This window comes from Kitasatospora cheerisanensis KCTC 2395 (genome assembly GCF_000696185.1).
GTDB lineage: Bacteria > Actinomycetota > Actinomycetes > Streptomycetales > Streptomycetaceae > Kitasatospora > Kitasatospora cheerisanensis.
In genome coordinates, this window is sequence record NZ_KK853997.1 from 3,839,933 (window position 1) to 3,886,389 (window position 46,457).

At 73.2% G+C, this 46,457-nt stretch carries 51 protein-coding genes, 1 tRNA gene and 1 other RNA gene (1 of these 53 cut by a window edge); 30 read left to right on the top strand and 23 right to left on the bottom strand.

Features of this window, described 5'->3' with window-relative positions:
- Positions 1–715 carry the 3' portion of an SDR family oxidoreductase gene (locus tag KCH_RS17365; RefSeq protein WP_035864070.1) on the top strand. It extends 44 nt beyond the left edge of the window, so only the last 715 of its 759 coding nucleotides appear in the window; the start codon falls outside the window, past its left edge; it ends in the stop codon at positions 713–715.
- Positions 716–1,758: 1,043 nt separating this feature from the next.
- Here KCH_RS17365 and KCH_RS17370 read toward each other — a convergent pair.
- From KCH_RS17370 to ffs, 7 genes are all read right to left on the bottom strand, one after another.
- Positions 1,759–2,352, bottom strand: coding sequence for a SigE family RNA polymerase sigma factor (locus tag KCH_RS17370; protein WP_035872433.1), 594 nt, complete (start codon positions 2,350–2,352; stop codon positions 1,759–1,761).
- A gap of 190 nt (positions 2,353–2,542) precedes the next feature.
- A complete protein-coding gene (locus KCH_RS17375; RefSeq protein WP_035864072.1) occupies positions 2,543–3,823 on the bottom strand; it encodes an aspartate kinase in 1,281 nt (426 codons plus the stop codon).
- A gap of 239 nt (positions 3,824–4,062) precedes the next feature.
- The gene (locus tag KCH_RS17380; protein ID WP_035864075.1) at positions 4,063–4,743 is read right to left on the bottom strand and encodes a DUF5063 domain-containing protein; all 681 of its coding nucleotides are present in this window, start codon (positions 4,741–4,743) and stop codon (positions 4,063–4,065) included.
- Positions 4,736–5,335, bottom strand: coding sequence for a recombination mediator RecR (gene recR, locus KCH_RS17385; protein ID WP_035872435.1), 600 nt, complete (start codon positions 5,333–5,335; stop codon positions 4,736–4,738). Before recR ends, KCH_RS17380 begins: the two co-directional genes overlap by 8 nt.
- A 163-nt stretch (positions 5,336–5,498) precedes the next feature.
- Positions 5,499–5,813 (bottom strand): YbaB/EbfC family nucleoid-associated protein, encoded by a 315-nt coding sequence (locus KCH_RS17390; protein WP_425268906.1) that lies wholly within the window; start codon positions 5,811–5,813, stop codon positions 5,499–5,501.
- 222 nt (positions 5,814–6,035) lie between these two features.
- On the bottom strand, positions 6,036–8,195 hold the full coding sequence (locus KCH_RS37375; RefSeq protein WP_244305351.1) for a DNA polymerase III subunit gamma and tau: 2,160 nt from the start codon (positions 8,193–8,195) through the stop codon (positions 6,036–6,038).
- Between the two features lie 63 nt (positions 8,196–8,258).
- An RNA gene (gene ffs, locus KCH_RS38655) (signal recognition particle sRNA small type) lies at positions 8,259–8,355 on the bottom strand.
- Positions 8,356–8,484: 129 nt separating this feature from the next.
- On the opposite strand from ffs, the gene KCH_RS17405 reads away from it, so the two are divergent.
- From KCH_RS17405 to KCH_RS17425, 5 genes are all read left to right on the top strand, one after another.
- Positions 8,485–8,569, top strand: a tRNA-Ser gene (locus KCH_RS17405).
- Between the two features lie 239 nt (positions 8,570–8,808).
- Entirely contained in the window at positions 8,809–9,171 is a 363-nt protein-coding gene (locus KCH_RS17410; RefSeq protein ID WP_051653158.1) for a helix-turn-helix transcriptional regulator, read from the top strand.
- Positions 9,155–9,568 (top strand): STAS domain-containing protein, encoded by a 414-nt coding sequence (locus KCH_RS17415; RefSeq protein WP_051653159.1) that lies wholly within the window; start codon positions 9,155–9,157, stop codon positions 9,566–9,568. Before KCH_RS17410 ends, KCH_RS17415 begins: the two co-directional genes overlap by 17 nt.
- 171 nt (positions 9,569–9,739) lie before the next feature.
- A complete protein-coding gene (locus tag KCH_RS17420; RefSeq protein WP_051653160.1) occupies positions 9,740–10,201 on the top strand; it encodes a pyridoxamine 5'-phosphate oxidase family protein in 462 nt (153 codons plus the stop codon).
- Positions 10,202–10,365: 164 nt separating this feature from the next.
- Positions 10,366–11,640: a GAF domain-containing protein gene (locus KCH_RS17425; RefSeq protein ID WP_279635878.1), complete on the top strand. Its 1,275-nt coding sequence runs from the start codon at positions 10,366–10,368 to the stop codon at positions 11,638–11,640.
- A gap of 76 nt (positions 11,641–11,716) precedes the next feature.
- Here the strand turns inward: KCH_RS17425 and KCH_RS17430 are convergent, their stop codons facing one another.
- A complete protein-coding gene (locus KCH_RS17430; protein WP_035864079.1) occupies positions 11,717–12,928 on the bottom strand; it encodes a PP2C family protein-serine/threonine phosphatase in 1,212 nt (403 codons plus the stop codon).
- Between the two features lie 456 nt (positions 12,929–13,384).
- Here KCH_RS17430 and KCH_RS17435 point away from each other — a divergent pair, with 456 nt between their 5' ends.
- Positions 13,385–13,834, top strand: a complete 450-nt coding sequence (locus KCH_RS17435; RefSeq protein WP_167574074.1) for an ATP-binding protein — start codon at positions 13,385–13,387, stop codon at positions 13,832–13,834.
- Positions 13,835–13,863: 29 nt separating this feature from the next.
- Here the strand turns inward: KCH_RS17435 and KCH_RS17440 are convergent, their stop codons facing one another.
- The gene (locus KCH_RS17440) at positions 13,864–14,289 is read right to left on the bottom strand and encodes a CBS domain-containing protein (RefSeq protein ID WP_157032086.1); all 426 of its coding nucleotides are present in this window, start codon (positions 14,287–14,289) and stop codon (positions 13,864–13,866) included.
- Between the two features lie 328 nt (positions 14,290–14,617).
- On the opposite strand from KCH_RS17440, the gene KCH_RS17445 reads away from it, so the two are divergent.
- Entirely contained in the window at positions 14,618–14,989 is a 372-nt protein-coding gene (locus tag KCH_RS17445; RefSeq protein ID WP_157032087.1) for a DUF5994 family protein, read from the top strand.
- A gap of 1,219 nt (positions 14,990–16,208) precedes the next feature.
- On the opposite strand, the gene KCH_RS17455 is transcribed toward KCH_RS17445, so the two are convergent.
- The 3 genes from KCH_RS17455 to KCH_RS17465 form a co-directional block, all read right to left on the bottom strand.
- The gene (locus KCH_RS17455) at positions 16,209–16,487 is read right to left on the bottom strand and encodes a type II toxin-antitoxin system RelE family toxin (RefSeq protein ID WP_035864083.1); all 279 of its coding nucleotides are present in this window, start codon (positions 16,485–16,487) and stop codon (positions 16,209–16,211) included.
- A gap of 3 nt (positions 16,488–16,490) precedes the next feature.
- Positions 16,491–16,772 (bottom strand): type II toxin-antitoxin system Phd/YefM family antitoxin, encoded by a 282-nt coding sequence (locus tag KCH_RS17460; protein WP_244305352.1) that lies wholly within the window; start codon positions 16,770–16,772, stop codon positions 16,491–16,493.
- 354 nt (positions 16,773–17,126) lie between these two features.
- Positions 17,127–17,348 (bottom strand): hypothetical protein, encoded by a 222-nt coding sequence (locus KCH_RS17465; RefSeq protein ID WP_035864085.1) that lies wholly within the window; start codon positions 17,346–17,348, stop codon positions 17,127–17,129.
- Between the two features lie 452 nt (positions 17,349–17,800).
- Between KCH_RS17465 and KCH_RS17470 the strand changes: the two genes are divergently transcribed.
- Together KCH_RS17470 and KCH_RS17475 are read left to right on the top strand one after the other, a co-directional pair.
- Positions 17,801–18,004 carry a cold-shock protein gene (locus tag KCH_RS17470; RefSeq protein WP_030916923.1) on the top strand — a complete coding sequence of 68 codons (204 nt, stop codon included), beginning with the start codon at positions 17,801–17,803 and terminating at the stop codon, positions 18,002–18,004.
- 127 nt (positions 18,005–18,131) lie between these two features.
- Positions 18,132–19,574: a DEAD/DEAH box helicase gene (locus tag KCH_RS17475; protein WP_035864087.1), complete on the top strand. Its 1,443-nt coding sequence runs from the start codon at positions 18,132–18,134 to the stop codon at positions 19,572–19,574.
- A 114-nt stretch (positions 19,575–19,688) separates the two neighbouring features.
- On the opposite strand, the gene KCH_RS17480 is transcribed toward KCH_RS17475, so the two are convergent.
- Positions 19,689–20,984: an MFS transporter gene (locus KCH_RS17480; RefSeq protein ID WP_208865960.1), complete on the bottom strand. Its 1,296-nt coding sequence runs from the start codon at positions 20,982–20,984 to the stop codon at positions 19,689–19,691.
- A 245-nt stretch (positions 20,985–21,229) separates the two neighbouring features.
- Between KCH_RS17480 and KCH_RS17485 the strand changes: the two genes are divergently transcribed.
- Positions 21,230–21,994, top strand: coding sequence for a LysR family transcriptional regulator (locus KCH_RS17485; RefSeq protein ID WP_244305353.1), 765 nt, complete (start codon positions 21,230–21,232; stop codon positions 21,992–21,994).
- Positions 21,995–22,187: 193 nt separating this feature from the next.
- On the opposite strand, the gene KCH_RS17490 is transcribed toward KCH_RS17485, so the two are convergent.
- Complete coding sequence (locus KCH_RS17490; RefSeq protein WP_035872478.1) at positions 22,188–22,649, bottom strand: SRPBCC family protein; 462 nt, start codon at positions 22,647–22,649, stop codon at positions 22,188–22,190.
- 336 nt (positions 22,650–22,985) lie between these two features.
- A complete protein-coding gene (locus KCH_RS17495) occupies positions 22,986–23,369 on the bottom strand; it encodes a MerR family transcriptional regulator (RefSeq protein WP_035864089.1) in 384 nt (127 codons plus the stop codon).
- Positions 23,370–23,501: 132 nt separating this feature from the next.
- Between KCH_RS17495 and KCH_RS17500 the strand changes: the two genes are divergently transcribed.
- Both KCH_RS17500 and KCH_RS17505 read left to right on the top strand, forming a co-directional pair.
- Positions 23,502–24,167, top strand: a complete 666-nt coding sequence (locus tag KCH_RS17500) for a class II aldolase/adducin family protein (protein WP_035864092.1) — start codon at positions 23,502–23,504, stop codon at positions 24,165–24,167.
- Positions 24,164–24,646 (top strand): carboxymuconolactone decarboxylase family protein, encoded by a 483-nt coding sequence (locus KCH_RS17505; protein ID WP_244305354.1) that lies wholly within the window; start codon positions 24,164–24,166, stop codon positions 24,644–24,646. Before KCH_RS17500 ends, KCH_RS17505 begins: the two co-directional genes overlap by 4 nt.
- On the opposite strand, the gene KCH_RS38660 is transcribed toward KCH_RS17505, so the two are convergent.
- Positions 24,625–25,488 (bottom strand): lamin tail domain-containing protein, encoded by an 864-nt coding sequence (locus tag KCH_RS38660; protein WP_035864094.1) that lies wholly within the window; start codon positions 25,486–25,488, stop codon positions 24,625–24,627. The genes KCH_RS17505 and KCH_RS38660 overlap by 22 nt on opposite strands.
- Positions 25,489–25,637: 149 nt before the next feature.
- Positions 25,638–26,573 carry a S41 family peptidase gene (locus tag KCH_RS17515; protein ID WP_244305355.1) on the bottom strand — a complete coding sequence of 312 codons (936 nt, stop codon included), beginning with the start codon at positions 26,571–26,573 and terminating at the stop codon, positions 25,638–25,640.
- A 100-nt stretch (positions 26,574–26,673) separates the two neighbouring features.
- Here KCH_RS17515 and KCH_RS17520 point away from each other — a divergent pair, with 100 nt between their 5' ends.
- The 4 genes from KCH_RS17520 (at position 26,674) to KCH_RS17535 (ending at position 30,183) form a co-directional block, all read left to right on the top strand.
- Positions 26,674–27,033: a PadR family transcriptional regulator gene (locus KCH_RS17520; RefSeq protein WP_035864096.1), complete on the top strand. Its 360-nt coding sequence runs from the start codon at positions 26,674–26,676 to the stop codon at positions 27,031–27,033.
- Positions 27,030–27,320: a hypothetical protein gene (locus KCH_RS41395; protein WP_035864098.1), complete on the top strand. Its 291-nt coding sequence runs from the start codon at positions 27,030–27,032 to the stop codon at positions 27,318–27,320. Before KCH_RS17520 ends, KCH_RS41395 begins: the two co-directional genes overlap by 4 nt.
- Entirely contained in the window at positions 27,260–27,991 is a 732-nt protein-coding gene (locus KCH_RS17530; protein WP_035864101.1) for a hypothetical protein, read from the top strand. Before KCH_RS41395 ends, KCH_RS17530 begins: the two co-directional genes overlap by 61 nt.
- A gap of 215 nt (positions 27,992–28,206) precedes the next feature.
- Positions 28,207–30,183, top strand: coding sequence for a histidine kinase (locus tag KCH_RS17535; protein ID WP_157032088.1), 1,977 nt, complete (start codon positions 28,207–28,209; stop codon positions 30,181–30,183).
- Between the two features lie 14 nt (positions 30,184–30,197).
- Here KCH_RS17535 and KCH_RS17540 read toward each other — a convergent pair whose 3' ends face one another.
- Positions 30,198–30,806, bottom strand: a complete 609-nt coding sequence (locus KCH_RS17540; protein ID WP_035864103.1) for a response regulator transcription factor — start codon at positions 30,804–30,806, stop codon at positions 30,198–30,200.
- 86 nt (positions 30,807–30,892) lie between these two features.
- Here KCH_RS17540 and KCH_RS17545 point away from each other — a divergent pair, with 86 nt between their 5' ends.
- From KCH_RS17545 to KCH_RS17570, 7 genes are all read left to right on the top strand, one after another.
- On the top strand, positions 30,893–31,627 hold the full coding sequence (locus KCH_RS17545) for an ABC transporter ATP-binding protein (RefSeq protein ID WP_051653167.1): 735 nt from the start codon (positions 30,893–30,895) through the stop codon (positions 31,625–31,627).
- Positions 31,624–33,747, top strand: coding sequence for an ABC transporter permease (locus KCH_RS17550; RefSeq protein ID WP_341865382.1), 2,124 nt, complete (start codon positions 31,624–31,626; stop codon positions 33,745–33,747). The genes KCH_RS17545 and KCH_RS17550 overlap by 4 nt, the downstream gene beginning before the upstream one ends.
- Positions 33,735–34,103, top strand: coding sequence for an FtsX-like permease family protein (locus KCH_RS46630; protein ID WP_341865383.1), 369 nt, complete (start codon positions 33,735–33,737; stop codon positions 34,101–34,103). Before KCH_RS17550 ends, KCH_RS46630 begins: the two co-directional genes overlap by 13 nt.
- A gap of 56 nt (positions 34,104–34,159) precedes the next feature.
- Positions 34,160–34,738, top strand: a complete 579-nt coding sequence (locus tag KCH_RS17555) for a nuclear transport factor 2 family protein (protein ID WP_063750161.1) — start codon at positions 34,160–34,162, stop codon at positions 34,736–34,738.
- 32 nt (positions 34,739–34,770) lie between these two features.
- Positions 34,771–35,232, top strand: a complete 462-nt coding sequence (locus tag KCH_RS17560; RefSeq protein WP_035864107.1) for a hypothetical protein — start codon at positions 34,771–34,773, stop codon at positions 35,230–35,232.
- Positions 35,229–35,585: a hypothetical protein gene (locus tag KCH_RS17565; RefSeq protein ID WP_035864109.1), complete on the top strand. Its 357-nt coding sequence runs from the start codon at positions 35,229–35,231 to the stop codon at positions 35,583–35,585. The genes KCH_RS17560 and KCH_RS17565 overlap by 4 nt, the downstream gene beginning before the upstream one ends.
- 188 nt (positions 35,586–35,773) lie before the next feature.
- Entirely contained in the window at positions 35,774–36,904 is a 1,131-nt protein-coding gene (locus tag KCH_RS17570; protein WP_208865961.1) for a hypothetical protein, read from the top strand.
- Between the two features lie 67 nt (positions 36,905–36,971).
- On the opposite strand, the gene KCH_RS17575 is transcribed toward KCH_RS17570, so the two are convergent.
- Positions 36,972–37,772 carry a bestrophin-like domain gene (locus KCH_RS17575; RefSeq protein ID WP_035864111.1) on the bottom strand — a complete coding sequence of 267 codons (801 nt, stop codon included), beginning with the start codon at positions 37,770–37,772 and terminating at the stop codon, positions 36,972–36,974.
- Between the two features lie 230 nt (positions 37,773–38,002).
- On the opposite strand from KCH_RS17575, the gene KCH_RS17580 reads away from it, so the two are divergent.
- Complete coding sequence (locus KCH_RS17580; RefSeq protein ID WP_035864114.1) at positions 38,003–38,401, top strand: NUDIX hydrolase; 399 nt, start codon at positions 38,003–38,005, stop codon at positions 38,399–38,401.
- Positions 38,402–38,492: 91 nt separating this feature from the next.
- Here the strand turns inward: KCH_RS17580 and KCH_RS37385 are convergent, their stop codons facing one another.
- Positions 38,493–39,545, bottom strand: a complete 1,053-nt coding sequence (locus KCH_RS37385; protein WP_051653168.1) for a CU044_5270 family protein — start codon at positions 39,543–39,545, stop codon at positions 38,493–38,495.
- Complete coding sequence (locus tag KCH_RS17590; protein ID WP_035864115.1) at positions 39,542–40,189, bottom strand: RNA polymerase sigma factor; 648 nt, start codon at positions 40,187–40,189, stop codon at positions 39,542–39,544. Before KCH_RS17590 ends, KCH_RS37385 begins: the two co-directional genes overlap by 4 nt.
- A gap of 77 nt (positions 40,190–40,266) precedes the next feature.
- Between KCH_RS17590 and KCH_RS17595 the strand changes: the two genes are divergently transcribed.
- Positions 40,267–41,109 carry a class I SAM-dependent methyltransferase gene (locus KCH_RS17595; RefSeq protein ID WP_244305356.1) on the top strand — a complete coding sequence of 281 codons (843 nt, stop codon included), beginning with the start codon at positions 40,267–40,269 and terminating at the stop codon, positions 41,107–41,109.
- Positions 41,110–41,223: 114 nt separating this feature from the next.
- On the opposite strand, the gene KCH_RS17600 is transcribed toward KCH_RS17595, so the two are convergent.
- Positions 41,224–42,159: a LysR family transcriptional regulator gene (locus KCH_RS17600; RefSeq protein ID WP_035864116.1), complete on the bottom strand. Its 936-nt coding sequence runs from the start codon at positions 42,157–42,159 to the stop codon at positions 41,224–41,226.
- A gap of 124 nt (positions 42,160–42,283) precedes the next feature.
- Between KCH_RS17600 and KCH_RS17605 the strand changes: the two genes are divergently transcribed.
- Both KCH_RS17605 and KCH_RS17610 read left to right on the top strand, forming a co-directional pair.
- Entirely contained in the window at positions 42,284–43,540 is a 1,257-nt protein-coding gene (locus KCH_RS17605; protein WP_051653169.1) for an MFS transporter, read from the top strand.
- A 56-nt stretch (positions 43,541–43,596) separates the two neighbouring features.
- Positions 43,597–44,148, top strand: coding sequence for a cysteine hydrolase family protein (locus tag KCH_RS17610; protein WP_035864117.1), 552 nt, complete (start codon positions 43,597–43,599; stop codon positions 44,146–44,148).
- 7 nt (positions 44,149–44,155) lie between these two features.
- Here KCH_RS17610 and KCH_RS17615 read toward each other — a convergent pair whose 3' ends face one another.
- Positions 44,156–44,902 carry an SDR family oxidoreductase gene (locus tag KCH_RS17615; RefSeq protein ID WP_051653170.1) on the bottom strand — a complete coding sequence of 249 codons (747 nt, stop codon included), beginning with the start codon at positions 44,900–44,902 and terminating at the stop codon, positions 44,156–44,158.
- A gap of 187 nt (positions 44,903–45,089) precedes the next feature.
- Here KCH_RS17615 and KCH_RS17620 point away from each other — a divergent pair, with 187 nt between their 5' ends.
- Positions 45,090–45,704 (top strand): TetR-like C-terminal domain-containing protein, encoded by a 615-nt coding sequence (locus KCH_RS17620; protein ID WP_035864118.1) that lies wholly within the window; start codon positions 45,090–45,092, stop codon positions 45,702–45,704.
- 200 nt (positions 45,705–45,904) lie between these two features.
- Positions 45,905–46,457, top strand: a 553-nt coding sequence (locus KCH_RS39755) for an IS5/IS1182 family transposase (RefSeq protein WP_035860054.1), incomplete at its 3' end; no start/stop codon positions are given.

A 46,457-nucleotide genomic window follows, 5' to 3' on the forward strand; every position in this document is an offset into this window, starting at 1 on the left:
CGCCGCCAGCGGCATCGGCGAGGCCGTCGCCCGGCAGCTCGCCGCGGACGGCGCCCGGGTGGCGCTGCTGGCCCGCCGGGCCGGGCGCCTGGAGCGGCTGGCCGCCGAACTCGGCCCGGGCGCGATGCCGGTGCCCGTCGACGTCACCGACCAGGACTCGGTGGACGCCGCCCGGCAGCGGGTGCGGGAGGCGTTCGGCCGGGTCGACCTGGTGGTGAACGCGGCCGGCGTGATGCTGCCCAATCCGGTGGACGACGGCCGGATCGACGAGTGGGCCCGCATGATCGACACCAACCTGACGGGCGTGCTGCGGCTGGTCCGCGCCTTCGGCCCGGACCTGGTGGCGGCCGCGGCGGACGGCGCCACCGCCGACCTGGTCAACATCTCCTCGATCGGTGCGCACGTGGTGTTCCCGAACTACGCGGTGTACGGCGCGACCAAGGCGGCCGTCACCCAGCTCTCGGCCGCGCTGCGCGCCGAGTACGGCCCGCGCGACGTGCGGGTCACCGCGGTCGAGCCCGGCCTGACCGACACCGAGCTGGGCAGCCACATCGACAACCCGGCGCTCGGCCCGGACGGCCAGCTCGGCGCCATGTTCGACGCGATCGGCGCGCTCTCCCCCGCCGACGTCGCCGACCTGGTCGGGTACGCGGCGAGCCGGCCGCGGCACGTCAACCTGCGCCACCTGGTGGTGCTGCCCACCCGGCAGGCCTGAGCGGGCGTCAGGAGGTGGCGCCCTGGGAGGGCCCGGGGCCGGGGGCGGGGCCGGCTCGGGCGCCGAGTGGTAGACGGTGCCACCGCAGCCGGCGGGCAGGGAGGTGGTGGCGGCGGGCCCGGTGGCCGGGTCGGGGTGTAGCCGAGGGTGAATCCGGCGGCCGGCGGGGGCTGGCCTGGCCGCCGGGGTGGCCCCGGCGGTGGGGCTGGGGTCGGACGCGACGGCGGGCGCGGGCTGCTGCCGGCCGGGCCGTCGGCGGCGGGCAGCGCGGCGCTGCTGGGTGCCTGGGTGGGCTGCGGGCCGGTGGGCGCGGGCGAGGCGGTGTCGCAGTGGGCCGGCACCCAGGCGAACCGGACCAGGTAGGAGCTGCCGGGGCCGAGCAGCAGTTCGCGGGGCAGCCCGGCCGGGTCGGGCAGTCCGCCCGCCGGGTCGCCGGCGGTGTGCGCGAGCACTCGGACGCCGGCCGCCCCGGCGCCGACGGCGACGACGCCCGGATCGGTCACCCGGCAGGGGTGGTCGGCGGTGTTGGTGAGCTGGAACCAGCCGTAGATCCGGCCGTCGGTCGAGCCGGCGGCGGCCTGCCGGGCGTCGATCCGGCCGAGGTCCGTGCGGGTGCACAGCGGCGGGACGGCGGGCGACGCGCCGGTGCTGGGGCCGGCGGAGGTGCTCGGCCCGGCGGAGGCACCGGGGCCGGTGCCGCCGGGACCGGCGGGCGACTCGGCGCCGGTGCTGTGCGGGTGGCCGGTGGCGGCCGCGGACCGGTCCGGGGCGGGGCGGCGCCGCCGGGCGCGGCCTGGCCGCCGGTGGGGTCGCCGGACAGGTGGAACGGCTGGGCGGCGTGCACCACGGGCAGCACGGCGACGGCCGCGGCGAGCACGGCGGCGCCGCCCCAGGCGCGCCGCCGGGCGGCCCGGCGGCGGGGTACGGCGGTGCGCAGCCGGGGCAGCGCCCCGGGCTCGGGCTGGACGGCGGCGACGGCGCGGTGCATCCGGTCGCGGAGCTGGTCCTCGGTCAGTTCGCCGTGCGGGTGCGGGTGGTGCCGGTCAGTCATCACCGGTCTCCAGCCGCACCCGGAGGGCGGCGAGTCCGCGCGACCCGTAGGCCTTGACCGAGCCGATGGAGATGCCGAGCACCTCCGCGACCTGTGCCTCCGTCAGGTCGGCGTAGTAGCGCAGCACCAGCACCTCCCGCTGACGGCGTTGCAACCCCCGTAGCGCGGCCTTGAGTTCGTCGCGCTCCAGCGCATCGTAAGCCCCCTCTTCTGCACTGGCCATGTCAGGCATGGGCTTGGGCAGCAGGCGCAGGCCGAGCAGCCTGCGGCGCAGCGTGGAGCGGGACAGGTTGACCACGGTCTGCCGCAGGTAGGCGAGGGTCTTCTCGGGGTCGCGGACCCGGCGCCGGGCGGCGTGCACCCGGATGAACGCCTCCTGGACGACGTCCTCGCAGGAGGAGAGGTCGTCGAGCAGGAGAGCCGCGAGTCGCAGCAGGGATCGGTAGTGGGCCCGGTAGGTGTCGGTGAGCTGGTCGACGCTGGCCCCGGTCGCGTCCGCTGCCGCCGCAGCAAAGCCCATCCGACTACCGGCCCGCCGGGCCGCCCCGGGCAGGGTGATGACCACCGCCGCCCCTGTCACGTTCATCACGCTGGTTGGACACCCGATCCCCTGTCCTGGTTGCCCCGTGCCGGGGACGTTTTCCGCAGAGAGGGAATCCCCCTCCGGAACGCGGTCGCTCCGAAGGGGGATTCTGACAGACCCGGCGGACGGTCAGGGTCCGCTTCACCCGTCCCGCACACAACCTCTGCGCTGTGCGCGGTCCGCGGGCCGGGGGTCAGCGGCCGGTGCCGCCGTAGACGACCGCCTCGTCGCCGGAGCTGTCCAGCCCGAAGGCGGTGTGCACGGCGCGGACGGCCTCCGGCACGTCCTCGGCGCGGGTGACCACCGAGATGCGGATCTCCGAGGTGGAGATCAGCTCGATGTTCACCCCGGCCTCGGACAGCGCCTCGAAGAACGTCGCGGTGACGCCCGGGTTGGAGCGCATGCCGGCGCCGACCAGCGAGATCTTGCCGATCGCGTCGTCGAAGCGCAGCGACTCGTAGCCGATGCCGGCCTTGACCCGGTTCAGCGCGTCGATGGCCTTCTGGCCCTCGTTGCTGGGCAGCGTGAAGGAGATGTCGGTGAGGCCGGTGGCGGCGGCGGAGACGTTCTGCACCACCATGTCGATGTTGACCTCGGCGTCCGCGATGGCGCGGAAGATCCGGGCTGCCTCGCCCGGCTTGTCCGGCACCCCGACGACGGTGACCTTGGCCTCCGACGTGTCGTGGGCGACCCCGGAGATGATGGCCTGCTCCATCTCGCCCCCTTCGGGCTGGTTCGGGTTGGTGCCACTGACGATAGTCCCCGGCAGACCGGAGAACGACGATCGTACGTGGATGGGGATGTTGTAGCGCCGCGCGTACTCCACGCAGCGGTCGAGCAGCACCTTGGAACCGGACGAGGCCAGCTCCAGCATGTCCTCGAAGCCGATCCAGTCGATCTTCCGGGCCTTCTTGACCACCCGCGGGTCGGCGGTGAACACGCCGTCCACGTCGGTGTAGATCTCGCAGACCTCGGCGCCCAGCGCGGCCGCCAGCGCCACCGCGGTGGTGTCGGAGCCGCCGCGGCCCAGCGTGGTGATGTCCTTGGAGACCTGCGAGACGCCCTGGAAGCCGGCCACGATCGCAACGTTGCCCTCGTCCAGGGCGTTGCGGATCCGACCCGGCGTCACGTCGATGATCCGGGCCTTGTTGTGCGTCCCGTCGGTGATCACGCCGGCCTGGCTGCCGGTGAACGACTGGGCGTCGAAGCCCAGCGTTTTGATCGCCATCGCCAGCAGCGCCATGGAGATGCGCTCTCCGGCGGTCAGCAGCATGTCGAACTCACGGCCGGACGGAATAGGCGTCACCTGTTCCGCGAGTTCGATGAGCTCGTCCGTGGTGTCACCCATCGCGGAGACCACGACGACGACCTCATGGCCGGCCTTCCGGGTGTCCACGATTCGGCGGGCGACGCGCTTGATGCCTTCGGCATCCGCGACGGATGAGCCGCCGTACTTCTGCACGACAAGGCCCACGGGGGCTCCTCGACTTGGGGTGGTAGGTCGCCGCCAGTCTAACGAGCAGGGGTGTTCCGGCCGACGCTTTCCACATCGTGAGATGCGCATATCGAACTCTGATCACCGCGGACCGGCAGGTCTGCGGGCCCCGGCCGCCCGCCCCGAAGAATCGCCGCCGGCGCACCGCACCCGCGACCGGAATCTTCGCCTCCGGCCCGCGGATGACTGATGCGTCACACCGTGTGGCCCGGGCGCGTCTAGAGGCCGAGCTCGGCCGCCATCAGGTCGCCCGCCTGCTGCTCCAGCTGCTCGTCCGTCAGCCCGTCGTCGTCGGTGTCCGCGCCGTCCGGCACCGCGCCCAGCGGCGAGTCCAGCCGCACGTGCGCGATCAGCGACTGCAGCGCCCGCAGCACCGCCGAGCAGGTCGAGCCCCAGTTCGACAGGTAGGAGAACTGCCACCACCACAGCGCCTCCGACACCCGGCCCTCGCGGTAGTGCGTCAGGCCGTGCCGCAGCTCGCTGACCACGCCCGCCAGGTCGTCCGAGATCCGGAACGCGCTCGGCTTCTCCGGCGGGCCGTACGGGTCGAACACCTCGTGGTAGACGTCGATCGGCGCCAGCAGCTCGGCGAGGCGCTCGCGCAGCTCCACCCCGTCCGGCTCCGGGCCGGCGTCCGGCTCGAAGCGGTCCTCCGGCAGCACGTCCTCGATCGCGCCCAGCCGACCGCCCGCCAGCAGCAGCTGCGACACCTCCAGCAGCAGCAACGAGATCGCACTGCCCGGCTCGTCGCCCTTGGCGACCTCGGTGACGGCCAGCACGAAGCTCTCCACCGAGTCCGCGATCTGCACCGCGAAGTCGTCCGGGGCCTCGGTGCTGCCCAGCACCCGCGCCGGGTCGGAGGGGTGGGTTCGGTCAGCGGTGTCGGTTCGGTCAGACATCGAGCAGTCGTCTCCCTTCGAACGCCCGGCCGAGGGTGACCTCGTCGGCGTACTCCAAGTCCCCGCCGACGGGCAGTCCGCTCGCCAGCCGGGTGACCTTGAGGCCCATCGGCTTGCACAGCCGGGCCAGATAGGTCGCGGTCGCCTCCCCCTCCAGATTGGGGTCGGTGGCCAGGATCAGCTCGGTGACCGTGCCGTCCGCGAGCCGGGTCATCAGCTCGCGGATCCGCAGATCGTCCGGGCCGACCCCCTCGATCGGGCTGATCGCCCCGCCCAGCACGTGGTACCGGCCGCGGAACTCACGCGTCCGCTCGATCGCCACCACGTCCTTGGGCTCCTCCACCACGCAGATCACCGCGAGGTCGCGGCGCGGATCCAGGCAGACCCGGCACTGCTCGGACTCCGCGACGTTGCCGCAGACCACGCAGAACCGCACCTTCTCCTTCACCTGCTGCAGCGCGAACGCCAGCCGCCGGACGTCCACCGGATCGGCCTGCAGGATGTGGAAGGCGATCCGCTGGGCGCTCTTCGGACCGACTCCGGGCAACCTGCCCAGCTCGTCGATCAGGTCCTGCACCACGCCCTCGTACACCGCCACGCCTTCCTTCGACCGGGGTTCGCACTCCGGTGCCATCATCCAACGAATCGGGCGCCGGACACACCGCCCGACGCCCTACTGGCTCAGAAATCACACAACTCATTGCCAGCGAACGTTCAGCTGCCGCCCGAGGCTGCGCGGAGGCGCCGCCCGTTCCTCAGAACGGCAGGCCGGGGATGCCGCCGCCGCCCAAGCCCTGGGCCAGCGGGCCCATCCGCTCCGCCTGCAGCTTCTGCGCCGCCGCGTTGGCGTCGCGCACCGCGGCCAGCACCAGGTCCGCCAGGGTCTCGGTGTCCTCCGGGTCGACCGCGGCCGGAGAGATCTTCACCGACGTCAGCTCGCCGGCGCCCGTCACCGTCACCTCCACCAGACCGCCGCCGGCGGACCCGCGGACCTCGGTCTCGGCCAGCTCCTTCTGAGCCCGGCCGAGCTCCTCCTGCATCTTCTGCGCCTGCTTCAGCAACTGCTGCATGTTCGGCTGGCCACCAGGGAACACGGGACTCTCCTCGATCCGTCGGCACTCACTCGGCCGACGCGAAAAACCGCTGGGCACCCGCGCCGGCACCTGCCCCGAGCCTACGCGGCCGCCCGTCGGCCCCACGTCAGTTCCGGGAGCCCGCCGGACCCCCGGGGCCGCCTCAGCTCGGACGGTGGTGGATCTCCTCCAGCACCGTCGCCCCGAGCTCCCGGACGATCAAGTCCCGGGCGCTGAAGGTGTCCTCGGCCAGGTCCGGGTCGTCCTCCTCCGGGATGTCGTCCTCCGGTGCCACCGCGGGCGGAGCCTGCACCGGCGGCGCGACCGGCCGCGGGGCCTGCGGCTGCGGAGCCGGGGCCTGCTGCGGGCCGGCGCCTGCGGCTGCTGCACGGGCTGGGGCGCGGGGGCGGGGCGGGCGCGGACGGCTGCGGGGCGCGCGCCGGAGCACCCCAACCACCGGCCGCGGGCGCCGCCGGCTGCGGGGCCGGGGCCATGGGGGTCATCGGGGCAGCCGGGGCGGCCGGGGTGCCGAAGCCGGCGGACTGGCCGCCCGGCGAGGAGGTGCCGCCGGACGGGTCGACGATGCACTCCACCCGCCAGTCCACGCCCAGCGCGTCCGTCAGCGCCTGCCGCAGCACCTCGTCGCTGTGACTGCCGACGAAGCTGTCCCGGGCGCCCGCGTTCACGAACGACACCTGCAGGGTGCTGCCGTCGAAGCCCGCGACCTGGCCGTTCTGGCTGAGCAGGATCCAGGTGAACCGGCGGCGGTTCTTCACCGCCTCCAGGATCTGCGGCCACATCTGCCGGATCTGGCCCGCGCCCTGCTGTGCCGCCACCGAGGGCTGGCCGCCGGCCGGCGCCTGCTGCACGGGTGCCTGCTGGACGGGGGGCTGCGGGCCGGGGCTGCGCGGCCTGCAGCTGTGGGGCCGGGGGCTGCTGGGCTTGGGGCTGCTGGACGGGAGATGCGGCCGGCTGCTGCTGGGCCGGTGGCGGGGCCTGCTCCGCGGGCGGGAAGCTGCGCGGGATCGGCCAGGCGCCCGGGGCCGGGCCCGCCGGCGCGGGTGCGGGCCCGGGTGCGGGAACGGGTGCCGGGACTGCGGCGGCGGGCGGCGGTGCGACGGCCGGGGCCTGCTGCACGGGCGCCTGGGCGGGGGCCTGCTGGGCCGGCGCCTCCATCGGCGGTGCGGGCTGGAACGCCATCGGTGCGGCGAAACCGCCCGTGGCGGCGCGGCGCTCCAGCTTGTCCAGCCGGGCCTGCGTCGACAGCTCGTCGCCGTACGCGCCGGGCAGCATCACCCGGGCGCAGATCAGTTCCAGCTGCAGGCGGGGGGCGGCATTGCCGCGCATCTCGGTCAGGCCGGTGTTGACCAGGTCGGCGGCGCGGCTCAGCTCGGCGCGGCCGAAGCGGTCGGCCTGCGCCTGCATCACGGCGATCCGGTCGGCCGGGGCGTCGATCAGGCCCTTCTCGCCGGCGTCCGGCACTGTGGCGAGGATCACCAGGTCGCGCAGGCGCTCCAGCAGGTCCGTGACGAAGCGCCGCGGGTCGTGGCCGCCCTCGACGACCCGGTCGATCACCTGGAACACCGTCGCGCCGTCCTGCGCCGCGAACGCGTCGACCACCTCGTCCAGCAGCGAGGAGTCGGTGTAGCCGAGCAGCGCGGTGGCCATCTGGTACGTCACCCCGGCGTCGGCGGCGCCCGCGAGCAGCTGGTCCATCACCGACATCGAGTCACGCACCGAACCGGCGCCGGCCCGCACCACCAGCGGGAACACCGAGTCCTCGACCTGGATGCCCTCGCGCCCGCACACCTGCGCCAGGTAGTCGCGCAGCGTGCCGGGCGGCACCAGCCGGAACGGGTAGTGGTGGGTGCGGGACCGGATCGTCCCGATCACCTTCTCCGGCTCGGTGGTGGCGAAGATGAACTTCAGGTGCTCCGGCGGCTCCTCCACCACCTTCAGCAGCGCGTTGAAGCCGGCCGAGGTCACCATGTGCGCCTCGTCCAGGATGAAGATCTTGTAGCGGCTGTGCACCGGCGCGAAGAACGCCCGTTCCCGCAGCTCGCGCGCGTCGTCCACACCACCGTGCGAGGCGGCGTCGATCTCGATCACGTCGATCGAACCGGGGCCGCCGGTCGCCAGGTCCCGGCACGACTGGCACTCGCCGCACGGCTCCGGGGTCGGCCCCTGCTCACAGTTCAGGCAGCGGGCCAGGATGCGGGCACTGGTCGTCTTTCCGCAGCCGCGCGGCCCGCTGAACAGGTACGCGTGGTTGACGCGGTTGTTGCGCAGGGCCTGCTGGAGCGGGACGGTCACGTGCTCCTGCCCGATGACCTCCGCGAAGGTCTCGGGGCGGTAGCGGCGGTACAGGGCTAGGGACACGCCACCGACGATATCGGGACCAACGGACAAACGTGGCTTCCCCGGCCCTCCGGACCCCGGAAACGCAAGGACCCCTCGCGCACCCGCCAGAGCCCTCCTACCCTTGCTGCCTTCCGGCCCTGGGGGGGTTCAGAGAGATGACGCCACACGAGGGGCTGCCCCAAGAGTAGCGGATCCCGGCCCCCACTCCCCCCACCCACCCCGATCTCCGATCCGCAGGCCACCCCCCGCCACCCACCTGCGAGACCGTGGTCGCAACCACCCCTCCACATGTACTAAGCTCTCCCACGGAGGATTCGCCTAGAGGCCTAGGGCGCACGCTTGGAAAGCGTGTTGGGGGCAACCCCTCACGAGTTCGAATCTCGTATCCTCCGCCTCTGCCCACCTGGGCAAACGATGGCCCGGACCGCTCAGCGGTCCGGGCCATCGTCGTCTCGTGGCCTCGGTTCTGGTCTCACCTGCGCTCTTGGGGCCTCGAAGCGACACCCGCCGGGGCACCCACCGGAGCTCGGCCGGCGGTGGCGGGCGGCGCGCGGGTGGCCAGGCCGCGAAGGCCACAGGCGATCCTGGACTCGGGCATCCCGAAACCGGAATCCGAGGGCATACTTGTGGCATGCGGGACGAACAGGGGCCTCGGACGAGGTGGACGTTCCTGACGCACCACGCACGTGTACTGGTGGCGATCTCGCGTGACGCGGAAATCCGCCTGCGGGATCTGGCGGCGACGTGCGGAGTGACCGAGCGGGCCGTCCAGGCGATCATCACCGACCTGGAGAACGCCGGCTTCCTCACCCGTACGCGGCACGGACGCCGCAACCACTACGACGTCGTCGGCGGCACGTACTTCCGCCATCCCGCCGAGGCCCACCAGGAGATCGCAGGCCTGCTGGCCCTGTTCGGCGGCCCCGATCCCCGCCCCGGCTCCGGCCACCAGCAGACGCTTCCTACCGGTGATCATCATGGTCAGCATCCGTGAGACCACGCCCGTCCGCGTCCAGCACCTCACACCTCAGCTGCGAACCACCACCGCGGTGGTCGACGGAGCGGCAGTGATCGTCCGCCTCGACGGCGAGGTGGACCTGGAGGACCGCCATCCCTTGCAGCAAGCCCTCGCACGGCTCGTGCAGACCCGCCCGCCCCGGCTGATCGTCGATCTGACCGGCCTGGCCTTCTGCCACTCGGTATGCCTCAACGCCCTCCTCACCGCCCGCCAGCGCGCGAGGGCCGCCGGCGTGGAGATGGTGCTCGCAGCCCCGCCGCCTCAGACCAGACGAGTACTGGAGATCACCGGCACCGACCAGGTCTTCACGATCTGCTCGAGCGTCCGCACCGCGCTGGCGGACACGTACGCCGCGAGTCGGCGGACAGGATGAGGCACCAACCGGACACAGCGGCCGCAGGACACCGTCCATGCCTCCGCCCCATGCGGGGGGCCACCTGTCGCACTGCCGAACGGTCGACCCCTCGAACAGCGGCCGGACGACGGACAAGCAGGGCCGAGTGACCCATGCCGCGGCTCGTGCCAGGACGAGGAGCATGGAGGCATGGACGAGGCGACGCAGGTACCTGGTGGGCTGGAACGCCAGGAATGCCTGTCCCTGCTCGCGGGCACCGGCTACGGAAGAGTGGTGTTCACCGCGCGGGCCCTGCCCGTCGTCGCCCCGGTGAACTACCTCCTCGACGAGGACGTCGTGATCGGCACCGGCGCCGATGCACGCCTGCAGCGACTGGCGGACGGCGACGTCGTGCTCTTCGAAGCGGAGGGTGCCGACTCCGGTACCGCGTGGAGCGTCAGTGTGACCGGCTACGCCCACCCCGTGATCGATGCCGGGGAGGCCGATCGCCTCATCAGTCGCACCGGGTCCGAGACTCCATGGGTTCCCGGCCCGGCGGAATCCCTTCTGCGGATCACGACCACGCAGGTGGACGGCCGGACGTTCCCGATCGCCGGAGCCGGTCCCGGCCGTGCCCCGCTCCCGTACCCCGGCGCTACGCCCGACGCCTGAACGGGCCCCGAACGGGCATAAGGACTGTGGCCGGAAAGTCGTGAGGCGTGCGGAGGTGCGGCCCGGTGGGAACTCCTGCGAACGGCCCGCCCGGTGACCCGCCCGGCTTCGTGCACATCCCTGAGCCAGCCCGTCTGGAGCTCGACCGTGCCGTGCAGGCCGTCGTGTCGCGAGCCAATGACGTCCTGCACGCGGAAAGCCGCCTGCGTGACCTCCTTCGGGCGGTTCTCGCGGTCACCACGGACATCGCCTCCCCTGGGGTTCTCGACCACCTGGTGAACGCCGCCCGTGAGCTGCTGGGAGCCCGCTTCGCCGCCCTGGCCGTAACCGACGACGCAGGTCGGCTCGTCGAGTTCCGGCACAGCGGCATCGAGCCGTCCGCCGCCCGAAAGATCGGTCCGTGGCCCCAGGACGAAGGTGTCCTCGGCCGACTACGGACGCAGTCCGGTCCGCTACGGATCGACGACATCCACGCGGCCCCCGACACGTACGGCTTCCCGACCGGCCACCCACCCATGCGGAGCTTCCTCGGCGTGCCGATCCGGGCCCGCGGCCGGACGTTCGGAGCCCTCTACCTGGCCGACAAGCAGGGTGCCGGCACCGTGCCGACACCGTTCACCACGGAGGACGAGGAACTCCTCCAAGCGCTGGCCGGTGCCGCGTCGGCGGCCGTCGACAACGCCCGGCTCTACGAACAGGCCCAGCGCAGGGAGGCGTGGCAGCATGCCACGGCCCTGATCAGCTCCGCCCTCCTGGCCCGTACCGAGCCGGACCAGGTGCTCGCGCTGATCGTCGAGCAGGCGCGGCAGGTCGCGAGCGCCGACATCGCGGCGATCGCCCTCCCCGACACCCCGGAGCACCTGGTCATCCGCATCGCCGCCGGTCAGGACGCCGACCGCGTCACCGGCTACCACCTGCCCACCGCACAGTCCCTGACCGGACTCGTCCTGACCCGCGGCGAACCGCTGATCACCGCCGACCTGTCCACCGACGAACGCGCCCACCAGCCGGACACCGACCTGTCCCCCGCATCCGGCCCGGCCATGTTCGCCCCTCTGACCGCCCGCGGCAGCCGCACCGGGGTCCTCTTCGTCACCCGCCACCCGAGCCGGTCGGAATTCGACCACGACCAGCTCGACATGCTGACCGTCTTCGCCGCCCAGGCCGCTCTCGCCGAGCAGCTGGCCGCCGAACGCGCCGACGCCGAGCTCGTCACACAGGTCCGTGACCACGAACGCATCGCCCAGGACCTGCGCGACCGTGTCATCGAGGGCATCTTCGCCATCAGTCTCACCCTCAACGGCCTGGCCACCACCGCACCGCCCGACCGGCAGCAGCACCTGCTCGACACCGTCGGCCGCCTCGACACCGTCATCCGCGACATCCGCGCCACCGTCTTCGACCTCCAGCACCCCGACCCAGGGCCCGGAGGGCCCTGACCTGCGGTGCTCGGGGGCGATGCCCGGTCGCTCCGGGGGACGGTCGTCCCGTCCGGCACGGGGGGACGCCGAGGGCTCAGCGCCATTCGATGGCGAACAGGGTGGCATCGTCGCTCGTGCGCCCGCCCCGCTCCTCCTTGAGGACGTGGGAGAGCATGCGCACCGTGGTCCGGAGTCCGGAGTCGGCGCGCTCGACCCGGTTGACCCAGTCGATGAGCTGACGCTCGCCGAACTGACCCCCGTCGGGCGCGCGTTCCTCGACCAGGCCGTCGGTGAAGCACAGCACCCGGTCCCCGTGCCGCAGGAGCCGGTCACTGATCACGGGCTGCTCGCCGCCGAAGCCGACCGGCAAGGTGGTGGCACTCTCCAACCGCTCGACGACGCGACGGCCGCGGATCAGCAGGGGCACCGGATGACCGGCGTTGACCCACTGCAGGTGACCGGAGACGGTGTCCAGGCGCATCATCTGCGCGGTGACGAAGTGGTCCGGCCCGAACTGTTCGGCGATGGCCCGGTCCATGAAGGCGTAGATCTCCGCCAGTCCGATGTCGGCGCGCCGCGCGTGCCGGTACGCACCGATGGCCACGGTCGCCATGGTGGCGGCATCCAGTCCGTGGCCCATGGCATCGATGGTCGCCACGTGCAGGAGGTCGTCGTTGAGCGCGTAGTCGAAGCTGTCCCCGGCCACGTGGTAGGCCGGTTCGAGGATGCCCGCCACGGCGACCTGGGGGGCCGTCATCGAGAGCGGCGGCAGGAGCGACCACTGGATCTCCGCGGCCACGCTCATCGGCTGGAGGCGCCGAGCCTGGAAGATCCGATCGGTGTAGGCGTTCTTCGTGACCAGTAGATCGGCGACCAGGGCGCAGAAGACCCGCAGCAGCCGGCGGTCTTCCTCCCCGACGGCGTCCAGGGTCAGGGCAAGCACACCCAGCTCGTCACCGCCGCCCGGCAGGGGCAGGTACACCCGCACGCCGTCCTCCTGCGGTTCCTCGACGGGAACACCGCGCAGGAACGCCTCACCCGCGGGTGAGGCGTCGATCGGAACCGGCTCTCCGGCCGTCATCCCCTGCCCGTGCAGGGGTGCCAGGACCAGCTGTCCGTAGTCCTGCAGCAGGAGGACCGGGTCGCGACCGCCGAACCGGCGCACCGCGTCGGCGACCAGTGGAGCGATCATCTGGGGCGGCAGTTCCTGGGTCCGATCCATCAGCGGGCCCAACAGCAGGTGTTCGCCGGTACCCCGCGCCCGGCCGCCGGCTCCCGGCGTGGCGGACGACCGCTCACCGCTCATCCTCGCTCACCGCCGTCTTGTTCCCGTCGTCGGGGCCGGCGCCGCTGCTGCCGAGCCGGGCGCCCCGGCTCCGTGAACCAGGGCAACTCATTCCATTACGCCCCACAGCCGGGCGATGCGCGCTCCAACGGGTCGACAGGATGCCGAGGGCGTGCGGAACACGGCACGGTTCCACCGCGGCTTCGGCTTCGTGGCGTCCGCCCCCGGCCGTTCACCGTGCGGAGCCGACGCGGCCGGGCGAATCCACCGCAGGTCCGGAAGCCCACGGTTGCGCGAGGCCGGGCTGCTCACCCGTCTTCCTCGGCCCCTGCCGGACCGAGGCCCCTTGCCCGCCCCTGCGGCCCCACGCACTGCCGGCGCAGCGCGTGAGCCTTGCCCGAACGGGTAGCCGCCATGGTGCGACAAGACTTCGTCATCCGGGGGCCGCGGGACCCGAACCGATGGGAAGCGACCACCATGTCCGCAGCCGTCCATCACCACCGCCACCTGACTTTCACCGCAGAGAGCGGAGACTCCCCGGTACACGTGGGCCGGGTGTTCACCCGCCACGCCCTCGCCGACTGGCGCCTGGCTTCCTCCGCCACTGGCGACGACGCCCAACTGGTCGCATCAGAACTGCTCACCAACGCCGTCCGGCACACAGCAGGTCCCCTAGCCATGGACCTGGACGATGACGGCTCGCGCCTGCGCATCACCGTCACGGACCCGCGCCCGGACATCACCCCGCCCGATCCCGGCAGCCATCAGCCTGCCGGGATCGGCGGCCACGGACTGTTCATCGTCGACCGCCTCGCCCTGCACTGGGGCGCCTTCCCCGAAGGCCGCGGCAAGGCCGTCTGGGCCGACCTCCCCGTGCCAGGCGCCGGGCAACCGCTCACGGTAGCCGTGAGACCACGGTCGTCATGACGAGGGCGCGACGGGAAGGACACGACGGTTCAAGCGGAGGGAGTGGCGAGCAGGGCCGCAGCGCGGCCTGCGGTGAGGACGCCGAGGAGGTAGCCGTCCTCGTCGACGACGGGCCAGACGGCCAGGTGCTTGATCCGCATCGCGACCGCGGCCAGGCGCAGGCCCATGCCTGGCCAGGTGAACGGGCCCTGTTGGTGCACCATGGAGCTGATCGCGGTCCGATCGGTGTACCAGGAGCGGGTCAGGAACGAGTGCAGCCCGGGCTGGGTGACCAGCCCTTCGCACCGGCCGTCGTGGCCGCGGACGACCAGGTACTCGACGTGGGCGCTGAGGAAGATGTCGTTGGCCTGATCGACGGTGCTGTCGTCGGCAATCTGGTAGTCGCAGGGGTCCATGGCGTCGGCGACCGTGAGGCCGTGGCCCGGCCGTGCCGGATGCGGGAAAGGAATGGTCACGGCGCTCACCGTTACCCGATCCCCGGCTGCCTGCCGGCGGCCGGGATGTTGTTCACCCAGAACGAAACCGGAAGGGGTACCGGGATGCGAAAAGCCCTGGATGCTGTGAAGCCTACTCCGGCGCACCCCTCGGACGAGGGCGCCCGCGGAGTACCGTGGGTGGCAACCGAGGACATTCCGCACACCGGCATTCGCGCTGGTGTCGCCTGGGTCATGACAGGTCCCTCGCGGACCGGACGGGCGGCTCCGGGTGATGCCGATCCCTCTTCCCACTTCTTCCTCACCCGGGCCGTGGTCCGTGCCCGGCGCACCGCTTCTGCCACGCCTGGTGCTGGAGCCGACGATGTCCCGGGAGGGGATCTTCGACGGCGCGTGGTGGCCCCGCTCGAACCACGTCCTGGCTGAGCTCCCGGACCTGATCACCGCGCTGAGCGCCCACCTGGGGCGCATCGGCCGAGTCGGCCTCGACACCTCGGCCTGGGACGAGGTACCCCGATCCCTCGTGGCGAACGGCCTGACGGTCAAAATCAACTGGTTCGCCGGCAGTGACGCAACCATCAGTGTCTCTCGGGGTTTCCAGGACCACTTCCTCCTCCTGGTCGTACCGCCACTCACCACCTCGGAGAACGCCTCCTCAGCGATGGCGGGGGCCGCAGCAACCGGAAACCACACCCCGGCAGCCGAACTCCTGCTCAGATGAGCAGTCCGGCATCCGACTGTGCCGGACCACTCACGAACGGCGCATTCGGTGCTGAGCTACGCGACGCCTTCGCCATGACCCTTGGCGGCCTCGGCCCCGGCGCCCCGCAGGGCCGCGCCGATCCTCCTGCCGACGTCGTGACGGCAACCTCCCACCGGACCATGCAGACTGCCCCAGCCGGCCGGGAGACGGTGAGCATCCGCAGGACCCTGACCGAGATGCTCGAACGGTAGCTACCCTCCCCGTCACAGATCGGGGCAGCCGGCACGGTGACCCGAAAGATCGCCGAGAGCGGGGACGCGGTCATCGACGAAGGCATGCGGTCCACCCAACAGATGATCGAAAGCAACCCCCTTCCTTCTGTCGAGGTTCCTGCCCGGCTGGAAGGCCGAACCGCGCGCCGAGGAGCGGGCTCGCCTCATGGCGGAGGCGGCAGGAGTCAGCTGACCGGAGACGTCGTGAGGAGGGTTTGTCGGGGCCTGGTGAGCGTAGCCAGCTGGTCTCAGTTTTGGTCTCATCCCCCCCGTCCAGCCCGGTCCAGCCGCCGCCTAGCGGGTCACTCCGCCGCAGGTCAGGACGGGTGTGAACTCCGGCGAACACCGTTCGAGAGAATTGGAAAGCGTGTTGGGGGCAACCCCTCACGAGTTCGAATCTCGTATCCTCCGCCTGATCGAAGGCCCCGACCGCTCAGCGGTCGGGGCCTTCGTCGTTCCGCATGAACTGCCTCGTCCAGGACGACATCGAACGTCAGGAACTTGAGGAGGCGTTAAGCACGGCCAGGCGGGACGACCCCGTGGTGGTGGGGATGGACGACGCCAAGATGCTGGCTGACTACGGTGCGTCCTTGTGCTGAGGCGACTGCTCCAAGGTGCAGCTCTGGCCGCGGCCGGCGACGAGCGGGAGATCGACCACAGAACGAGGCGGCTGGGCAAAGTGACCAGAGCGCGCCAGGACCTCCTTCTCGCGCCGCAGGCCTACACGTCCGGCAAGTTGATCGGCAGCGCCTCGGCAACCTCTCTCGGCGGCGTGTCATTTACCCCAGGCCGTGACTGGCTGCACCTCGGCGACGGCGGCCTCATGGCAGTGACCGTTCCCAGGTGACACCGGTGATGCACCATCTCCTCAGCCGCGCGCCCTTGGCTGCGGCGCGGCGAGCACAGCGTCTCCACAGGGCTCGGCCCGATCCGTCAGAGCCCTCACAGCAGAACTACGGCAACGCCTACAGATTGCGGTAGATGTCGCGGCGGTTGCCGACGGTCATGACCCAAACGATCAGTTGCCCGTTCTCGACGGTGTACACGACGCGATAGTCCCCGACCCTGAGACGCCACCTCGAGCTGTGCCCTTGGAGGCCTTTGATGTCGAAGGCGGTGGTGTCACCCTCGTCCAAGGCCTTCTGCAGTTCGGTAAGGCGGTAGAGGATCCGCAGAGCGTCGGGCCGGGGAATCTTGAGCATGTCCCGCTGGGCGTGCGGCGTGAACCGCATGACGTAGCCCATGGATCAGGCGTGGTGGGTGCGGAGCATGGCGGCCATCTCCTCAAGCGAGACCGATCCCTCGTGGCCTTCGCCCTCCGCCTCGTCGGCCAACCGGTTGAGCCATGCCTCTTCGGCCTGTTCCGCCAGCTGGCGCAGACGCTGGTACTCGCGGATGTCGATCACGACGGCTTCCTGCTTGCCGCGCCGCGTGATGATTGTCGGGGTCTCGTCCCGACGGGCACGGTCGAGGACGTCCGCAAGGTGACTGCGCACCTCGGCCATGGACTCAATCACCGGCTCACTCATGCAACGAATGTAGCAGATGTACATCCAGTACCTGCGGGCGGAGTCCGGATGCGCCAAGTCCGGATGGTTGCAGTCTCGGCTGCATTCACCCCCGTCCAGCACCGTTCAGGGCCTGACCAGCGGGCTACCCCACCCCGGGGCAGACGACTACGGCCGCCCCCGGACAGCCGGACGAAGCGTTTGGAAAGCTAGGCGAGTTCGAGGCTCGTATCCTCCGCCGCCGCCTGCCAGGGCAAGCGAAGGCCCCGGCCGGGAGGGCGGGCGGGGCCTTGTGGGTGCTGTCGCCTCGGCGCTGGGCTCGTTGGCGAGTGGGTCTGGCGTGCCGGCGGGGTGGCGGTACTGGTCGTGGGTGGGTCAGAGGTTGAACATGCCGGAGTACGGGGCGGTGATGCGCTGCTGGTGGGACCCGAAGTCGACCAGGACCGCGGTGTCGCCTTCGACGCCGATGACTCGGCCGAGGCCGTGGGTGTCGTGGGTGACGCGTTCGCCGAGGACGAAGTGCTTGCGGGGCGCTTCGGGCTTGGCCTTGAAGGGGCTGGTGGGCAGGTGGCGGCGGACTGCTTCAGGCTTTCTCATTCAGGCCAGTATGCGCCTCGGAGTGCGGGGCGGCCCTTCCCGGCGGCCCGGAATGCCGGATGCCCGAAATGCCGGGTGTGTCGAACGGCACTCTCCCGGCGGCACAGGCCCGGGACGGCCCCGCCGGTCGGCCGCCGCGCTCGGGATACGGCATATGGTCGGATCAACTGCCCGGAGCAGCAAGGATGTTGGCGGACCGGGCGGGTCCGGCCCGTCGGTGCGGGTGGCGGCCTCCGCCGGAACCGGGGGTGAAATGTCCTCCCATTGCGGGCTCGGCACTGCTACAGTCGAAGAAGTTGCAGTAGTGGTTCCCATGAACTTTGTGTGCGCCTGCTGATGTTTCGCAGGCGCATTTTTGTTTTCCGGATCTCTGTCCGGGCGGGCGCTCATCGCGGTGACTCGGCATTCGTATCGTGCGAATACCGGAAAGTCCCTTGAAGGAGATTTCTTACATGGCTAATGGCACTGTGAAGTGGTTCAACGCGGAAAAGGGCTTCGGCTTCATCGAGCAGGAGGGTGGCGGCCCGGACGTCTTCGCCCACTACTCGAACATCAACGCCAGCGGCTTCCGCGAGCTGCTTGAGGGCCAGAAGGTCGAGTTCGACGTCACGCAGGGCCAGAAGGGCCCGCAGGCCGAGAACATTCGCCCGCTGTAGTTCCCACTGCCAGGGCAGCTGCCTGGCACACGAGGGGCCCGCACCGCGCACTTGATGCCGGTGCGGGCCCCTCGGCTTGGCAGCACCAGGTGCCCGCACGATCACCCGCCGCCCGAGGAGGAACCGCATGAACCGTTCCAGCCGCCCTCCGCGCCGGTCCGCCGGCCGCAGGCCCGTCGTGGGCAGCAACGCCGGGCACGCCTCGCGGCAGGAGTTCGCCGTGCCGGTGAGCACCGTGCCGGCGCTGCCCGCCGTCGAGTCCTTCGACGAACTGGACCTCCCGCGGGAACTGCTGACGGTCCTGGCCCGCAGGGGCGTCGCCACTCCCTTCCCGATCCAGGCCGCGACGCTGCCGAACTCGCTGGCCGGCCGCGACGTGCTGGCGCGGGGCCGCACCGGCTCCGGCAAGACGCTCGCGTTCGGTCTCGCCCTGCTGACCCGGACCGCCGGGCAGCAGGCCGAACCGCGGTGCCCGCTCGCGCTGGTCCTGGTCCCCACCCGTGAACTCGCGCAGCAGGTCACCGAGGCCCTCACCCCGTACGCCCAGGCGGCGCGGCTGCGGACGGCCACCGTGGTCGGCGGGGTGCCGGTCCGCCGCCAGGCGCAGGTGCTGAACCGCGGCGCGGAGATCTTGGTCGCCACGCCCGGCCGACTGGGGGACCTGATCGAACGCAGGCTCTGCCGCCTGGACCGGGTCGCCGTCACCGTCCTCGACGAGGCCGACCAGATGACCGACATGGGCTTCCTGCCCGAGGTCACCGCGCTCCTCGAACAGGTCCCGGACGGCGGCCAGACGATGCTGTTCTCCGCCACCCTGGACCGCAACGTCGACAGCCTGGTGCGGCGCTTCCTGAAGGATCCGGTCACGCACTCGGTGGATCCGTCCGCGGGAGCGGTCAGCACGATGGAGCATCACGTGCTGCACGTGCAGAACGCCGACAAGAACTCCACGATCGCCCACATCGCCTCCCGCGACGGCCGGGTGATCATGTTCATCGACACCAAGCAGGCCGCGGACCACCTGGTCACCAGGCTCCTCGCGAAGGGTGTGCGGGCCGCGGCGCTGCACGGGGGCAAGTCCCAGCCGCAGCGCACCCGCACACTGGAGCAGTTCCGCAGCGGTCAGGTCGCCGCGCTCGTCGCGACCGACGTCGCGGCCCGGGGCATCCACATCGACGGCCTCGACCTGGTCGTCAACCTGGACCCGCCGGCCGACCACAAGGACTATCTGCACCGCGGCGGACGCACCGCGCGGGCCGGCGAGTCCGGCACCGTCGTCACCCTGGTCCTCCCCGACCAGCGCCGCGGGATGGACCGGCTGATGGCGATGGCCGGCATCTCCCCCGTCACCACCAGGGTCCGGCCCGGTGACGAGAAGCTCGCCCGGATCACCGGCGCCCGCGTCCCCACCGGCGTGCCCGTGACGATCCCCGACCCCGTGGTGGAGCGGCCCCGCCGTCAACGGCCCACCGACCGGACCCGGTACGGCCGCCCCGCTGCCACCGCCCGCACCCGGCGGACCGCCGACGGCTCGGGCGGCGGTGCCGCGCCCCGGCCGCACAAGGGATAGCCACCGCGGACGACGGCGGGCACCCACCGGGTCGTGGTCCCGTCCGCCCCGGTCCGTCGCCCGCCCACCAGGGCTCTTCGGCGTCGGGTCGGTCGGTCCGGCGGACGAGGAGGGTCAGTCGGTCCAGCGGACGACGAGGAGGGCGGCCAGGGCCACGGCGACGGTGACGGCTCGGAAGCCGGAGTCCATGGCGGCGGCGAGGTCGGCGGCCGGGGCTCCGGTGCCCGCGGCGTTGGCGCCGAGGGCGGTGCCCATGGCGGCGACTCCGAGGGCGCTGCCGACTTCGCGGGCCGCGCCGTTGAGGCCGGAGCCCATTCCGGCGCGGTCGGCCGGGAGGGCCGTCATGATGCCGCCGGACAGCGGGGGCAGGGCCAGGCCGATGCCGGCCAGGGCCAGGGCCGGGCAGAGGACGTACAGGGCGTACGGGGTGTCCGCGCCGACCAGGGAGAAGGCCGCGAGGCCGACGGTCAGGGCGGCGAACCCGAGGGCGACCACCCGCTTGGCGCCCCAGCGGCGGACCAGCGCGGTGGAGGAGCGGGAGGCCAGGGTCATCGCGACGGCGATCGGGGCGAGCGCGCAGCCGGCCAGCGCGAGGGAGTAGCCGTGGGCGACCGTCAGGTACTGGGCGTTGACGTAGAACATGGCGAACGCGCCGGCGAAGGCCGCCGTCACTCCGACCGTTCCGGCCCGGACGGGGCGCAGGGTGAAGACCCGGGGGTCCAGCAGGGGGTGGCGGCGGCGCAGTCCGACCAGGACGCAGACCGTCGTGATCACGGCCGCCGCGGCGAAGGAGCCGAGCACCGGGCCGGAGGTCCAGCCGCGTTCCCGGCCCTCGATCAGTCCGAAGATCAGCGCGACGATCGCCGCGGCCAGCAGCACCGAGCCCGCGGGGTCGAGCGGTGCCGGGCGTCGGGGCGTTCGGGGTGCGCGCACGGCCGCGGTGAGGAGGAGCAGCGCGCCGGCCGCGCCGAACACGAGGAACAGGCCCTGCCAGGGCAGGTATTGGAGGACCGCGCCGCCGACGACGTTGCCGAGGATGCCGCCGACGGCCAGCGACGCCGTCCAGGTCGCCACCGCGTGCGGGCGGCGGGCCGGCGGGACGAGCAGGGTCAGCAGGCCCAGGGTGACCGGCAGGGCGAGGGCGGCGCCGGCGCCGGCCACCAGTCGTCCGGCGATCAGCAGCGGCACGTTCCCGGCCGACGCCGCCAGCAGGCTGCCGCCGGTGAACAGGCCGAGCCCCGCCAGCAGGACGCCCTTGCGGCCGAGCCGGTCCGCGAGCGCGCCGCCCGGGATGAGCAGGCAGGCGAAGGCGATCAGGTAGGCGTCCACGATCCAGACCAGGGCGGTCGGGCTCGGGTGCAGCCCGCTCCGGGCGATCGACGGCACCGCGAGGTTCATCGCGGCTGCCATCGCCTGCAGTGTCCCCGCGCAGAGGGACATCAGGACGATCACCTCTCCGCTGCGCGGGTGCCCCGCCGGCTCCGCCGGCGCCCCGGCGGGGGCCTCCCGATTCGTTGACTGCTTCGCTTCCACGGCGTCTCCTCCGGTCGGGCCAGAACGAGGGCGACGCTAGGCGCGGGCTGACATAACATCAAATGCACTGCTGTTAAACGTATGTTGCGGCAGACGCAATGGTGCAGGTGAGAGGTGACGCTGTGGGCGCCGCGGTCCGGGACATCGACCTGAATCTCCTCGTCGCTCTCGACGTGCTGCTCGACGAGTGCTCGGTCACGGCCGCCGCCGACCGGCTCGGCCTGTCCGCTCCCGCGATGAGCCGCACGCTGGCCCGGATCCGCACCGCGTTCGCCGACCCGATCCTGGTCCGGTCCGGGCGGTCGATGGTGCCGACCCCGCGCGCGGAGGCCGTGCACCTGGAGGTCAAGGCCCTCCTCGACCGCTCGCGCGCCCTGTTCGCCGAGGGGCGCGCCGTGGACCCGGCGCAACTGGAGCGGACGTTCACGATCGTCGCCAACGACCTGCTCTCCACCACCCTCGCCACCCGGCTGCTGCCCCGGCTCCGGGCGACGGCTCCCGGGGTGACCGTCGTCCTGCTGCCCGAGGGGCACCACCTCGACGACCTGGTGCTGCGGGACGGGACGGCGGACCTGGAGGTCCGAGTGATCACCGCGCCGGCGCCCGAGACCCGCGTCGAGCCGCTCCTCACCGACGGGATGGTCACCGTCGTCCGGCGCGGACACCCGCTCACGCAGGGCCCGTTCACCCCGGCCGCGCTGGCCGGCGCCCTGCACGTCACCACCTCCCGGCGGGGCCGGCTGCGCGGTCCGCTCGACGAGGCACTGGCGGCCGTGGGGCTGCGGCGCCGGGTGGTCGCGGCGATGCCGACCTTCGCCGCCGCCCTCCATCTCGTCGCCGCCTCGGACCTGGTGGGCCAGGCCCGGCGCGGACCGGCGAGCCACTGATCGCCGCGCTCGGCCTGGCGACCCTGCCGATTCCGCTGCGCCTGCCGCCCATCGAGATCTCCATGGGCTGGCACCCCCGCAACGACAACGACCCCGCACAGCGCTGGTTCCGGGAGCAGGTGCGCACGGCGTTGGCCCGACTCGGACCGGGATAGCGACCGTGCCCCGGTGGCGGCCCGTCGGCCCGTCGGCCTCAGCCCGCGGTGGCCAGCCGGCGGGCCAGTACTCGGCCGCGTTCGGCCTGCACCGCTCCGGCCTTCCCGGCCGCGTAGCGGAGCAGGCCGAACGGCGCGTGCAGCCGCAGGGTGTCGACCACCAGGGAGCCGCCGTCGCCCCGGGCGGTGACGGCGAAGCGGTAGTCCATCCGCACGCCGCCGGGGCTGGCCACCTCGCCGCTGACCACCGCCTCGTCCGGCAGCCGGGCGTCCTCGGTGCGCAGGGTGACCCGGATGACGTTGTCGTGCCGGAGCAGTCCGAGGAAGCGGAAACGCTCGACGGCCACGTAGTGCGTGACCCCGTCCTCGCGCCGCACCTCCCGCACGTCCACGAGCAACGGGGACAGGCCGAGGTAGTTCGCGGGCTCCGCGAGGTGCGCGAGCACGGCGGCGGGCGGTGCCGCGACCTCGTAGCGGTGGCTCAGTTCGGTGCTCGGCACGTCCAACTCCCCTGTCCGGTACGGCTCCGGCCGTCGTGGGGCCGGGAAGGATCGGTGGATGATCGCACCATCCGGCCGCCGCTGCCAGGCTGTTTGCGTCGGGGCGAACCGCGAATTCCGGGCCGCCGGTCAGTGCGCGGCGGGGTGCTCCGCGGGGTCCACGGCGAAGTCGTGGAGGAGGGGGCCGGTGGTGGTTGGGGGTCTTCGAGGAGGTGGAGGCGGGCGCGGTCGCGCGGTAAATGCCGTAGCCGTCGACGGGTCTGGCGGAGCGGCCGTGCCGGGGGCCCTCACTGTTGCGCCGGCCGCCGCGGGGCGCATGAGAAGTGGCCGGCGGCGTCAGTCGGACGGGCGCCAAGTGGCCTGCTGTTCCCGGAAGGTGGGGCAGGTGACGATGTCCGTGCGGCTGCACTGGAGGGCGTGGGTCAGGAGCTGATGGGCGTGGTCGAGATCGATCATGCGCTGTTCGATCTCGGCGACCTTGGCGCGGATCATCGCGTGCCGGCGCGGCTGGTCCTGCTGGAACTCGCGGACCTCGGCCAGGCTGAGCCCGGCCTGCTGGAACTTGCGCAGCAGGACGATCCGGTCCGCGGCCTGCGGCGGGTAGCGGCGCTGGCCGCCCTGGCGTTCGGGTGCGGGGAGGAGCCCGTGGCGTTCCCAGAACCGGATGGCCGAGGCCGGAACGCCCGTCCGCTCGGCAAGCTGACCGATCGTCATAAGCATGGTCCGCCGCTCCTCCTCCTGTCGTCGCGCCGGCCCGGCGCTTGACTTGAACCTTAGTTCAAGTCGCAGAGTGGCCGACAGCCGGAGCGGCGGCGAACGGGCCGTCGCCGACAGGGAGTTGGAGTTGACGCGATGACAGGAACGTCCGAGGTGAAGAGCCGCGCCCACCAGCTGGTCGAGGCCGCCCGGCAGTTGTTCATGGCCGGGGTGATGTCGCACTCCGGGCACGCCAACCTGAGTGTGCGGCTGGATGACGAGCGCTTTCTGCTGACTCCGGGGTTCGTCCGCGACCTGGAGGCGGACCAGCTGGCGACGGTCGGCCTGGACGGGCGGGTGCTGGAGGGCGAACTGCGTTCCGTCAGCGCCGAGATCATCACCATGCACAGCGCCGTCTACCGCGCTCGGCCGCAGGTGGGGGCGATCATCCACACGCACTCGCCGGCCGCGACGGCCTTCGCGGTGGCGCACCGGCCGCTGCCGTGCCGGACCGAGCCGATGCTGCGGTTCGGGCAGCCCGAGGAGGTTCCGGTGGTGCCGTGGGGGCCGCGCGGGTCGGACGTGTCGGTGCGGGGCATCGCCGAGGTGCTGGAGCGGCGTCCGACGACGGCCGCGGTGCTGCTGGCGAACCACGGGCTGCTGGTGTTCGGGCCGGACGCGGCGGCGACCGCGCACCTGGTGGTGGCGATCGAGGAGAGTGCGGAGGCCGAGATCGCCGCGGCGGCGATCGGCGGGGCCGTGGACTTCCCCGCGGGCGCGCTGGAGGCCGTCCGGGCCTCGATCGCTCGGGTCGCGCGATGACCGACCACGGCTTCACCGACAGCACCTTCGCCGAGTCCGGGCGTGCCGAGGCCCTGCGGGAGCGCTACCGGACGACGCTCGGGGCCGTCCCTCCGGCGGTGGAGGACCGGCTGCGGGTGGCGCAGGCGTTCGGGCGGCTCGCCACCGAGGAGGCGTTCACGGCCCTGCGGCACGTGGTGCTGGCCGACAGTCCGCTCGGCGGCCGGGTCCAACAGCTGGTCCACTTCGGGCAGTTGCTGGCGCTGGGCCGGGCCGAACCGGCGCGGATCCACGCCCGGGGGGCGCTCCACGCAGGCGCCGGGATCGCCGAGCTGATCGGCGTCGCGGAGACCGCGCTCATCACCGCGGGCACGCCGGCCTACGCGCTCGGCATCGAGATCGTCGTCGAGCTCCTGCCGGAGCAGGGCGCCCGGGCCGGCCGGCCGGTCGTACCGGCGGCCGGCCCGGGCGCGGGGGTTCAGGAGACGTCGGTGCCGTAGCTGTAGGTGGAGACGACGGTCTCGTCGGTGTCGAGGAGGTGCGCGGTGTCGCCCTTGTCGTGCCAGATGGCGCGGCCGCTGCCGAAGGAGTAGCCGCCCCACTCGGGGTGGACCTCGTCGGTGTAGACGCGGATGCGCCGGCCGGCCTTGAGGGTGGTGCCGGGCGGGAAGGTGAAGTGCTGGCCGGGGTCGTCGGCGTAGAGGATCCAGCCGGAGATGTCCGCGTGCGCCGTGCCCCGGTTGACGATCTCGACGTACTCGTCGGCCTGGGTGTACTTGACCTCGCCCTTGTGGCACACCTCGGTGATGGTCACGTCGGGCGCGCCGACGCGGGAGAGGACGGCGACGATGTCGGCGCTGTTGGAGTCGTTCTCGGGGCTGAGGAACTTGTTGACGATCTCGCCGTTGCGCTTGAAGCCGGTGATCACGGCGGCGTACTCCTCGCCGTCGACGGTCACGCTCTCCGGGGAGACCCGGGTGGGCAGGTCGACCTCGTCGTCGGGGACGGGGCCGTCGTTCGGGGTCTCGAAGTGGTGGAAGCGGTAGGTGAATCGGCGGTCCTCGCGGTCCTCCTCGAAGCGGACGCGGACCACCAGGTCGACGTCGAACTGGTCGACGCCGCCGCCGAAGACGGGGAAGTTCTGGTGGGTGAAGGTGCCCAGGACGGCTTCCGAGCCGTCGGCCTTCAGGTCGATCGTGCCGCCGGAGAACGCGTAGCCGCTCTTGCCGCCGCTGCCGTCGGCGGGGGTGCCCCAGGTGATCTGTCCGGTGTTCAGGCCGGTGACCTCGGGCGGGGTCGGGCTGACGGCGGTCCAGGTTCCCGATGTCGTGACTTTGGACATGCTCGGAGAACTCCTCGGCTCGATGGGCACGCCGTCCGCGGGAGACGGCCGGTGCGGGTGTCGGCACCCCGGCCCACCGGGGCCTTCGCCGGCCGACGCCCCTACTCTCCCAACCGCTCGGCCGGATCCCGCGCGCACACGCGCCCGCATCACTCCTCCGAGCGATGACGCAGGTCGGACCGGCCGGGCGGGGTGTCAGGCCGGTCGGGTGCGGAGGTGCTCCAGGGCCGCGGCGAGGGCGTCCTCGGGGGCGGTGGGGAGGTCGGGTTCGATGCCGGTGGCTTCCCAGTTGGTGCCGGTGATGGGGTTGATGGAGCGGGCGGTGGGGACGGCGACGGTGATGTGGGGGCGACCGGGAAGCGGGCGGTGGGGTGGGCGCCGCCGCGGGTGGTGCGGCCGACGAGGGTGGCGCGTTCGAGGACCTTCAGGTTGTAGGCGAGTTCCTCACCGCCGGAGAAGGTGACGTCGCTGGTCAGGACGGCGACCGGGCGGTCGAGGTAGCGCGGGGCGGCGAGGTGGCCGAGGGTCCAGTACTGGCGGACGGAGTCGGTGGACCGCTCGTAGATGTCGTTGAGGTGCACCGCGTCGCCGGCGAAGAAGTAGCTGCACCAGAGCTGCACTCCCTCCGGCGAGCCGCCGCGGCACTGGCGCAGGTCGATGACCAACGCGTCGGTGGTGGCGAGCAGTTGCATGGCGGCGGCGGTCGCGGCGCCGCCGAGGTCCGCGGGGGCGATCATGCGCAGGTCGAGGTAGCCGATGTTGCCGTCGAGCTGCTCCACCCGCCGGACGCCGTAGTTGCTCTCGCGGGCGTACTGCGCGAAGCGGGCCCGGGCGACCTCCTCCGGCTCCTCGTCCATCGGCTGCGGCTCCTCGCTGTACAGCAGCCGCAGGTGCTTGTCCGGGCAGGCCTTCTGCAGGTCGTCCGAGACCCGCTCGCACAACTCCCGTTCGCCCAGGCCCTGGTAGGCGCCGTCGGCGAGTTGGCGGCGGAGCAGGGTCGCTATGGCGGCCGTCCGCTCGGGGAAGACGTAGCCGGTGGTGATCCGGGCCAGTGCGGCCTCGATCGTCTGCTGATGGGTCGTCATGCGCGTGATGGTAGGTCCGGCCGGCGGGGGCGCCCAAGGCGACGGGGACCGGCATAGCTCAACCATCGACATATCTAAATCATTGATCTATGGTCTCCGCATGACAGAACGTCAATTGCACGAGCCGACACGCCTGGTGCTCACAGCCCTGGCCGACGCGCCGCGCCACGGCTACGCGATCCTCCAGGAAGTCCTGGCGATCACCGACGGGCGGACCAGGATGCTGACCGGCACGCTCTACACCGCGCTGGACCGGCTGCTCCAGCAGGGGCTGATCCGGGTCGACCACGAGGAGGTCGTGAACGGGCGGCTGCGGCGCAGCTTCGCGCTGACCGAGCAGGGCCAGGAGACGCTGGCCGGGGAACTGCGGCGCTTGCGGGCGGGGGCGGACGAGGCGGAGCGGCGACTCGCGCTCGGCGGGTTCCGGCCGGCGCTCGGACTGAACGGGGGGACGGCATGAGCGGGGAGTTGGTGCGGCGGCTGCCGCTGCGGGGGCTGTACCCGGCGGCGTACCGGGCGGCGCACGGGGAGGAGATCGCGGCGGTGCTCGCCGAGTCGGTGCGGGACGCCGACCGGCGGACTGCGGTGCGGGAGTGGGCGGTGCTGGCGGCGCACGCGCTGCGCCTGCGGACCCGGCTGAGTTCGCGGGACCCGGCGGGCGGGCGCTGGCCGGGGCGGCGCCGTTCGTGCTGGCGGGCGGGGCGGCGCTGGGCGCGGCGCACCTGGTGGCGGGGTTCTTCCTGCTGAAGCCGGGGACGGGCGTCCTCCCGGTGGTGGCTGCCGTCGCGCTGAGCGCCCCGTGGGTGCTCGCGCTGCTGGGCGCCGCGCTGGGCCGATGGGCGGTGGCGCGGGTGTTCGTGCTGGTCGCCGTGGTCGCTGTGCTGGCGGCCGTGGTGCATCCGGTGGGCCCGTCCTCCTCGGCCGGGACTCTGCTCGAACTGTGGTGCGTCATGGGCGGGTTGGTGCTGCTCGCACCGCCGGACGGGGTCGACCTGTCGAGGCGCGGGCGGTCCCGGGCGGTGGCCTGCTCGATCGCCGTGGGGCTGCCGATGTGCGGCATCGCCGCCGGGTGGCTGGGCCTCTGGCTGGAGGACTACCCGGACGTCGTGTTCCCGCCGTCCCTCCAGGTCCCGCTGGACGCCTCCACGGCCTGGCCGGCGGTCGTGCTGGCCGTCGCCTACCTGCTGCACCTCGCCGATCCGCGGGTCGACCGGGTGCAGGCCGGCGGGGTGGCGCTGGCGGTGCTGCCGTGGGTCGTCATGCCGCGGCCGCCGCTGTACTACGACACCCCGCTGAACGGACACGACCTGCTCCGCGACGCCGCCGTGGTGCTCGCGCTGCTGGCGGCGGCCACCGCGGCGGGCGTGCTGCGCCGCCGGGCCAGGCTCGCCGGGACGGAGGCGTCCGACCTGGCCTGACCCCGGACGGCGCCGGCCGCCCGTCCGTGCGGCGGGCGGGGCGGCCGGTGGTCCGCCGCGGCGTACGATGCGCGCGTGGACGGAGACCGGGGGTGGGGCGTCGGGCCGCGCACGGTGCGGGTGCTGGTGGTCTCGGTGGCGGCCGCGCTGGCCTCGATGCACCTGTTGAAGGGGCTCGGGCGGGTGGCGGCGGAGCCGGTCGCGGGGCGGCGGTGGTGGCCGCCTGTCTCGCGCTGGTGGCGCTGCAACTGCGGCACACCCGGCCGGGACACGATCAGCAGGGCCCGCAACTGCGGTGGACGGTCGCGGAGTTGGCGGTCAGCGCGGTCGCGGTCGGGCCGCTCGGCGTCTCGGTCGGCCTGCTCTGCCTGCCGGCCGCGTCCTTGCTGCTGGAGCGCCGCCGGCTGCTGCTGGGTCTGCTGGGGGCCGGTGCGGTGCTGGTGGAGGCGCTCCGGGCCGCGACGCTCCGGGACACCGTCGATCTGCTGCTGACGGTCGCGCTCGGCGGCACCATGCTGTACGCCGTCACCACGCTCGCCCTGCTGGCGACCCGGGTGCACGCCGCACGGCTCGCGCTCGCGGCGTCCGCGGTGACGGACGAGCGGCTGCGCATCGCGTCCAGCCTGGGCAGTGGGCTGTCGGCGGGCCTGCGCGAGATCCACGACCTGGCTGCGCTACAACGGCCGGACGTGCTCGACGAGTTGATCGCGGTGGCGCGCCGGACGCTGGCGGCGGCCCGGGCCACGGCCGCCGAGTTGCGCAGCCTGTCGCTGGCGCCGGAGGCGGCGAGTGCCCGGGCCCTGCTGGCGTCCGCCGGGATCGTGGCGGACATCCGGGTCGGGCACCGCGAGCCGCTCGGCCCGGCCGGGACGGTGCTGGCGACGGTGCTGCGCGAGGCGGTCACCGCGGTGGTGCGGGTGGGCGACGCCCGGCGGTGCGAGGTGTCCACCGAGGAGCGGTCGGGGCAGGTGGTGCTGCGGGTGGTCAGCGACGGCGCGCCGCACGGCGTCGCGCTCGGCGCGGACGTGCTCGACGGCCTCGCGGAGCGCGTCCGGGCGGCGGACGGCCGGCTGACGGCCGGCCTGGAGCCGGACGGCCGCTTCGCCGTGGAGGCGGCGGTGGCGGCGGCCCCCGCACCGGCCGCCGCGGACCCGGCCGAACTGCGCACCGCGCTGGCGCTGTACTACGCGCTGCTCGGCATGTTCTGCGTCAAGGCGCTGATGTTCGTCCCCGCGCCGCGGCTGGCCCTCGGGGCGGTGTGCGTGGCGGCGTTCTGCGCGTTCCAGGTCCGCTTCTCGATCCAGGACGCCACCCGGCACGCCCGGCTCGCGCTGCTGGCCTCGGCGGTGCTCGCCCTGGTGCCGCTGCCCTGGCTGGGCCGGAACTGGATCGGCGCGGCGGGCATCCTGGCCGGTTCGCTGCTGATCGCGCTGCCGCTGCGGGCGGGCGCGGCCCTGGCGGCGGCGCTGGCGGTGACGGCCGGGGTGATCGGCGGCGACGGCCCGGTGTCGGCGCTGCTGACGACCGTCAGCGCGCTGGTCAGCTGCGTGGTGGTCTACGCGGTGCTGCGGCTGGTCCGGCTGGTGCGGGAGTTGCAGCGGGCCACGGCCGGGCTGGCGCGCGCCGCCGCCGTCACCGAACGGCTGCGCGCCGCCCGGGACTTGCACGACCTGCTCGGGCACGGGCTGGCGGCGGTCCTGCTGAAGGCCGAGCTGGCGCGGCGATTGGCGGACTCCGACGCCCCGCGCTGCCGGGCCGAGTTGGCGGACATCGTGCGGCTGGCCGAGCGCGGCCGGGCCGAGCTGGGGGCGCTGGCCGACGACGGCCCGCGGCTCTCGCTGAGCGCCGAACTGGCCTCGGCAGCGGCGGTGTTGGAGGCGGCATCGATCGCGGTGGAGGTGGAGGACGGGCCGGTGCCGGCGGCCGCGGGCGCGGTGCTGAGCGTGGTCCTGCGCGAGGCGGTGACGAACGTCCTGCGGCACAGCCGGGCCCGGCACGCGCGGATCGCGCTGGCGGTGGCCGACGGCTCGGCGCGGCTGGAGGTGGAGAACGACGGGGTCCCGGACGGGGTCACCGCGCCCGGGTCCGGGATCGGCGGGCTGTCGGTCCGGCTCGCCGAGGCGGGCGGCACGCTGGCCGCCGGACCGGACGACGGCTGGTACCTGCTGCGGGCCGAACTGCCGCTCCGCTGACCGCCGTTGCGGGCTCAGAGCCAGCCGGCGTCGCGGGCGATCCGCACGGCGTCGGTGCGGTTGCGGGCGTTCAGCTTGCCGACCACGGCGGTCAGCACGTTGCGCACGGTGCCGGTGGACAGGTGCAGGCGGGCCGCGATCTCGGGCGGTTCGGCGCCCTCGGCCAGCTCGCGCAGCACGTCGTTCTCCCGCGGGGTGAGCGGGTTGTCCGCCAAGTCCCAGGCGGCGACCGCCAGTGCCGGGTCCAGCACCCGTCCGCCCGCGGCCACTTGGCGGATGGCCGCGACCAGCTCGGCCGGAGGGACGGTCTTCAGCAGGAAGCCGTCGACCTTCGCGTCCAGGGCCTTGCGCAGCAGCCCGGGGCGGCCGAGCGAGGTCAGCATCAGGGTCCGGCAGCCGGGCAGCTTCTCCTTGAGCGCCGCGGCGGCCTGGAGGCCGTCGAGCCGGCCGGGCATCTCGATGTCCAGGATCGCGACGTCCGGCCGGAAGACCGCGGCCCGCGGCACCACGTCGTCGGCGGAGTCCGCCTCGGCCACGACCTCCAGGTCGGGTTCCAGTCCGAGGAGTGCCACCAGTGCGCCGCGCACCACGTGCTGGTCCTCGGCCAGCAGGAGTCTGATCATGTCCCGACCCTACCCGTGACGAGGTCACGGGTAGCGCGTGTTCCCGTCCCTGGGAGGGGAGTTCGCAGCTCGGCAGGCTGGAGGGCATGAGCGATGCGATCACTTTGGACGCCGTGAGCAAGGTCTACGGCAAGGGGCGGGGCGCGGTCGCCGCGCTGCGCGAGGTGACGGTGCGGCTGCCCGGTGGCGGCTTCACCGCCGTGATGGGGCCGTCCGGTTCGGGCAAGAGCACCTTCCTGCACTGCGCGGCCGGCCTGGACCGGCCGACCGCGGGCACCGTCCGGCTCGGCGGCACCGACCTGTCCGGGCTGAGCGAGACGAAGCTGACCGAACTGCGGCGCGAGCGGGCCGGGTTCGTGTTCCAGTCGTTCAACCTGATCTCCTCGCTGACGGTCGAGCAGAACGTCACGCTGCCGCTGCGGCTGGCCGGGCGGCGGGCCGACGCCGGGAAGCTGGCGGCGCTGATCCGCCGGGTGGGCCTGCAGGAGCGCACCGGGCACCGGCCCGGGCAGCTGTCCGGCGGGCAGCAGCAGCGGGTGGCCGTCGCGCGGGCGCTGGTGTCCGAACCGGACGTGGTCTTCGCCGACGAACCGACCGGCGCGCTGGACACCATGACGGCCCGTGAGGTGCTCACCTTGCTGCGGCAGACCGTCGACGAGCTCGGCCAGACCATCGTCATGGTCACCCACGACCCGGTCGCCGCGTCCTACGCCGACGAGGTGCTGTTCCTGGCCGACGGCCGGGTCGCCGACACCATGTCCGGGCCGACCGCCGCCAAGGTCGCCGACCGCATGATCCGCCTGGGAGCGTGGAACCGATGATGCTGGGACTCGCCCTCACCACCCTGCGGCACCGCCGGGCCGGGTTCGTCGGGGCCTTCGTCGCGCTGTTCTGCGCCGCCGCCCTGGTCTGCGGCTGCGGCACGCTGCTGGTCACCGGACTGACCGGTGCGGTCCGGCCGGAGCGGTACGCGGCTGCGCCGATCGTCGTCACCGGCGACCCGGAGGTGCACGTCCTGGTCGACAAGGGCAAGGGGAAGACCAAGGAGAAGGCCAAGCCGAACGCCGGCCGGGCCTGGGTGCCGGCGGACCTCGCCGAACGCATCGCCGCCCTGCCGTCGGTGGAGCGCGTCGCCACCGAGGTGACCTTCCCGGCGCTGCTGCCCGGCGGGGCCGACTCCGGTTCCTGGGGCCACGGTTGGGAGTCCGCGCCGCTGGCCGGGCTGACCCTCGCGGCCGGCCGCGCGCCCGCCGCCCCGGACGAGGTCGTCGTCGACGCCGGCACCGCGGCCCGCGCGCACCTGTCGCCCGGCTCCGGCACGGCCGTCCGGACGCCCTCGGGGACGCTGCCGGTCCGGGTGGTCGGCGTCACCGCGCAGGGCTTCGACAGCCAGTCCGCGGTCTTCTTCGGCACCGACCGGGCCCGCCAACTGGCCGGTCACCAGGGCCTGGTGAGCGCTGTCGGGGTCTTCCCGGCCGCCCCGTCGGCCGCCGCCGACGTCCGGGCGCTGCTCGCCGGTGCGTCCGCCGGCCCGGCCGCCGTGGTCCGCACCGGCGAGGACCGCGGGCGGGTGGAGTTCCCGGACGCCGCCAACGCCCAGGTGCGCCTGGTCAGCATGGGCGCCGTGCTGGGCGGCACCGCCCTGCTGGTGGCGCTGCTGATCGTGGTCGGCACCTTCGGCCTGTCGATCCAGCAGCGGCAGCGGGAGATCGCCGTGCTGCGCGCGGTGGCCGCGACCGGGCGGCAGGTCCGGAAGATGATCGGCGGGGAGGCGCTGCTCGTCGGCCTGGCCGCCGGGGCGCTCGGCGCCGTCGCCGGCCTGCCGCTGGGCGGCTGGCTGCACGGCCGGTTCGTCGCGCTGGGCGTGATCCCGGCGAACCTGCCCGCGGTGCTCTCGCCGTTCCCGGCGCTGGTGGCCGCCGCCGCCACGCTGCTGGCCGGCTGGGCGGCGGCCCGGATCTCGGCCCGGCGCACCGCCGCGGTCAAGCCGGTCGAGGCGCTCGGGGAGGCGGAGTTGAAGCCGCCGCAGCTTGGCGCGGCCCGGATCGCGTTCGGGGTGCTCGCCGCCGCCGGGGCCGTGGTGCTCACCGCGCTGCTGACCGTCCTGCACGCCGACCAGTCCTCGACGCCGGTCTGCTTCCTCGCCGTGCTGCTGTGGTGCACCGCGTTCGCGCTGCTCGGCCCGGTGCTGGCCCGGGTCGGAACCGCCGTGCTGGGCCTGCCGATGCGGGCCTCCCGGGTCGGCGGCCACCTCGCCTTCCACAACCTCCGGGCCGGGGCGCACCGGCTGGCCTCGGTGGTGACGCCGCTGACCCTGCTGATCGCGATGGCCTGCGCGATCCTGTTCAGCCAGACCACGACCGACCGGGCGGCCGCCGCCCAGCGCGAGCGCGGCAACGCCGCGGACTTCGTGGTCGGCCCGCGGGTGCCGGCCTCGGCCGCGGAGGCGGTCGCCGCCGTCCCGGGCGTCCGGACCGTGACCCGGGTCCTGCACACCCAGGTCCGGGACGGGCTGACCCGGCGCAGCGTGCAGGGCGTCTCTCCCGAACGGCTGACGGACACCCTGGACCTCGGGGTCACCGCCGGCGACCTCGGCCGCCTGGCGGAGGGGACGGCGGCGGCCGCGGACGGGCTGGGCTACCGGCTGGGCCAGCACGTCCGGTTGACGCTCGCGGACGGCACTGCGGCGGAGGTCACGGTGGTCGCGCTGTACAGCCGCGGCCTCGGGTTCGGCGACCTCACCCTCGCGCACGGGCTGGTCGCGGCGCACGTGGACGTGCCGCTGGACGACGAACTGCTGGTCCGGGGAGTCGACTTGAGCCGTCCGGCGCTCGCCGCCGCGCTGCACGGGAGCCCGGGCTCGGGGTGCTCGACCACGCTGCGGCGGCGGCTGCGGCGAACCGGACCGGCGCGCAGATCGGCGACGTCATGCTGGGGCTGATCGTCGCGTTCGTCGCCATCGCGGTGCTCAACACGCTGGCCATGAGCATCTCGGACCGCCGCGGCGAGTTCGCCGCGCTCGCGCTGACGGGCGCCACCCGCCGTCAGATCCGGCGGATGCTCGGCTGGGAGACCGCGGCCTCGGTCGCGCTCGCCACCGTGCTCGGTCTCGGCGTCTCCTTCGCGGTGCTCAGCTGCTACGCCGAGGGCATCACCCGCGGCACCGCCGGGTTCGCCGCGCCGGCCGGGGAGCTCGCCCTGGTCGTCCTCGGCGCCGCGGTGCTCGCCGCCGCCGGGACGTGGCTGCCCGCCCGGGCCGCGCTGCGCGGCCGGACGCTTGATCTCAAGTCGGCTTGAAGTTCTAGTCTCCGTGCTGAGCGACAAACCACCTTCACCGAGCGGGAGTTACGGACATGACCATCACCACCGCGGAGTTCGCCGCCCTGGCGCGGCAGGTCCGGGTCCTCACCGACCGGGCCGAGATCACCGGCCTCATCGACGGCTACCTGCTCAGCCTGGACGGCGGCCGCTTCGACGAGGCCTGGGCCCGGCGGCACTTCACCCCGGACGTCCGCTTCACTTCCCCGGTGGGCTCGCACGACGGCATCGAGGGCCTGGCCGAGCACGAGCAGGCCACCCTCGACAAGTTCGAGCGGACCCAGCACATGGGCGCCAACTACCTGATCGACCTGGACGGCGACCGCGCCGCCGTCCGCTGGAACGCCTTCATGACCCACGTCCACCTCGCCACCACCCAGCAGTCCCGCGGCGAGACCCCCGGCGCCCACTTCGACGTCGGCGGCACCTTCACCGGCGAAGCCGTCCGCACCCCCGCCGGCTGGCGCCTCCGCCGCCTCGACGTCCAAGCCATCTGGACCACCGGCCGCGGCCCCCGCACCCTCACCCCGCAGGCCGAAGCCACCCTCCACGCCCTCGCCGGCCCGGCCCGAGAGCGATCCGTGATCGACACCGGCCGGCACCAATCCAATTGACTTCGGAATGTATTCCGAACTAGCGTGGAGGTATGTCCACCCCCACCGTGTCGTTCTCCGACCTCTCGAAGAACTCGAAACGTGTCGCGGACACCGCCGAACGGGCCCACCGCGTCCACGTCACGCGCCGTGACGGCGAGGATCTCTACCTCACCACCGAGCGCCACGACCGCCAGCGGGAAGAGACCGCGGATGTCACCGCCCGGCTGTTCTCCGCCCTGATCGCCAGCGACGAGGGAGCACGCGCCGTCCTGCTCGCGCTGCCGGAAGTGTTTCCGTGGACCAGGCACCTGTCCGCCGAGGAGGTTCGGGAGTTCGTCGTCGATCTCGTGAACGCCACGCGTGACGTGGTGGAGCTCGACGTCCACTCCAACCTGCACCGCGTGATCGTCGAGTGGCGCGCCACGGCCCGGATCCTGGCGGATCCGGAACTGGCCGCCGGTCTTGCCGCACCCCTGCCGGGCGACGACCACGGCGAGGTGCCGGCGCCGTGAGCCCCAAGCGCGGAGACGACGTCCCGCCGCCGCCGATCGACGGCGAGTGGCGCCTCAGGTTCGCGACGAGCGAGGCAGCCAAGGGCTGGGGTGACCTCTGCGCGGAAGCACCGGCGAACACGCGCCGCTGCTTCGAGGCCCTCCGCAGCGATCCCCTGTCCTTGCGTGACCCGGATCGGCAGCACCGTCTGCGCGGCCGCCTGGCAACGCGCACAGTCGGCGGTGGCGAGCTTCCGCAGTGGGAGTACGAGGTGACGTCGGGCGGACGGGTGCGCTACGTCGTCGACGAGCCGGCGAGGACGGTCCTCCTCGTATACGCGGCGCCGCGGCATCCGAAGGACACCGACAACTGAACCATCAACTGAAGAGTGGGGTAAGGGAGTTCCAGGTGTTGCGGACATGCTCAGTGCGCGCTTAGCGTGAGTGGCGGTTGATCCATTCGTGTGGAGAGGATCGCTCTGATGATTCGTCATGTCCGAACGGTGGCGCAGGCGGTGCTTGCGGCCGGGCTGGTGGTCGGTGGGGTGGTGGTGGGGCGCCGGTGGCGGGGGCTGCGGCGGGGCCGACGGAGTTGACGGCCTCGCAGTTCACGCTGAGCGCGGACTACCACCAGTTCGACGCGTTGAACTCGGCGCTGGTGTCGACCTTGGGGACGTCCCCCGTGCACACCGTGATGGAGAACGCGAACCACGACCGGCAGGCGCTGCCGGCGTCGTTCTCGGTGGCGGGGCTGGAGACCGGGTTCCGGTTCGACGACGGGGACAACTCGGACTGCCAGAGCTACCCGCAGGGCATCACGACGAGCCGGGACGCCGTGGGGACGGCGAACAGCGGGAACTACGACGGCCATCAGCTCGTGCTGGTGAGCTGGTACACCAAGGACGGCTGCACCGGCAAACAGCAGCGCAGCCGGATCACGCTGGCCGACTGGGACGCCACCTACCCCAACAAGTACCGCAAGATCCTGCTGGTGGAGCCGACCGGTACGGCGGCGGCCCCGGACTTCAAGGACATCCCGATCCACGCCGGCGGCGTCTCCTGGTACGGCGACTACCTGTACGTCGCGGACACCGGCCGCGGCATGCGGGTGTTCGACATGCGCAAGATCCTCAACACCGACACCGGCGGCACCGCCGACCAGATCGGGCGGCAGTCCGGCAGCGTCTACTACGCCCACAACTACGCGTACGTGCTGCCGCAGATCGGCACCGTCACCTCGCAGACGACCTCCCCGGACAAGCTGGCGTGGTCCTCGGTCTCGCTGGACCGGGTCAGCAAGTCGCTGGTGATGACGGAGTACACCTGCCCGGCGGCGCAGCCCTGCACCGACTACCCCAACCGCGCGCCGCGCGCGGTCCGCTACCCGTTCGCCTCGGGGGCGACGACCTTCGCCGCGACGACCACGGCCAGTCAGGCGCTCCAACTGCCCTGGTACAAGCTGAACGGCGTGGCCTCGCACAACGGCCGGTGGTGGTTCAACTCCTCGGGCCAGAAGCAGCTCTACTACTGGACGCCGACGGCGGGCCCGTCGACGTTCGCCTGGGTGGGCGGCGGCGAGAGCCTCTCGTACTGGGAGGACGCCACCAACCCGGACCTGCTGTGGTCGCTGCAGGAGACCGTCGGCGGCCGCAACGTCTTCGCGGTGACGCAGGCGACCTACGGCGGCGGCTGAGCCGCCCGCGGGCGGTGAACGCCGGAGGCCCGGACCGCAGCGCGCGGTCCGGGCCTCCGGCGTCCGGTCAGGCGGAGCGGCGGTTCCCCCGGTCGTCGCAGGGGAGTTGGGCGCCCGGGTCGTTGGCCTGGAAGTCGCGCTGGGCCTGCCGCTCGATCTCGGCGATCGCGGTGGGCGGGACGTCGATGATGCCGCCGAAGGGCCGGTCGACGTCGCGGATGAGGACGAGGGTGGTGGTCAGCAGCGCGGTGATCACGACGAGGGTGATGATCTGTCCGCGGTTGTTGCGTCGGGGCAGGCAGACGCCGAGTGCGACGACGGTGATGGTGAGGGTGGCGAGCAGGAACCAGAGGATCGCGCCGGGAATGCTGGCGGTGGCCTGGGTGAGGCGCTCGTCGCGTTCGTCGGAGCGGGTGTTGTCGGCGGAGATCAGCATGCTGAAGACGGCCTGGCCCTGGAGTTCCCCGAACGCCTGCCGGAAGTCGGCCGTCCAGACGCTGGGTGCGGCGGAGCCGTTGCCGTCGGACATCGCCGGCCACTCCTGGAGCCGGACGGCACGGGCGTAGCAGACGGCGTCGGCCTGGATCCGGTTGCGCTGGGCGGCGGGCGCGTACTCGGCGGTCTCGACGATCTGGTCGAGGGCGCGGGCCTCGCCGCGGGCGGAGGTCTCGGCCTTGCCGTAGGACCCGTTGGCGGTGACCAGGACGAAGGCGAGCAGCAGGACGGTCAGCGTGAGCAGCGGGCCGACGAGGTCTTTGACGGCCATGCCGGTGTCGTCGTCCTCCTTCAGCACCAGCGGGCGCAGGTAGCGGTTGGCGGCGAGGCCGACCAAGAGCGCGACGGCGGCGACGACGATGACCAGGACCACGGGGGCACCTTCGGGGTGGGGGTCGTTCCCGCCGCCCGGCGGGCGCGGGACGGGCACCTGCGATCATCACCGCGCGGCCGGGGGCCGGTCCGCGACACCGTGCGGGTAGGCAGCGCGGGGGCCGGGTTGCTCCATCGGGAGCAGCGGGGCGGGCCGCCGGTGCCGCCTCGGCCGGCGCGGCGCGGGTCCGGGGCAGGATCGGACCGGAGCCGTCGTCGTGGAGGAGCAGCATGACCGAGCCGGGTGTCGCCGTCGCCGTGGTGGTCCGGGACGGGCGGGTGCTGATGGTCCAACGCCGGGCGGCGGACGGCGAGTTGTGGTGGCAGTTCCCGGCCGGTGAGGTCCGGGACGGGGAAACGGCGGAGGCGGCCGCGGCCCGCGAGACGGCCGGGCAGACGGGGTTGTCGGTGACGGCCGCGCGGCTGCTCGCCGAGCGCGCGCATCCGGTGAACGGCCTTCGGACGGCGTACTTCGCCTGCTCGGTCGCGGCCGGCCCGGCGTCGGTGGCCGGCGTCGAGGACCTGGTCGCGCTGGAGTGGGTGACCCGCGGCCGGCTCGCCGAGTACGTCCCGTCGGGCCTGTGCGGGCCGGTACAGGCGTACCTGGACGGCGAGTTGAGCCGGGACTGACCGCGCGCAGGGCGGTCTCCCGAGGAGGGGCGGGCGACCGACGGCGGTCGCCCGTCCCTGCACCGACACCCGGACGACGCGGGCGGACCGCTCAGCCGGCGGGCTGCTCGCCGGCCCTGTCGGTGACCGCGTGGCGCAGGACGGCGGACGCGTAGGTGGCGCGGACCAGCGGGCCGTTCTCGCCGGTCCGCACCATCCCGACGCCGCGGGCTCCCAGGAACTCGCAGGTGGCGCCGTCGAAGACGAGCTCGGTCCGGTCGGTGCCCTCCGCGCGGGCCACGCCGATGCCGTGCCGCCCGGCTGCGTCGACGGCCCCGGCCTCCAGGGTCACGCCGGGGACGGCGGCGGCGGCCCGGCAGAACGCGGCGCCGACGGCGGGGGTCAGCAGTTGCGAGGTGAGCACGTTCGCGATCGTGCGGAAGGCGGTGGCGTCCCGGTCGGGGTTGCCCTTCGGGTTGTCCGCGTAGACCTGCTCCAGCAGGCGCTGGGGGTCGGTGGGCAGCCCGGCCAGGAAGCGCTGGTCGGGGGCGTGCAGGCCGGCCGGGCTGCCCGCGACGTTGGGGGCGTAGCCCATGGTGCCGTTGAACGGGTCCTTGATCAGCCCCTGCGTGTTCCCGTCGGCGGCCGTCCAGTCCCTGCGCACGCACGGCTGCTCCTGGTCGTGCTGCACGAGCGTCTCGGTGTAGACGAACTGATGGTCCTTCACCTGCAGTCCCGGCCTGTTCGCCCCGGCCTCCGCGGCGGCGGTCAGGGCCTGGAGCGGGTCGCCGGCCGGCGTGGACCCGGCCGGCCGGACGACCAGGCCCGCCGGGGCCATGCCGTTCGGGCAGGACGTCTCGCCACCGGTCAGGACGGTGGGCGACGGGGACGGCGTCGCGCTCGCGGACGCTCCGGGCGCCACCGCCTGCGGGGCCGGAGCGCCCGGCTGCGAGGTGCTGAGCAGGGCGACGGCGGCGGCCACGGCGACGACCGCCGGGGGTGCGATCAGCCAGCCGAGGCGTCGGCGGCGCGGCGCCGGATGCGCGGCCGTGGACTGCTCGGTCGCGGACTGCCCGCTCGCGGACTGCCTGGCGATCTCGTTCATCAGATGCTCCTTCAAACGCCGCTGGCGGTCGGCGGCGAGCATCTCGGGCCCGTCGTTCATCGGATGTCTCCCTGCGTCGACCGGGCGGCTCCGACGCCGCCGTGCCGTACCTGTCCGGGGCCGGACCCGGGTTCCCGATCCAGTGCCGATTTCTGATCCAGCGTCAGTTCCTCGTCGGTCAGCGCCCGGAGCCGGGTCCGGGCGCGGGACAGCCGGGAGCGGACGGTGCCGAGCGGCACGCCCAGCGCCTCGGCGGCCGAGGCGTAGTCCAGCCCGACCCAGACGCACAGCCGGAACACCTCCCGGTCGCCGCGCCGCAGCCTGGCCAGCGCGCGCCGGACGGCGGCCAGTCGGGCGTCGTCGTCGAGCCTGGTCACCAGCGCGTCGGCGAAGTCCGGCACCGGTTCCCGTTCCGGCAGGCGCGACATCGCCGCTCGGTGCCGCCGGGCGGTCCGCGCGGTGTTGCGCAGCACGTTGGTGGCGAGGCCGAACAGCCACGGCCGCACCGAGTCGCCGTCCCGGTGCAGGCTGCCGCGCAGCCGCCACGCCTCCAGGAAGGTCAGCGACACCGCGTCCTCGGCGGCCGCCCAGTCCCCCAGCGTGCGCAGCGCATAGCCGTACACGGCCTGGGCGTGCTCGTCGAAGAGCTCGGCCAGCGCCCCTTGGTCCCCGGCGCGCAGGCGCGCCCGTTGTGACAGTTCCACGCCACCTCCTGTCCGCCCGGCCGGTAAGGTTCCCTGTGACCTGCGTCACTCGTCCGCCGGTTCGAAGAGGTGGCCCCGTGGAACACGACGCCCCGCAGCCCGCCCCCGCGATGCGCCCGGCGGTGCAGGAGACCTACGGACCGGCGGATCTGAGCGCCGCACAGATCTTCGCCGGAGGGTTCATCAACTTCGGCTACTGGCCCGGCATCGACCTCTCCCGGCCGCTCGACGAGACGGACCGGATCCGCAGCCAGCAGGCCCTCTACCGGCACGTCCTGGACGCCCTCCGCCTGCCGGACGCCGCTCGCCTGCTGGAGGTCGGCTGCGGGCTCGGGATGGGCTGCGCGCTCGCCCTCGCCGAGTACGGCGCGGCCGCCGTGACGGGCCTGGACATCCACCCGGCGCAGCTGCGGCGGGCCCGGGAGGCGCACGCCGAGACGCTCCGGCGCGAGCCCGACCGGCTGCGGTTCGTGCAGGGCGCGGCCGAAGAAATCCCGTTGGCCGAGCGGGAGTTCGACGCCGTCCTGAGCGTCGAGGCCGCCCAGCACTTCCCCGACCTGACCGCCTTCGCCGCCGAGACCTTCCGCGTCCTGCGCCCCGGCGGCCGGGTCGCCGTCACCAGCTTCTTCACCCCCGACGACTCCCCCGGCCGCCCCGAGGACCTCGCCGAGCTGCTCCTCACCTTCGCCGACGGCCTCGACATCGCGCGCCCCGTCGGCGCCCTCGCGAACGCGTTCGCCGCAGCCGGCCTGACCGAGGTCCGCACCCGATCCATCGGCCCCGGCGTCTGGCCCGGCTGGGACGCCTGGCTCAGCCGGTGGTGGGACGAGGACACCTGGCCGCGGAACTTCCGGCACGCGTGGGAGCGCCGCCTGCTCGACTACTACGTGGTGACGGCGGGCCGCCCGACGGATCGGTGACGTCCGATCAGAGTGCGTTCCGATCCTCTCTGCCGGACCGACGTCGGCTGATGATCGGACTGGAGGTGGCGAACTCCCCCTACGTGACCCTGCCCGGCGAGGACTGCCGCGGCCTCAGTCCGGGTGCACCCAGCCGGGCACCCAGGTGCCGGGGGCGTCGTGGGCGGCCTTGGTCGCGGCGAGGTAGCTGCGCAGGGCGGCCAGCGCCGGGTGCGGGTTGTCGCGGTGCCACACCAGCGAGTGCGGGTAGACGGGCGTCGGGTCGGTGAGCGGGATCCGGCGCAGCCCGTGCCCGGCGGGCCAGACCAGGCGGGTGCCGTCGCTCATGAAGGTGGCGAGCGCCGGGGTCTCCGCGATGGTGTCGAGCAGGGCGTCGGAGCCGAAGTTGGGGCCGGTGGCCTCGATGGTGAGGCCGAACTCGGCGGTCAGGTCGTCGTAGTAGGCCGCCCACTCGGAGCCCGGCAGGATGCCGGGCATCCAGATCCGGTGCCCGGCCAGCTGACGCGCCGTCACCGCGTGGGCACCCGCCAGCACGTGGCCCGGGCCGGTGAGCAGTTCCAGCCGCTCGTCGACCACCCGGACGGCGGCGAGGTCGTCGGGCAGCGGCCGGCCGGGGGAGCCGACGGCCCGGAAGGAGGCATCGACGGCTCCGGAGCGGATCGCGGCGACGGCCTCGTCGATGTCGAGCAGCTTCACCACGTCCAGCTCGGTCCCGGGGTGGGCGCCGTGGAAGGCGCGCATCAGGCCGGACGCCGCGCCGCGCAGGTTGATCACGTCGACCCGCAGCGGTCGGCGGGCGGTGTGCACGGAGGCGACGGCGCGATCGGCGACCCGCAGCAGCTCGCGGGCGTGCGGCAGGAACGCCTGCCCGTCGATGGTCGCCTCCGCACCGCGCGGGGTGCGGGTGAACAGCCGTACCCCGAGGTCCCGTTCGAGTGCGGCGATGCGCTTGGAGACCGCCTGCTGGGTGATCGCCAGGTCGACGGCGGCCTTCTGGAACTGTCCCGCCTCGGCGACGGCGAGGTAGGTGCGTACGGCTTCGAGGTCCACGCCCGCCCACCTTAGTGAACAACCGGTGGTTGTGGGTCACGGGCTCCATGGTTGTTTGACCTGTGGTTGTCCGGCCCGGTTTGCTCGGGCCGGTCAACGGAGGTTTGTGCGGCCAGGGGGCGCGATGGGCTACGGCAGGCGACGGCTGGGGCGGCAGTTCGGGTGGCTGTGGGCGGCGTACGCGGTGAGCGCGTACGGCTCCGGGCTGGGGTTCGGGGCGCTGCCGCTGATCGCGGTGCTGGTGCTGCACGCCGGCCCGGCCGAGGTGTCCGCGCTGTCGGCGGTCGGCCCGGCCGTGGGAGCGCTGCTGGCGGTGCCGCTCGCGCCGTGGGTGGAGTTCCGCCGCAAGCGGCCGGTGATGATCGCCGCCGACCTGCTCCGGTTCGCCGCGATGGCGTCGATCCCCGCCGCGTACGCCTTCGGCCTGCTCGGCTTCGGCCAGCTGTTCGCGGTGTCGGCGGTGGTCGCCGCCGCGAAGATCGCGTTCGGCGCGGCCAGTGGCGCCTTCCTGAAGGCACTCGTCCGGCCGGACGATCTGGTGGTGGCCAACTCGCGTTTTGAGTCGACCAATTGGAGCTCCATCGCGATCGGACCGCCGCTCGGCGGCGCGGCGATCGGCGTGTTCGGACCGGTCGCCACCGTGTGGGCGGACGCCGGCAGCTACCTGCTCTCGGCGCTCGGCATCGCCGCCGTCGGCGGCCGGGAGGAGCCGCCACCCCGCCGCCCCGGCACGCGGCCGGGATCGCTGCTGGACGGCTGGCGACACCTGCTCGGCGACCCGGGGCTGCGGCCGCTGTACCTCAACAACCTGCTGGTGTCCGGCCTGATCATGGCCACCGAACCGATGCTGGCCGTTCTGCTGCTGCGCCAACTCCACTTCTCCGCCTGGCAGTACGGCCTGGCCTTCGCCGCCCCGTGCCTCGGCGGCCTGATCGGCTCCCGGCTGGCCCCGCGCGTGGTGGCCCGCCACGGCCGGACCTGGGTGTTCCGCACCATCGGCACGCTGCGCGCCGTCTGGCTGATCGGCCTCGCCTTCGTGCCGTCCGGCACGGCCGGACTGGTCACCGTGATGGCCGTCGAGCTGGCGATCATCGTCAACATGAGCCTGTTCACGCCGGTGGTAGCCGCCCACCGGCTGGAACGCACCCCGCAGCACCTGGTCGCCCGCACCCTGACGGCCTGGTCGATCGGCCAGCAGGCGGCCATCGCCGCCCTCACCGCGCTCGGCGGCCTGCTCGCGACCCTCACCGACCCGCGCACCACGCTGGCCGTGGCCGGCCTGCTCGCCCTGGCCACCCCGCTGCTGCTGCCCCGCCGCGAGGCGGCTGCGCCGCAGCCGTCGGCACCGCAACCGCCCGCGCCGCTCAACAGCCGCGCCTGACCGTCGCTCCACCGCCGTTCCGCTCGCCAACCTCCGCCGAGAGCAAGGGACTTCCCGTGAAGAACACCGCACTGCTCGTCCTGGACTGCCAGCCGGCCGTCCTGGCCACCCTGCCCGAAGCCGGGCGTCCGCTGCTCGACCGGCTGGCCCGGGCCGCCGCCGCCGTCCGTGCGCGGGGCGGCACGGTGGCGCACGTCCGGACGGCGTTCACCGAGGACGACTGGGCCGCCGTCCCCGCCGGCAACGCCACCTTCGCGGCCATCGCCCGACACCGGGCCCTGCACCACGAGGACCCGGCCACCGCCGTCCAACTCGACGTAGCGGCCCGCGACTTGGTGGCCCGGAAGACGCGTCTCGGCGCCCTCTCCACCACCGAGCTCCACCAGCGGCTGCGGGCCCGCGGCATCGACACCCTGATCCTCGCCGGCCTCAGCACCGGCGGGGCCGTCCTGTCCACCGCGCTCGACGCGGCCGACCGCGACTACCGCCTCCACGTGCTGTCCGACGGCGTCGCGGACCCGGACCAGGAGCTTCACCGGGCGGTGCTCCGCCACGTCCTGCCCGCGCGCGCGGAGCTGCTCACCTCCGGTGCGCTACACGCACCATGACGGCCCGTCAGGCAATGCCGCCGTTCACGTACAGCACCTGCCCGTTGGTCCAACGGCCGTCCGGGCCGGCCAGGTGGGTGATGGTGCGGGCGATGTCCTCGGGGGTGCCGAGGCGTTCGAGGGGGGAGGCGGCGGCGAGGCGGTCGATCACCTCCTGGGGCTTGCCCTCCAGGAAGAGCGGGGTGGCGGTGGGGCCGGGGGCGACGGTGTTGACGGTGACGTCGCGGCCGCGGAGCTCGCGGGCCAGCACCAGCGTCATCGCCTCGACCGCGCCCTTGCTGGCCGCGTAGGCGGCGTATCCGGGCTGCTGGAGGCGGGTCACCGAGGTGGAGACGTTGATCAGCGCACCGCCGGGCCGCAGGCGGCGGGCGGCGAGCTGGGAGACCACGAAGGTGCCGCGCACGTTGACGCGGTGCATCCGGTCGAAGGTGTCGAGATCCATCTCCGCGACCGGGCCGAGCAGCATGACGCCGGCCGTGTTGACCACCACGTCGACCCCGCCGAAGTGCTCCTCGGCCGCGTCGAACAGGGCTGCCATGTCTGCCGGTTCGGCCACGTCGCCCGGAGCGGCGACGGCCCGGCCGCCGGCGGCGGTGATCGCGGCCACCACCTTCCCGGCGCGCTCCGCGCTGCCCGCGTAGTGCACCACCACGGCGGTGCCGCGCGCGGCGAGGGCCAGCGCGGCGGCACTGCCGATGCCGCCGGAGCCGCCGGTCACGATCGCCACCCGGGCCGGTGCCTGCTGGGTCGTCATGGGGTTCCCCTCTCGCTGCGCCGCGGACGGCTCGCTTCATGTGGACACTGAGTACACTAGCAACATGTGGCCCGATGGTCCACATATATGTGGGCCGAGCGTCCATATAATCGGCACGGTGCGTCGGGCCCCCTGGAGCCGGACGAGCCAGGACGAACGAGCCAGGACGAACGAGAGGCGCAGCGCGATGGAACACGCCCCCGAGCCCAGGGCCCTCAAGCCCGGCCGAGGCCGCCGACGGGCCGAGGACGTCCGCCGCGCCACCCTCACCGCGGCCGCCGAACTGCTGCTCGCCGAGGGTGTCCAGGCCGTCACGTTCGCCAAGGTCGCCGCGCAGGCCGGGGTCAGCAAGATGACCCTCTACAAGTGGTGGCCCTCCCCCGGCGCGCTCGCCTTCGAGGCGTACTTCACCGCGTTCCGCGAGACCCTCGCCTTCCCCGACACCGGCGACGTGGTCCGCGACCTGAGCGAGCAGCTGTACGCCTTCGTCGACCTGCTCGGCCGCAACGGGCCCGTGGTCGCCGGGATCATCGGCGCGGCGCAGAGCGACCCCGACCTCGCCGAGGCGCTCTCCGAGCGGTACGTGCTGCAACGCCGCGCCCTCGCCGTCGAGCGGCTCACCCGGGCCCGCGAGGCCGGCCAGCTGCGGGCCGACGTCGACCTCGAATCGCTGGTCGACCAGCTCTGGGGCGCCTGCTACCACCGCCTGCTGATGCCCGCTCAGCCCCTCGACCGCGGCTTCGTCGACCACCTGATCGGCAACCTGTTCCGCGGCATCGCCCCGGGCGGCGAAGCCTCCTAGGGCCCGTCTTCAAACCCGCGTCGCAGGCCCGCGGCGTCCGGTGCGTGCTCTCGGCGTGCCGGGTGGAAGGCCTCGTACTGGATGTACTTGGTCTTTCGCCCGGTGCGGCGAGAGTGCGTGCCGGGCGTCGTGGGGCAGGCGGGGGTTTGAAGACGGGTAAAGGTTGTTCCGTAAGGCCTGGATCGGGGAATTTCTCCGGTATGGGTGGGGTGTTGCGGGCTGAGCCGTTGTGGGTGGAGACGTTCACGGGTCTGCGGATGCGGCAGTTCGAGGGCCTGGTGAAGGTGGTGCGGGAGCGGGGCGGCAACGGGCCCGGTGGTGGTCGCCCGTGGTGCCTGCCGTTGGCGGAACGGGTGCTGCTGGTGGCGGTGTACTACCGGACGAACCTGACGATGCGGCAGCTCGCCCCGTTGTTCGGGGTGTCGACGGCGACGGTGTGCCGGGTCGTCCGGCGACTCGGTCCGCTGCTGGCGCTGGAGCCCGTGAGGCCGCCGGCTCCGGGCGCGGACCGGTTGTGGATCGTGGACGGCACCCTCGTCCCGGTGCGCGACCGCGGTGTGGGCGCCTCGAGTCGCAACTACCGGTTCTCGGCGAACGTGCAGGTCGTCATCGACGCGGACACCCGTCTCGTGGTCGCCGCCGCCCGACCGGCTCCGGGCAACAAGGCCGACGCACACGTCTGGCGGGCCTCCGACCTGCCCGCACGATGCGCCGGTGCCACGGTCCTGGCGGACGGCGCCTACATCAACACCG

Coding starts and splice junctions, on each gene's coding strand:
- KCH_RS37385 (WP_051653168.1), bottom strand. CDS start 39,545: ATGAACGACGGGCCCGAGATGCTCGCCGCCGACCGCCAGCGGCGTTTG.
- KCH_RS17580 (WP_035864114.1), top strand. CDS start 38,003: ATGACCGAGCCGGGTGTCGCCGTCGCCGTGGTGGTCCGGGACGGGCGG.
- KCH_RS17540 (WP_035864103.1), bottom strand. CDS start 30,806: ATGATCAGACTCCTGCTGGCCGAGGACCAGCACGTGGTGCGCGGCGCA.
- KCH_RS17515 (WP_244305355.1), bottom strand. CDS start 26,573: ATGACGACCCATCAGCAGACGATCGAGGCCGCACTGGCCCGGATCACC.
- KCH_RS17500 (WP_035864092.1), top strand. CDS start 23,502: ATGACAGGAACGTCCGAGGTGAAGAGCCGCGCCCACCAGCTGGTCGAG.
- KCH_RS17560 (WP_035864107.1), top strand. CDS start 34,771: ATGTCCACCCCCACCGTGTCGTTCTCCGACCTCTCGAAGAACTCGAAA.
- KCH_RS41395 (WP_035864098.1), top strand. CDS start 27,030: ATGAGCGGGGAGTTGGTGCGGCGGCTGCCGCTGCGGGGGCTGTACCCG.
- KCH_RS17410 (WP_051653158.1), top strand. CDS start 8,809: ATGCGGGACGAACAGGGGCCTCGGACGAGGTGGACGTTCCTGACGCAC.
- KCH_RS17380 (WP_035864075.1), bottom strand. CDS start 4,743: ATGTCTGACCGAACCGACACCGCTGACCGAACCCACCCCTCCGACCCG.
- KCH_RS17465 (WP_035864085.1), bottom strand. CDS start 17,348: ATGAGAAAGCCTGAAGCAGTCCGCCGCCACCTGCCCACCAGCCCCTTC.
- KCH_RS17390 (WP_425268906.1), bottom strand. CDS start 5,813: ATGCAGCAGTTGCTGAAGCAGGCGCAGAAGATGCAGGAGGAGCTCGGC.
- KCH_RS17480 (WP_208865960.1), bottom strand. CDS start 20,984: ATGGCAGCCGCGATGAACCTCGCGGTGCCGTCGATCGCCCGGAGCGGG.
- KCH_RS17415 (WP_051653159.1), top strand. CDS start 9,155: ATGGTCAGCATCCGTGAGACCACGCCCGTCCGCGTCCAGCACCTCACA.
- KCH_RS17460 (WP_244305352.1), bottom strand. CDS start 16,772: ATGAGTGAGCCGGTGATTGAGTCCATGGCCGAGGTGCGCAGTCACCTT.
- KCH_RS17520 (WP_035864096.1), top strand. CDS start 26,674: ATGACAGAACGTCAATTGCACGAGCCGACACGCCTGGTGCTCACAGCC.
- KCH_RS17475 (WP_035864087.1), top strand. CDS start 18,132: ATGAACCGTTCCAGCCGCCCTCCGCGCCGGTCCGCCGGCCGCAGGCCC.
- KCH_RS17605 (WP_051653169.1), top strand. CDS start 42,284: ATGGGCTACGGCAGGCGACGGCTGGGGCGGCAGTTCGGGTGGCTGTGG.
- KCH_RS17420 (WP_051653160.1), top strand. CDS start 9,740: ATGGACGAGGCGACGCAGGTACCTGGTGGGCTGGAACGCCAGGAATGC.
- KCH_RS17505 (WP_244305354.1), top strand. CDS start 24,164: ATGACCGACCACGGCTTCACCGACAGCACCTTCGCCGAGTCCGGGCGT.
- KCH_RS17555 (WP_063750161.1), top strand. CDS start 34,160: ATGACCATCACCACCGCGGAGTTCGCCGCCCTGGCGCGGCAGGTCCGG.
- KCH_RS38660 (WP_035864094.1), bottom strand. CDS start 25,488: ATGTCCAAAGTCACGACATCGGGAACCTGGACCGCCGTCAGCCCGACC.
- KCH_RS17435 (WP_167574074.1), top strand. CDS start 13,385: ATGTCCGCAGCCGTCCATCACCACCGCCACCTGACTTTCACCGCAGAG.
- KCH_RS17550 (WP_341865382.1), top strand. CDS start 31,624: ATGATGCTGGGACTCGCCCTCACCACCCTGCGGCACCGCCGGGCCGGG.
- KCH_RS46630 (WP_341865383.1), top strand. CDS start 33,735: ATGCTGGGGCTGATCGTCGCGTTCGTCGCCATCGCGGTGCTCAACACG.
- KCH_RS17470 (WP_030916923.1), top strand. CDS start 17,801: ATGGCTAATGGCACTGTGAAGTGGTTCAACGCGGAAAAGGGCTTCGGC.
- KCH_RS17430 (WP_035864079.1), bottom strand. CDS start 12,928: ATGAGCGGTGAGCGGTCGTCCGCCACGCCGGGAGCCGGCGGCCGGGCG.
- KCH_RS17545 (WP_051653167.1), top strand. CDS start 30,893: ATGAGCGATGCGATCACTTTGGACGCCGTGAGCAAGGTCTACGGCAAG.
- KCH_RS17495 (WP_035864089.1), bottom strand. CDS start 23,369: ATGCTTATGACGATCGGTCAGCTTGCCGAGCGGACGGGCGTTCCGGCC.
- KCH_RS17370 (WP_035872433.1), bottom strand. CDS start 2,352: ATGAACGTGACAGGGGCGGCGGTGGTCATCACCCTGCCCGGGGCGGCC.
- KCH_RS17615 (WP_051653170.1), bottom strand. CDS start 44,902: ATGACGACCCAGCAGGCACCGGCCCGGGTGGCGATCGTGACCGGCGGC.
- KCH_RS17455 (WP_035864083.1), bottom strand. CDS start 16,487: ATGGGCTACGTCATGCGGTTCACGCCGCACGCCCAGCGGGACATGCTC.
- KCH_RS17620 (WP_035864118.1), top strand. CDS start 45,090: ATGGAACACGCCCCCGAGCCCAGGGCCCTCAAGCCCGGCCGAGGCCGC.